Below are 42,619 nucleotides of genomic sequence, written 5' to 3'. Positions count from 1 at the left end.
ATGTCTCGTCTCTCCAGAGCGCCTCAGGCCTATTTTACTCGATGAAAGCCTAGATGAATTCAGGGATCAGATACAAGGCTGTATGTGGCTGACAGGGCGCAAATGGTGGCATTTTGTTCTGTATTGTCCCGCCCTTAAAAATATTGATAGGGCTCTTACGGTACGAAAAATGGAGCGTGATGATGACTACATTGATGAGTTGGAAACTGACTTGCTGAAGTTTGACAAGTTGGTTGATCAGTACAGAAATAATTTAACCGAACAAGCTGCTTAACTTTCAAGAATATTCTCACAAGGAAAAATATTTCAACCGCGCCCCTGGCGTATTCAGTCAGCTGTACCCCCAAGCTTAGGGCCGCAGGTACTGGGCCCTGTTTTTAAAATCCGGAGAATCTAATGAACAGATACGCACTTTTTTGCGGCACATATAACTTACTTATGGGCGGGATAAAAGATTTTCTGGAGTCACTCGAAACCAAGGAGGAAGCAAAGGAAAAGGCAGAGCAAATAGCCAAAGATCCCTTTGTAGATTGGGTGCAGATCTTTGATAAAAAGACCGACGCTGCAACTATTTACAAAGTCATCGATGGCAAATTGGTGGAAAGTAAGGCAGACACCGAATAAAAGCGGGTGGTCCCTATGAACAAATGGAAAGGTCTAGCGTGAGACCCTGGCAATCCCTCACCGGCATCGCCGCACTCATTTTCTGCGGCACCAGCCTCGCCACAGTTTATTGGAAGGAGCGATGAACGAAATACTAACCGAAACCCAATTGCGTAGATTAACCGGTGCTCAATCCCCCGATGCTCAGAAGCGAGTACTGAAAGACAACCAGATTCCCTATGTGCGCCGGAAAGACGGTAAGCCTGTCGTAACCTGGGAAATGGTCAATCAATCTCAGCTGACTTACAAAAATCGCTTCAATTCAAAGGGCGCGAGCCTTCAGTTGCCCCCGGGCATAAACATGGGTGCAGCTAATGGCTAGGCCAAGAACCCCTAAAAATGCCTGGATGCCTCGCTGGGTTGAGGTTTACCCTCGGGGCTACCGCGTAAAGATTCGCAATCGAGGGGTATGGCACCTTTGCGGCCCGGATGCCACTAAAGCGGAAGTGTGGGCAGAATATGAGCGCTGGGAACAGGATCAGCAGGGTAAAACATTCACCATTTCCGACCTGATAGACCTCTACTTTGCCTCACCGCAATACACTAAGGAGCTGCGGACGCAGACACAAAAAGACTATCTGAGAAATTCAAAAAAATTACGCGCCGTTTTTGGGAATGCGAAACCAAACTCCATTACTTCACCAGTTATACAGCTATTCATGGATACAAGGGGCCAAGAATATCCAACAGCAGCAAATAGAGAACGCTCATTCCTTAGCATCATATTCCGCTGGGGAAAGGCTCGGGGCCTGGTATCAATTGAAGATCCGACCAAAGCTGTAAAGCCGCTCAAGGAGCGCCGGGGAGGCCGGTATGTGGAGGACTCGGAATACCTGGCCTTTTATTCTTGGCTGGGCTCCCGTGGTCATGCAGCCCACCAGGCGGCAATGGAGATCGCCTACCTCTGCGCCGCCCGACAGCAAGATGTACTGGCTTTGAAGAGGCAGGATATGACCGAAGAAGGGCTACTAATCCAACAACAGAAAACGGGCAAGAATCAGCTAAAGCTATGGACCGAAAGGCTGCATGATGCGGTCGATCTGGCACTTGAAACCAATAAAGGGTCCAAAGCACAAAGCACGCACTTGATTCGCAACAAGAGAGGACAAGGCTATAGCCGCAGTGGATTCAACAGCATCTGGATTAGGGAACAACAAGCTGCCACAAAGGCTGGCGTCCTCCCTGCCCGCTTCCGGTTTCATGACCTAAAGATCAAAGGTATATCGGACTTCAAAGGCGACAAACAAGAATTCAGCGGTCATAAGACGCGCAGCATGATGGAGCGCTACAACCGCACTGCCGACAAGGTAGCCACATTAGACAAAGAAAGGATTAAGCATAGAGAAGTCAGCTCAGAAACTACTGGATAATCATCCAAGAAGGGCGGCCAGAAAAGTTAATTCTGTTAAAAATTACCCCTACGAATTACCCCTCAAGTTGTTGAAATGAAAAACCCTGAAAACAGAATTTTCACTAACTCACTAATTTTAAAGGATTATTTTCCCACATCTGATAAAAACTGAACGCATAAACACAGGTCTGTGAAACCTGTGCCCAGCCCCTGCCCTCCGCCGCACGGTATTGCCCCGTCTGCCTCCGGCAGCCGCCCCATCTCTCGGGCGTGCGGGCGGCCTGGCAGTACGCCTATCCTGTGAACCAACTGATCCAGCGCTTTAAATACCGCGGCGATCTGGCCGCCGGCCACAGCCTCGTGCAACTGGCGGCACAGGTGATGGAGCCCGCAGCTGAGCGCCCGGACCTGCTCGCCCCTATCCCCCTGCACTGGCGTCGCTACTGGCGGCGGGGATACAACCAGGCGCAGCTGATTGCCGCAGGGCTGGGGCGGCACTGGCAATTGCCGGTACGCCCGCGCCTGCTGCGCAAGGTTGCCGCCACCCAGACCCAGTCGCAGTTGCGGCGCCCCCAGCGCCTGCGCAATTTGCTGCAGAGTTTCGCCCTGCGCGAAAATGTCGGGGGCTGCCATGTGGGGCTGGTGGATGATGTACTGACCACCGGTGCCACCCTGGAGGCAGCGGCACAAAAACTGCTGCTTGCCGGGGCTCGGAAGGTCACCGCCTTCGTTTTGGCCAGAACACCCTGACTCTTCGGCGCGACCACAGATAAACCCGCCCTGCTATTGGCGCAAAAATATACTGCCTTGTTCAACTGGTGCCTCGGGGCCAGTCGAGACAACACTGCTAAGGTTCTAATCAGTGAGTAATTGCCCGCATGCCGCCTGGTGTGGGCCGGGGATTCAGCGATGAGTGCATACCAATTGCCAGAGGGCATAGTCATCAGCGGCACAGGCCTATGGACCCCACCGGAAGCAATCAGCAACGAAGAACTGGTGGACGCCTATAACACCTACGCCCGACACTACAACCGCGTGAACGCGCAGGAGATCGACGCCGGAGCGCTGCAGCCAAAGCCCCAGTCCTCGGCGGCATTTATTGAGAACGCCTCCGGCATCAAGAGCCGCTACGTGGTCACTCGTGAAGGTATCCTCGATCCGGAACGCATGCGTCCCTTTATTCCCGAGCGCAAGGACGACGAGCTGTGTGTACAGGCCGAAATGGGTGTCAAAGCTTCCAGGCTGGCGCTGGCAAAAGCCGGCAAGCACGCCTCCGATATGGATATGGTGATTGTCGGTGCTTCCTATATGCAGCGCGCCTACCCGGCCATTGCGATAGAAATCCAGGGTGCGCTCGGCATCGACGGCTTCGCCTTCGATATGGAAGTGGCCTGCTCCTCCGCCACCTTTTCCCTGCAGCGCGCCGTGGACGCAATCAGCTCCGGTGCCGCGCATACGGCACTGGTGATCAACGCCGAGCTGGCTTCGCCGCAGGTAGATTTCACCGACCGTGACAGCCACTTTATTTTTGGTGACGTGGCGGTTGCCAGTGTGGTGGAGCGCCGCGAGACCTGCGCTGAGAACACTGCCTGGGAGGTGCTGGGCACCAAGGCGAAAACCCTTTACTCCAACAATATCCGCTCGAATTTCGGCTATACGGCGCGCGCCGCCGATGTCGACCCCTTTGGGCCCGACAAACTGTTCCGCCAGAACGGACGTAAAGTCTTCAAAGAAGTCTGCCCAATGGCTGCGGCGCATATCGAAGAACACCTGGGCGAAACCGGCACAGATCCGCGGGAAGTAAGCCGCTACTGGCTGCACCAGGCCAATATCAATATGAACAACCTGATTACCAAGAAGTTAATGGGCGACGATGCCAGCGTAGAACGCGCCCCAGTGGTATTGGACCGCTATGCCAACACAGCCAGTGCCGGTTCAGTGATTGCCTTCAACCTGTACAGTGATGACCTGACACCGGGTGAGCGCGGCATTATCTGCTCATTTGGTGCCGGCTACTCGATTGGCAGCCTGGTAGTGGAGAAAGTCGCTGTCTGATTGACGACCGAGCCCGGGATTGATTGCATGATATCGACCACAGGTTTTGCCACCATTCCCGGAACAGCCGTACTCCCCACATGCTCAATACCGCCGTGATTCCACTCCCCGGCTATGGCCATCAAGTGTCGCTTTTCCCGCTCGAATATTGAGGCCCAGGATGCATCGTATGCTTTGAGTATTACCGATGCTGTCATCTGCCTTTACCTTCATGAATAGTGCCAACCCTGTGCCCGGCGGCACCCTCAAGGCAAGGGCTCAATTACTACCCGGTCTCCGGCTTCGACGCCCCCACTCTCTCGGGCCAGCACTATAAAGCAATTGGCAGCGGCAAGACCGGTAAGAATATGGCTGCCCTGGCTACCCACCGGCTCCACCACCAGTTCACCGCAGTCACCGGTGCGATAGATACCGCGCTGGAAATCGGTGCGCCCGGGTTTCTTTTTCAGGGAGGTTAACAACCGTGCGGTGAGTGCCTGCGGGCCATGCCATCGGCCCCCTTTCAATACGGTGAGGGCGGGCACGGTGAGCTGGTAGAAAGTGACCAGTGCGGAGACCGGATTGCCGGGCAGACCGAAGAAGGGGGTGCCCTGCAGGTTACCAAAGGCGAAGGGTTTGCCGGGTTTGATGGCCACTTTCCAAAAGCCGATTTCACCCAGCGCTTCCAGCACCTCGCGGGTATAGTCCGCCTCGCCGACGGAGACACCACCGGAGGTGATAATGGCATCGGCATCCCGCGCAGCGCGCTGCAGAGCCTCACTGATGGCCTGTTCGTTATCCGGCAGTACCCCCAGATCCAGCACTTCCAGGTTCATCTGCGCCAGAGCCGCCAGCAGGGCGATACGGTTGCTGTCGTAAATATCCCCTTTACCAAGGGCCTCTCCCGGCTGGCGCAACTCGTCGCCAGTGGAGAAGAGTGCGATAACCGGTTTGCGCAGCACCGTCACCCTGTCCACACCGGCGGCCGCCAGCAGGGCGATATGGGCAATGCTGATACACTCGCCGCGCTCCAGCAGGGCAGCGCCTTCAGCCACATCCTCGCCGCAGCGGCGGATATGGTCACCGGGACGGACCTGGCATGCAATGCGAATCGACTCGCCCCGGGCATCGACATTTTCCTGCATAACGACGGTGTCGGCCCCGGCGGGCAGGGCGGCACCGGTCATAATGCGCACACAGGTGCCCGGATTCACCACCCCATCGAAGGGGGCTCCGGCGAAGGACTTGCCGATCAGTTCCAGCGGCAGGCCGCTGGCCAGGTCTTCAAAGCGCAGGGCATAACCATCCATGGCGGCGTTGTCGCAGGGCGGCAGATGCACACCGGAACGGATCTCCTCAGCCAGTATCCGGCCACTCGCACGCACCAGTGGCAGTGTCTCGGTTCCTGCAATGGGGCTCAGCACCTGCAGCAGTTTTTCACGGGCGCTTTCAAGGGGCATCAGGCCCGGCTGGGCACAGCAGTCAATGGTGGGCATGGAAAACCTCTCTCACTGTATTCCTTGCCGCTGGGCGCGGCGCGCGTCAGTGGGCCCGGTCCTGAGACTCCGGGCGCTTCTGGTTGACCATCCACACGGCGGCCTCCACACGGGAGCGCATTCCCAGCTTCTTCAACAGGTGTTTCACGTGTACCTTGACGGTGGCATCACTGATATCCAGCTCGCGGGCGATCAGTTTATTGCTGAGGCCGTCGGCAATCAGCTGCAGTATCTGGTATTCGCGACTGGTGAGACTGGAGAGGGTGTCTGCGCCGGAGTTGTCCGGTTTGCGCAAAGCCGAGGCGAGGATTTCGGTGAGGCGCTGGCTGATAGCGAGCTTGCCGTGGGTGGCCTGGATTACCTGCTCGAGAATATCTTCGGGCTCCATATCCTTGAGCAGATAGCCGTCGGCACCGGCGCGAATGCAGGATACAACATCGGCATTATTGTCGGACACCGTGAGAATGACGATGCGCGAGGTCACATCGGCGGCACGCATCGCGCGCAGGGTGTCCAGCCCGTCCATACCGCGCATATTCAGGTCCAGCAGAATAAGGTCCGGTTCGTGTTGCTTGGCCAGTTGCAGCGCTTCCTCCCCGCTGCTGGCCTCGGCCACCAGTTCCAGGCCGGGCTCCATGGCAAACAGTTGCTTGAGCCCCTTGCGGAACAGGGGGTGGTCATCGACCATCATGACGGTGGCGGACTGGGTCATGGAGAATCCTGCTTTGTGGTGCGATTTGTATTAAATCTGAACAGTGACTTTACCATAGCGCCCAGCGGCTGCGGCTACCCCCAAAGAGGTAGTCAATACGCGCGCAGGGCAAAGGGATTACTTACTGAGGGTAATTGAGCACACAGGGCCCCCGGCCCATAGTGGCTGCAAGATTCATTTCTAGGAGGAGTGGCCGCTGTGTCTGACATCTACGAATGGGCCCCGGAGGACAGCAAATTCTGGCAGTCCAAGGGCAAAAAAATCGCAAACCGCAACCTGTGGATATCTATTCCCAGTCTCCTGTGCGGCTTTGCTGTGTGGCTCTACTGGGGCATTATCACCGTACAAATGCTCAACCTCGGCTTTCCCTTTGCCAAGGCTGATCTGTTTACCCTGATGGCGATCGCCGGGCTCACCGGAGCGACCCTGCGCATTCCCAGCAGCTTCTTTATCCGGCTGTTTGGCGGACGCAACACCATCGTGTTTACCACTGCGTTGCTGATGATTCCCGCCCTCGGCGCCGGCATCGCCCTGCAGAATAAGGAAACCCCGCTGTGGACATTCCAGCTGTTGGCGCTGCTGTCCGGTATCGGCGGTGGTAACTTCGCCTCTTCCATGTCCAACATCAGTTTCTTTTTCCCTAGGGAAAAACAGGGCCTGGCCCTGGGCCTGAATGCAGGCCTGGGCAACTTCGGTGTTACCACCATGCAGATCCTGGTACCGCTGTTTATGACCTTCGGTGCCTTCGGCGCTGCCGGCGGCGATCCCATGACCCTGGTGAGCAGCTCCGGCTCCCTGATCGGCAAGGTACCGGCGGGCTCCGAGGCATGGATTCAGAATGCCGGCTTTGTGTGGCTGCTTTTTTTGCTCCCCCTGGCCTTTATCGGCTGGTTCGGTATGAACAACCTGCGCACCGAAGAGGTCTCGCCGGATGTGGGCAGCGCCCTCGGCGCTATGGTCAAGATGACCATGATGCTGGGCATCGGCCTGTTTACCGCCGTGGTGGGCCTGTGGCTGCTGCTGCCGGAGGCAGTCAACGGTTCCGGCTGGGGTGTGCCCAAGGAAGTGGTGCTGGTGCTGGTGATTGCCGCTACGGTGCTGGGCCTCAAACTGCTGCCCGGCGAGATCAAAACCAGCCTGCAGCGACAGTACCGCATCTTCAACAACAAGCACACCTGGGTGATGAGTGTGATCTACACCATGACCTTCGGCAGCTTTATCGGCTTCGCCGCCGCTTTCCCGCTGGCCATCAAGGTCATCTTCGGTTACAGCCATGTCATGGTGGATGGGGTAATGACCCATGATACCATCAATAACAACGGCCCCAGTGCCCTGATGTACGCCTGGATGGGTCCCTTTATCGGCGCCCTGATCCGTCCGGTGGGTGGCTGGATTTCCGACCGTATCGGCGGAGCCCTGGTCACCCAGATCTGCGCGGTCATTATGGTGGCGAGCGCTTTGGGTGTGGCCTACTATATGAAAGCCGCCTACGCTTCAGCCACTCCGGAAACATTCTTTCTGCCCTTCTTCCTGCTGTTTTTGATCCTGTTTGCCGCCACCGGTATCGGCAACGGTTCGACTTTCCGCACCATCGCCATGGTGTTTCCCAAGGAACAGGCAGGCCCGGTGCTGGGATGGACCTCAGCAGTCGCCGCCTACGGTGCCTTCTATATTCCCAAGGTCTTCGGTGAGCAGATCAAGGCCACTACCCCGGAATACGCACTGGCAAGCTTCGCCATCTTCTATGCGGTATGCCTGGTGATTAACTACTGGTTCTACCTGCGCAAGAACGGCGAATTCTATAATCCGTAATTCGGTTTCACTCACGGGATAACGTAAATTCGGGGAGGTCTTCACCTCCCCTTTTTTATTTCACCTGAGTCAATATCGGAGTGATATCCGTTTCCTCAAAAAGGCTGGCGATCAGCTTTCGATCTGAATCCCTGTGATAATAGATTTCCACCTCGTCCAAATCTTCTACCGTTGGCATCGTCGGGCATAGCTGCCTGGCAATGGCGCGGCACATATCCTCGTAAAAATTCATATCGAGGAACTTATCCAGAGAAATATGGCCGTCAGAGATATCCTCATCACTGATCGTATAACTGTAACCCTCAGGCTCCTGGAAATAGTAAGCCTGCACGGTAAAAGACCCATCTGCGTTTTCTGTTACCGCAAATTGAACGGGGCCTTCACGGACAATTTGTCGGTACGCAGTAAGCTCTTCCACAACCGAGGCCAGACTGGCATCAGTCTCGATGGTGCTTTCAATGTCAAAATAATTCTGGTGGACAGCCTCAAAACAACTCAAGATCGTCGTAACGTCTTTCGGCTGTAACTCTGCCTTCATTTCCTCAAGTACTTCCACAAGCTTTTCGGTCGTGAGGGCGTTGCGAAAATAGTAACAGCCATCCTTTTCAATAGCCGACTGAAATATTTTTAACTTTCGTTCCGGGTGATCAAAATCGAGATTGTAGAGAGGTTGTGTTGGATCGGATGTGTGATTATTCAATCCAACCCTGCCCAAATGCGGAATAAAGAAATGATAAGACCAGTATTCTGAATAATGACTGAAACGCTGGCAGTGCGCTTCGATATAACCGGGCAAGTATTCAAGATCGAAGAAGGAGGCCAGGTGGTAGTTACCCGTTCCCTGATATTCAGCAATAGAGTCTTGGTTATAAAACGGGTGTTCACCATGAAAAGCAATATTGACCTTTTGCCCGCTGGCGGCGCGGCAAGCCAGGTAAAAGTACAAGCCATCGTCTTTGTAGGTAGAGCGAATAACGACAGTATCGCCCTTTCGGCAAATATGGTACTGGAAAAAAAGGGCTCGGTAGGGCTCGCAATCCTGAACCTCCTCCTCTATTTCCAGGGTATCCGGTCCCAGGCGGTTTAAGCGGTAATGGTGGCCATTCTCTTCAATACAGCGGGCCAGGACCGGATATAAATCCTCAACACGCACCGCTTTCGCTATGGGTATGCCCCCATGCTGTGCTTTTTCCCTGTAACACTTATCGCCCTCGTTTAAAGAGAGAAATTCCTATTAAAACGCCCATATGAGTACCATCTAGTTAGCTGGCATTCAAACATAGCCTAAAATCATCCGGGGTTTTAGCTAGTTACTATTTTTCGCACAACCATTTTCTCAAAGATCACTTACAAGCCGGCAAGACTACCGGCCTTGAATTGGGCAAAGTAGGTGGCGCCATCGTGCAGTTGCAGGCGCTCGCAGGAGAGGCGGGAAATATCCGCGTACAACACCTGCCCTGCGGCAGTTAATTGCAGTCGTATGCGGCCATCGGCCAGGTGCAGTTTTGCAGCCAACGTTACCGGCAGGCAGTTGAGCATACTGGACAGGCCCGGCCTCTCTGCACTGAGGCTGATATCGCCGGCTTCCAGCAGAAAAGCCGCCGTATCGCCTTTGCGGTAATGGCCAGCGACTCTGTCTGCATAGAGGGCAACCCCCCCCAAATCCAGGGTGAGCAAGCTCTCCTGCAGGGATTCCACCCGCGCCTCTATGCGGCTGCGGCAGCTATCCCCCACACCCTGAGTATCCAGGTGCCGAGCAACTTCAGGCAGGGGGAGCGGCGCAGATAAATCGGCAGCGTCCATCCATAAACAGCGCTGGGCCAGCAATTGTATCTCGTCAAAGTCGTGACTGGTCCAGATCACCAGTGCCGGGTAGCGGGCCCAGAAATCTCGCAGGGTCGGCAACAGACAGCGCAACACCTGGGTCCGCTGCACTGCTGACAGCGGTTCATCGAACAACTGCAGCGGTGCATTGTGGAAAAGCTGGCGCAACAGCGCCACGCGCTGGGCCTCGCCACCGGATAATAGCTCTACCGGCTGATGTAGCAGTGGCGCAATACCAAAAGCCTTCAAAAGCTGATCACACTCTTCCCCGGGCACGGGCCTGCGGCTGTAGCGGCGGGCCAGCGCCAGGTTATCTGTCACCGACTGCCCGGCAAACAGGCGGCTGTCCTGAAACCCCAGAGAGAGCGCGCGCTTGTGGGTAGACAGCGCGCGGCGCCCACACTGCCAGACGGTATTGGCAAAAGAGATTTTACCGCGGCAGCGGCGCTGGCCGGCCAGGGCCGCCAGCAATGTACTCTTGCCGCTGCCGGAGGGGCCGGTCAGGCCGACAACACCACTGGCCGGCAGGCGTAATTGCCAGGGAGTAGCAGTATTGAACGAGGTCACCAGCCCTTCGACGCTGAGCCCGGTGGAATCAGAGGCGGTGGTGGCGGTACCGAACAGAGGCAGGGTGATTTCCATTAGCCCAATACCCCCACCACCAGCCTGGCAGGCGCTGCATTCGAGCTGCGCGGCGCCAGGACATATCCCAACCAACGGGCCAACAGCAAGAGTACGGTGGTCAGCCCCATTAACATCAGGGCCAGCCGGTGCGCCGCACCATACTCCATCGTTTCCACATGCTGGTAGAGCGCGATAGAAACCACCTGGGTCTCACCGGGAATTGCACCACCGATCATCAACACCACGCCAAACTCACCCAGGGTGTGGGCAAAAGTCAGCGCACAGGCGCTCACAATTGCGGCGCGGCTTGCGGGCAAGAGTACTTTCCATAACGCCACCCAGGGTGGAATACCCAGTGCAGCAGCGGCCTGGGTCAGGCGCTGGCCGTTGGCGTGAAAGGCGGCCAGCAGCGGTTGTACCATAAACGGCAGGGAATAAATCACCGAGGCAAACACCAGGCCGGTGAAAGAAAATACCAGGGGGCCACCAAAAAGCTGTGACAACCACTGACCTGGGGCGAAATTGGGGGAAAATAACAACAGCAAATAAAAACCCAGCACCGTCGGCGGCAACACCAGTGGCAGAGTAATCAAGATCTCGATACCGTGACGCCAGCGGCTCTGCCATTGGCTCAACTGCCAGGCCAGGGGCACGCCAATCATAAACAGCAGTAAGGTCGTCAGCCCGGCCAGCTTTAAGGTCAGCCACAGGGCCTGCCAGTCGGCAGCGGTGATCGTCATACCCCGCGCCCTCCATCTCTCCCCCGATCTGCTGCCGGTAAAACGCCATAACCCAGGCGACGCAGTTGCGCCTGCACTTCCGGCGAACGTAAATAATCGGCGAGGGCCTGTGCTTTTTGGGGACGACGGCTCTGAATGGGAATCACCAGTTGCTGTTCAATCGGGTGATACCAATGCTGAGGCAGCAACCAGAAGTTAGTGCGCCCGGCTGCGCGCATCTGACTGGCTGCGACAAAGCCCAACTGCGCATTGCCGGAATCCAGCATTAAGTAGGCCTGACCGGCGTTGTGGGCTCGCGCCAGCTGGGTTTGTTTTTTCTCCCATAAGCCCAGGCCTTCCAATACCTGCCGGGCAGCATTGCCAAAAGGCGCCACCCTGGGATCCGCCAAGACGATTGTATCGGGCCATGTTTGCATTAGCTGTTCGATATTCGATTCTGACTTCGGGTGCCAGAGCGCCAGCAATCCCAGGGCGTAAGTCTGGCGACTGTTTCCCAGCACACCGCCCTGTTTTTCCAGCAACTCGGGCCGCTCGCGGTCTGCGGAGAGGAATAAGTCGAAGGGGGCGCGGTGTGCTATCTGTTGGTAGAGCACGCCGGAACTGCCACTGCTGAGCTGGACCGGGCAGGCATGGCGACGCCCAAATTCCGGCAACACCTGCTCCAGCGCCGGGCGGAAGCTGGCCGCTACCGCCACTCGCAAGGTGCAATTATTGGCATTCACCGGCAGCGCCATTGCCACCAGCAGCGCGGGCAGCAGCAGACTCAGCCGGCGGACCATTTGTCCATCTCCTCCGCATCGCTGGCGCGGGCCTCGATCCAGTGCTGCGAGGTGTTACCGGACTGATCTGAAACGGTTTCGCGCTTCCAGAAAGGCACCTCGGTTTTGAGGCGGTCCATCATGTACTGGCAGGCGGCAAAGGCGGCCTGGCGATGGGGGCTGGTGACACCGACAAAAACAATCTCATCGTTGATCCGCATGGGCCCAACCCGGTGAACAATGGCCACACGACCCAGGGGCCAGCGACTGCGGGCATCAACAATAATGCCTTGCAGGCTTTTTTCGGTCATGCCCGGATAGTGCTCCAGGGCCAGGCCGCAGACATCACGACCGGCATTGAAATCGCGTACGCTGCCCACAAACAGAGCACAGGCACCATCGCCGCTGCTTCCCTGCAGAGTCGCATATTCGCCAGCCACATCGAGCGGTGTTTCACACACTGCGATACGATCAACGGCATTCATACGGACACCACTAACCGCCAGTGACCGGTGGGAAAAATGCGACTTCATCCCCAGCCTGCACCCGGTCCCCGGTGTCCGCCAGCGCCTGGTTCAGCGCCATACGGATATCCTCCCGTTGCAGGTGTGCGCGCCAATCCGGGTGTTGCTCACATAAGGTTTCACGCAGGTCACCGAGGCTGCCGGAAAAATCTGCCAGGGTCATCTCGCCCCTGCCCAATTGCTGGCGCAGGCGCGCGAAAAACAGAACCTTCACCATCGCTTTTTACCTCTGAATTTTTACGTTTTGTCCAACCCAGCGCCGCGCCAGTGGCCGCGCTTGCCGCCGGTTTTTTGCAGCAACCGGGTCGGACCGATTGCCATAGACGGGTCTACCGCCTTGCACATATCGTAAATGGTCAGCGCCGCCACCGAGGCTGCGGTTAATGCCTCCATTTCCACACCGGTGCGCCCGGCCAGGCGGCAGAAAGCGGTGATCTGTACGCTGTGCTGGTGCGGCTGCAATTCAAACTCCAGTGCCACCTTGGTCAGCGCCAGGGGGTGGCAAAGGGGGATCAGGTCCGCGGTTTTCTTGGCCGCCTGGATACCGGCAATGCGGGCCACCGATAACACATCGCCTTTCTTGTGGGCCCCCTGGCTGAGCAGTTCAAAAGCTTCCGCACTCATGCAGATACGGCTCTCGGCCAAAGCGCTGCGGTCGGTGATGTCTTTCCCGGTGACATCCACCATGCTGGCTTCACCGCGCTGGTTGAGGTGGGTTAACCGGCTCATCAATTACCCCCGGCTCTCACAGGGCGCGCTGGCAAAGCGCACGTGAGGAATAAAATTGCAGGGCTTATGGCGGGCATCCAGCTGCTCCAGCAGTATCCCCTCCCAGGCCGTGCGGCAGGCGCCGGTGGAACCGGGCATACAGCACACCAGTGTGCGGTTGGCAAGCCCGGCGAGTGCGCGGGATTGCACGGTAGAGCTGCCGATGTCCCCCAGGGAGATATGGCGGAACAGCTCGCCGAAGCCATCGACGGTTTTATCGAACAGCGGGCTCAGGGCCTCCGGGGTGGAGTCGCGCTCGGTAAAGCCGGTGCCGCCGGTCACCAGCACCACCTGTACTTCGGGGTCCGCAATCCAGGCGGAAACCACTGCACGCATCTGGTAAATATCGTCCGGGGTAATGCGCTTGTCGGCGAGCCGGTGGCCGGCGGAAGTCAGGGCTTGCTCCAGATACTGGCCGGAGGTATCGGTCTGCGCAGTGCGCGTATCGGATACGGTGAGTACCGCGATATTAAGCGGTACAAATGCTTTACTGGCATGTGCGGATGTCATCAGTGGTCTCTCAAAAAACGGTTTTCAGAAATCTTATCCGGCATCCCCAGGCCAAGATAATCCGCCGGCGTATTGATATTGCGATGCCACTCGCCGTCATTTGTCAGGGAAATGGATTTGGCGCCCAGGTGGCGCAGCAGTGCACCTACAGAGTTGTGCGCACTCCCCGCCACTGCACGGCACAAATAGTCCAGGCACGGCTGGTTGAGCGGCAGCCACAGGGGAAAAAAGCAGTTTTCAAAATAACAGGGGCAGCCCCTGTGCTGCCCTTCCACCAACAATTCTGCGAGATGCGCCCGCCTCAGCAGTGGCATATCCACCGGGATCACCAAAGCGGCATCGGCACCGGTGGCCAGCGCCACAGAATAGAGGCCGCCCAAGGGGCCGCGCTCTGGCACCAGGTCTTCGATACCTCCGGGGCGCGCGCCGCTGGTCACCACTTGCGCCAGTGGCAGTGTACGCAACAAGGCGTCGGCGTGCTCCAGAAAACTGCCGCACTCGGGGTGTGCCAGCAGGGCCTTGTCGCGGCCCATGCGGCGGGAGCGGCCGCCGGCCAGCACCACGCCGATTGTCGCTTGACCAACAACAGCCCCGGCCATTACCCCTAGCCCCCCAGCATCGCCAGGTTGCGGGTGGCGCCGGTGAAGCCCTCGTGCAGTTGGTGGCCGGCGGTCTTGCCGCCGATCAGTGCACGGATGTGCGCGGCCAGGGCCTCACTGTCGCCGGCGGCGATCGTCTCGCGCATCTCGAAGCCCTGATCGGCGAACAGGCACAGGTGCAGCTTGCCCTGGGCCGATACCCGCAGGCGGTTACAGCTGGCACAGAAGTCTTTGCCGTAGGGGGTAATCAGGCCGATACGCCCGGCGTAATCCGCGTGGAAGTACTCCCGCGCCGGGCCGGCATCGTGGCTGCGGATCACCTGCTCCCAGCCCTCGCGCAGCAGCAGGGTTTCAATATCGCTGCCGGCTACATGGTTGCTGGCGAAAAATGCGCGGTTGTCACCGGTGCGCATCAGTTCGATAAAACGCAGGGTCACCGGAGTCTCGCGAATCCAGGCGAAGAAGTTATCCAGCTCGGCCAGGTTGTACTGGCGCAGCAGCACCGCATTGACCTTGGTAGTCATACCCAGTGTGAGGGCGCGCTCCAGGCCCTGCAGGGTGGTCCCGAGGCGGTTGTGGCCGGTGATATGGCGGAATTGGGCCGGGTCCAGACTGTCGATACTGATATTGATCTGGTCCAGGCCGGCGCGGTGCCAGGCATCGATCTGGCTGGGCAGGCGGTAGCCATTGGTGGTGATGGCAAGGCGGCGAATGCGCTCACTGGCCCGCACCGCTTCCAGCAGCGGCACCAGGTCCTTGCGCAGGGAGGGCTCGCCACCGGTGAGGCGCACTTTCTCTGTGCCCAGGGAGGCAAAAGCGCGCACCAGGGTGGCCACTTCCGGCACCGACAGGGGGTTCTCACCCATGAGGGAACGACCGCAGCCGATGCCCTCGGGCAGGCAGTAGTTGCAGCGGTAATTGCAGATGTCCGTGACGGACAGGCGCAGGTAGTAAAACCTGCGGCCAAAGCGGTCTTGTAACATTAAACGCCTTTCCAAATAAGGGAGGCCGCGCAGTTTCCCGCCCGACCCTGGTGGCCTTACGGCCACGGTCCCGACACCCTGCAGCGGTATCAAAGCTCTGCGCTGGTTAGGCGGCGGGACTCGGTGTTTAAACTGGTGTCAGTGTATCAAGGTGGTCAATTTATGCATGGGGCAAAGGTGGTACCCCTTTCGCCCTTGCCGCCGCGACACCGGGGAGAGAAAGGCCGGTGCCTGCGGGGCGCAGGGCCGGGTACGCCCGGCCCGGGTTGTTGCGCACGCTAGAAATTGGCGGTCAGCATCAACCAGACCTTGTCGGTATCCACCCTGTATTCACCGGCATCATAGGTGGCGTACTTGATCAGCGCAGAGACCTCCTTGGTGATTTTGCGGCTGTAGGTGATATTCCACTCGTTGCCGTAATCCAGCGAGGCATCGTGGGCTTTGAAATTGTGGAAGTTCACACTCAACTTGCCCTCGCCAATTTTTGTAGCACCGCCGATATACAGGTCCTCGATCCCCTCGCCCGGTGTTGCCAGAAACTGGTCGGTAAAGCCCTGAAATTTATGCAGGGTGGCCAGTGGCGTTTTGAATCCGACACCGTTATCGGAACCCAGCACCTCGTAGCCGAGTTTGGTGTCAACCGGGCCCAGCGCCGTGGCCAGCTCCACCAGGTAATAATTGGCGCTGTAGTCGAGAGGGCTGTCACCGATATCGGTCTGGCGCGCGTAACTCAACTTCGCCTTCATCGGACCAAATGTCCCCTTGTAATCCAGGCCGTAAGTGCGGCTGGAATTATTCACCGCATCTTCCAGATCCAGGTTGTAGAGAAAACCGGTCAGGCTGTGGCCATCGGCCACCGGGTAGGCGGCGTGGAACAGTTGGATATCCCCCTCAAAGTCCCCATTGACGCTGTCCTCGCCAAAAATACGATTGACTTTGTAAATGTAGCTGTAGTCCAGTTGCAGACTGTCGGCACTGCCATACTGGTAGCGCACCCCATCGTAGGTCTGCTCATTCTGGCGCCAGGCGACACCGCCGACAAAGCGCTGATTATCCAAATTGATGCGCTGACGCCCGGCGGTAATCACCGAGCTGTCTCCCCGGTAGCGCAGGTAGGCCTGATTGACTTCGGTACCGCTTGGATCAGCAATCACCGGGTACTGGCCTTTGCCATTGACCGTGGAGTTGAAATTATCATTCCCGATATCGGTGACATCATCCATTTCGAGAAAAGCGTCAAAACCGCGGTAGCTGCCGCTTCTCCAGTTCAAACGGGTTCTCAGGGTGGATGCCGTGGCATCCCGGTCTAAATTTTCCTGATCGACAGACTCCACGCGATAGCGTAGATTCAGCCCGACCTCACCGGATTTCAGCGCATCGGTTAATGTGGCATTTTCTCCATCCTGCGCCGCAGCCTGCAATGCGGTTGTGCTGCAGGCCCCAAGCAGTAAAGCTCCGATAATTCTGGATAATCTGTGCGTGGTCATGACGCTTTTCCTTTGCAACAACGAATTGGCAGAAACAAAACTACAACTTTTTCACTGCCGTTGAAATCCAGGCATTTCTCATCCAAGCAATTTGCTTACTCCTTCCCTCTATGCAAGCCTGATACCAAATTGGTAATCAGTCCTGCCTATCCGGGAGCACTGCCATATCCCCCGCCTGTTCGAAGAGAAAATTGTTTTCCCGGGCAAATGCCAGGCGCTGCTGGTATCTTTCACGCTGAATGGCCAGATACATCACCAACATACAAACCGCGAGCACCCCGTAGAGCAGCATAAAGGCGGCGCTGTGAATACCCACTAAGTCCTGGGCAATACCAAACAGTACCGGCAGGGTAAAGCCGCCCAGTGCACCAATGGTGGCCACGGTGCCCCCCACACTGCCCATATGTGCCGGGTAGTTATCGTGCAGGGCCTTATACACAGAAGCGCGCCCGAAACCCTGGGCGATACCGATCACCAGTAGCAACAGGGTGAACAGCTCGATACCCACCTCAATATTCAGCTGCACATCCCGAGCCACGCCGTGAATGGTCATACTGGTAGGGGGATAACTGAGGAAAAAAAGACACACCAGGCAGGTCCAGAAGACGCTCCAGCTGACCGTACGCGCACCATAACGGTCTGCAAACCACCCTCCCAGGGCACGCAGCGAACTGGACAGGGCCACAAACAGCAACGTCAACGCCATGGCTACCGGTGTACTCACCCTGTACACCGACAGGTAATAGTTGGGCAGCCACAGCAAAAGAGCGAGAAAGCTGCCGAAGACAAAATAGTAGTAAAGTCCGTACCGCCATACGCGTATCTCCAGCAGCGGTTTGAGATGGTCGACAAGCGCGTCCTTGCGGCGACTGCGCATATAGCGGGTTTCCTCCGGGGCAAAGAACCAAAACAGAAACAGCATCAGCAGTATGCCGAAGCCATACACGGGCCCTATCCACTCGCGCCCAAACCAGTTCTGGATCGCCGGCGCCAGCGCCAGGGTAATGGCCGCACCGGCATTGCCCGCACCAAAAATGCCCAGGGCGGTTCCCTGCTGCCGCCTTTCAAACCAGGGGCTGATGTAGCGGATACCCAGCACGAAGGACACGCCGGAAATACCCAGCCACAGGCCCGCCAGCAGGTGGGCACTGTAGCTTGTGATAGATGGCAGCAGAAACAACACCGGTAACAGCAACAGCATCTGCAGCAAAATGAGGTTTTTCGCAGAGAAATACTCCACCAGCAGGCCTGCGGGAAAGCGCAGCAGCGCACCGCTCAGGATGGGCGCCGCCAGCAGGACACCGTACTCGGTGGCAGACAGGTCCAGCTGCCCGCGAACCTCCACCCCGAGCACCGCGTAGAGTGTCCACACGGAAAAGTTGGCGGCAAACATGGCCGAGGCAAAGACCAATGCGCGCCCGGCAAGTTGCTGAGTATATTGCACGGCAGTTTCCCAGTGTTTTACAGATGTTCAACAAAAGGCCGGGGGGATCGCACAGGCTCAGTAATGCAAGTGCCGGCGAGGGCCACTCCGCCCGATAGGTTATTGGATCACAAGATGCACAAAAACGGTTTCGCCAGCAATTACTCCCAAAAATCTCCCCCGAGCGCAAACCTGCTGGCGCAATTACCACCTGCTGGGTAACCCGGGCAGCCAAACCGCTGCGGGAGCGCCTCTTGTGCTACCTCAAAGGGATTAGCCCACCCGCAAGAGCGGGGTGGGGAGCCCCCGCCTACCCCCTTTGCGCACTTTTTTTGCAGCGCTGCTCAAATACCATCGGTCATGACCCTATCCACCGCTCGATTACTGCGAAGACGGAGAAAATAGTCATGAGTCAATCCAGCGGCCTCAATGTGTTTCATTGGGGCGACCCTAAGATAAAGACGCTGCACATTACCTGGTTTGCCTTCTTCCTGACTTTCGTGGTGTGGTTCTCCCACGCTCCTCTGATGGTCTTTATCAAGGAAGCCTTCGATCTCACCAGCCAGCAGGTGAAAGCCCTGTTAATCCTCAATGTGGCACTTACCATTCCCGCACGTATTGTGATCGGCATGCTGGTGGACAAGCTGGGTCCGCGCCTGGTTTACAGCGGTCTGCTGATCACCTCATCCGCAATCTGTCTGGGCTTCGCCACTGCAGACAGTTACCAGTCCCTGGCCCTGTTCCGCTTTTTGCTCGGCTTTGTCGGTGCGGGCTTCGTGATCGGCATCCGCATGGTGGGCGAGTGGTTCCCGGCCAGGCAGGTGGGCCTGGCTGAGGGTATCTACGGCGGCTGGGGGAATTTCGGTTCCGCCGCCGGTGCCATGACCCTGCCCACCCTCGCCCTGCTGTTCGGTGGCGAGGATGGCTGGCGCTACGCCCTCGGCCTCACCGGGGTGATCGCCGGGCTCTACGGCATCCTCTACTACCGCATCGCCCGCAATACCCCCAAGGGTTCCACCTATTTCAAGCCGAAGAAAAGTGGTGGCCTGGAAGTGACCAGCAAGCGGGACTTCTACTTCTACCTGCTGATGAATGTGCCCATGTACCTGGCGCTGGCGGCACTGGCCTACAAGCTCTCTCCCAGCGGGGTGGCCCTGCTCAGCCAGGAGGCCACCTACAGCATGTGGGCACTGCTGGTAGCCCTGTTCGCTTTACAGAGCCGCATGATCTGGAATGTGAACAAAGAGCATCTGCACAAGGGGGTGCCGGAGCTGGAGAAATACAATTTCAAGCAGGTGGCTATTTTGGACCTGGCCTATTTCGTCACCTTCGGCTCGGAACTGGCGGTGGTCTCCATGCTGCCACTGTTCTTCCTGGAAACCTTTGAAGGGCTGAGCCCGGTGAAGGCCGGCCTGCTCGCTTCCGGCTTTGCCTTTATGAACCTGGTGGCGCGCCCCACCGGCGGCTATTTCTCCGACAAGCTGGGGCGCCGCCGCAGCCTGATGTTCCTAATTGGCGGCCTTGCGGTGGGTTACTTTGTACTGAGCCAGATTGACGGCAGCTGGTGGATTCCCGCCGCGGTGATCGCCACCATGTGCTGCTCCTTCTTTGTACAGGCCGGCGAGGGGGCGGTGTTTGCCATCGTACCTCTGGTGAAGCGCCGCATGACCGGGCAGATTGCCGGCATGGCCGGGGCCTATGGTAATGTGGGCGCGGTGACCTTTCTCACCGCCCTGTCCTATGTGAGCTACAGCCAGTTTTTCCTGGTGATCGCCGGAGCCGCCGCTGTGATCTTCTTTGCCTGCGTATTTCTGGATGAGCCCAAGGGCAAGATTGCAGAAGTGCTGCCAGACGGCACGGTGCAGCTGATTAGCGTAGAGTAATACCCCGAGGCGGCGGAGTGCTCCGCTTACTCTGTGCACCAGGTACCGCCACCGGAGGGGGATCGACAATGACCGAAACCGGCCCGACCATTTCCACACACTGCGGGCAGTCCCCGGCTGCCACGCCGCAAGCGGTGCTGCAGCTGCGCCACGGCCTGTGCAGTCGCGCCGGTATCAAGCCGCAGAATGAAGACTCGGCCCTGTTCCACTGGCCGCAAAGCCCGCACCTGCAACAGTACCTTGGTGCGGTGGCGGCACTGGCGGACGGGGTCAGTTCCGCCGAGGCCGGGGCCCTGGCCAGCCACACCGCCACCGGGCAGTTTGTGCGGGATTACTACAAGGTGCCGGACACCTGGTCGGTGGCCCATGCCGGGCAAAAGATCCTCGCCTCCATCAACAGCAAGCTGTACCGCAAAAGCCACGACTACCCCCAGCAGGAGAAGGGCTTCCTGTGCACTTTCTCGGCCCTGGTGTTCAAATCCCGCACCGCCCACTGTTTCCATATCGGCGACAGCCGCATCTATCACCTGCGCAGCAATACCCTCAAGTGCCTGACCCGCGACCATAACATTACCCTGGCGCACCGCCAGCAGATGCTGTCCCGCGCACTCGGCATGGATACCGGCCTGCAGGTGGACTACGGGCAGGTGGACCTGGCTGACAACGACATGCTGCTGATCACCAGCGACGGCGTGCACGATTTTATCGACGGAGAGGTTCTGCGCGAACTGCTCGCGGATACCCATTCAAGTGAACAGGAAAAAGCGGAAACCCTGGTACGCCTCGCCGAGGAAAACGGCAGCGATGATAATCTGTCGGCGCTGGTGGTGCGGGTACAGTCACTGCCCCAGGCCACCCTGGACGATTACAGCCGCCAGCTCACGCGGCTGCCATTTCCGCCGGAGCTGGAGCCCGGCATGGTGCTGGATGGCTACCGGGTGGAGCGGGAGCTGTTCTCCTCCCAGCGCAGCCAGCTGTATCTGGTGTGCGATACGGCCTCCGGCGAAACCCTGGTGATGAAAACCCCCTCGGTGAATTACGAGGACGATATCCACTATATCGACCGCTTTGTGCAGGAGGAGTGGATCGGCCTGCGCATCCACAGCGAGCATGTGGTACGCCTGCATCGGCAGGAGCGCCCGCGCAGCACACTCTACTACCTGATGGAGTACGTGGACGGCATCACCCTGGAGACCTGGATTGCCCGCAACCGCTTTCCCAAGCCGGCGGAAGCCTTCCGTATTCTCAAACAGGTCGCGGCGGGGCTGCAGGCGTTTCACGACCAGGAGACCATTCACCAGGACCTGAAACCGGCGAATATCATGGTGGATGGCAGCGGCCAGGTAAAAATTATCGACTTCGGTTCGGTGTATATCGCTGGCAGCGCCGAGATCTTCCGCCCGCTGGAGCACCCGGCGGCACTGGGTACCGCCAGCTATTCGGACCCCCACTATATTCTCGGCCACAACAGCGGCATTCGCGGCGATATCTACGCCCTGGCCACCATTGCCTACGAGATGTTTACCGGGGAACTCCCCTATGGGGAGGAGATCGAAGCGTGTCGCTCCAATGCGGATTACGAGCGCCTGCGCTACCGTTCCGCCACCCAGTTCAATCCGGTAGTCCCCCTCTGGTTTGACCGCGCACTGGAGCGCGGCTGCAGTATCGACCTGGAACAGCGCTACCCCACCCTGGAGGCGTTGATACGGGATCTGGGCAACCCCAATCCGGATTACCTGCGCGAAGACCCCACAGATAAGGGCGACGCTTCCCTGTTCTGGAAAATCCTGTGCGGTATCTGGGTGATCACCCTGCTGGCAGTAGTGGCGCTCTTCTCCTCCGGCACCTAGGCTTTATCGGAGTCTGTGCCGCCCGTTATCCTCCAGCCCACACCCGCTATGCCCCGTGACACGGCCTGTATACCCCTCCAGCAGTAGTGACCACAGACCATTAACATGCGCCTCTCAACGTACCGACACGGCATACTGCCATGACGGCAAGCCATCAGCACTGGAAGCACCTTAGGTCCTGCGCAACTGCGTCGATACCCAGGCACGGTGCGCGTTAAAGGTTGGCGAATTTCCACCACGACTGACCGGCAAAGCTCACCAAACCAGTTTTACCAACGTGACAGTTTTATTTTCCAGACTCTGCCTTCGTTTATCTGCACAGTGCTGACTACGCTTCGACGATATATCGCTCAGGTAAGCCACATCCTAGTTACACTTTTTATAGAATGCCCAAGTTACCCACAAACTAAACTCTGAGATTTAATAAAAGCGACATTGAACTGCCAGTTTACAGCTTTAGGGTTTTATTAACGGGTAGATCGCGAATTCGTGTTCCTGTTGCAGCAAATATCGCATTGGTCAATGCAGGGGCCACAGGCGGCACAGCAGGTTCACCGACGCCCGCAGGCGCTGCATCCGATCTCACCACTGTGACCGCAATGTCAGGACATTGCCCCATACGCAGTAAAGGGTAATCATGGAAGTTTGACTGCTTAACCTGCCCCTCCTGAAAGGTGATTTCTCCCATCATCGCCAAGCTTAAGCCAAAAATCACCGCGCCTTCCGTTTGCGACACCACCCTGTCGGGATTTACCACAAGCCCGGCATCAATGGCAGCGATTGCTTGCAATACCCTGAGAGTGGTATTTTCCACTTCCACTAAAATTGCAACGGCCACGTAGCTGGTAAAGCTGCGATGAACGGCAAAACCCCAGCCCTGCCCTGGTTTTGCAGGTGCTTTCTTACTCATGCCCTGTTCAACCATATCAATCACCTGGTGATAGCGACCAATATCTACCGGGTGACGTGACAGCTCTTCTCCGTAGTTACCATATTTGAACTGTTGACCGGCAAAATCCACTTGCCTGGGTTGACCCAACATTTCTTTCCACATTTTTGAGCAGGGTTTTCCGGCATTTTGTGCCAATTCGTCAACGAAGCTGCCAATCCCAAAAGCATGTTGAATATTAGATACGGAACGCAGCCAACCGATACGAGTATGCGCCAGTGCTTTCACCGCTTCACAACGATAGCTCGGCACTGCAAACGGAATATCGACAAAACCCAGATCGAGTTCTCCGGCAGAGGGATACTCTACGCCTTCCGCAAAGGTAGAACTAATGGATGGAAAGGCAGTGCGCTGCAGTATAGCCTCTGGCATTTTTTCATCATCAAGTTTTGCCTGGTAAAATTGAGCGCTGATCGCATGCAGGTAGCCGTTTTGAATATCATCCTCGCGACTCCAACAGACTTTAACCGGCCGCTTTAACTTCTGAGACAATAGTGCGGCCTCTACACTAAAGTCCGGTTTGGATTTTCGTCCAAAGCCTCCTCCTAAAAGCGTGACGTTAACCTTTACCAACGCCTCTTCGAGTCCCAGGTTTGCTGCAACATTTTGCTGTGTGCTTTGTGGGGTCTGTGTCGATGCCCAAATCTCACAGCCTTCAGCACTGACTGAAGCTGCCGCAACGGGAGGCTCCATCGGGGCATGGGCCAAATACGGCACCGTATAGGTAGCCTTTAGAGAAGAATTTTCTGGCCAATCGGTGTTTTCACTCCCTTGCTGGCGCGCCAATTTGCCAGGCTGTTTGACCCGCTGAACCAGTGTGTTCAGGTAACCTGTTGTGTCGTGGCTATCGTTAGCGCTCGCAGACCAAGTTATTTCAAGTGCTTTACGCCCCTGCAGGGCACTCCAGGTATTAGTTGCAATAACCGCTACACCACCCAAAACTTGAAATTTAGGCGCACCTTTGGGTGCCGGTAACTGAATGATATCCACAACCCCTGCAACCTTGCGCGCCGCGCTATCGTTCAGCTTTTCTACATCACTACCCAGAACGGGAGGCCGGGTTATACTGGCATACAGCATACCGTCCAACTGAATATCGTAACCATAGTTAGCTTCGCCAGAGAGCATCTTTTCCATATCGACAATCCTGTGAGATTTACCGATATGTTTAAACTCCTTGCTTTCTTTCAGCCTGACGGTATCTGCTTCCGGCATGGGCAATTTGGAAGCAGCGATTGCCAGCTCACCAAAACTGAAACTGCGATCTGTTTTTGCATGCACAACCTGATGATTCTCAGCTTTCACTTCCCCAACAGGCACTTGCCAAGCATCGGCTGCAGCTTGTTCCAACATGGTTCGCGCCATCGCCCCCATTTGACGCATCCTGTCGTAATGTTTGCGTATACTGCGCGATCCATCGGTGTTCTGGCTGCCATAGCGCTTATCGGCTAAACCTTGAACCACGACCACATGTTGCCAGTCAGCTTCAAGCTCATCGGCGAGTATTTGCGGAATCCCTGTTCTAATACCCTGCCCCATCTCTGAACGGTGACAAGTAAGGTAGACTTTATTGTCTTCACCAATAGCGATAAACAGGTTTAATCTCAATTCTTTGTTTTGTGCCAGTGCCATAGGACTCCAACTCAATCCACTTGCACCTAACACCAAACCCCCACCTGTTGCTCCAAAGAGTTTGAGCACATCCCGGCGACTGAAATTCTGCACAGCGGTAAAGGTACGCATTATTATGTTCTCTTCTTGGCCGTATCATGGATGGCGGTTCGGATTCGTGTATAAGTGCCACATCGGCAAATATTACCGAACATGGCAGAGTCGATATCTTCATCACTTGGTGATGGATCAGCAGCGAGCAATGCCGCTGCAGACATGAGCTGACCAGACTGACAATACCCGCACTGTGGAACATTGTTATCACTCCATGCCTGTTTTAACTCAGCAAATTCAAGCCCTTCAATTGTAGTCACCTGCTTGCCTTGTGCGTGAGAAACAGTGGTTAAACAGGCTCGTGCAGGTTTTCCGTCCAAGTGGACTGTGCAAGCCCCACATAATCCCGCGCCGCAACCATATTTAGTGCCCGTCAACCCGAGCAGATCTCTGATGGCCCATAAGATTGGCATTTGGGGGTCGACATCTAATGTAAAATTATTGCCGTTAATGGTTAATGTTAACTGCTCATCTGACATGGCTCACTCCTTGGTATTCTTGCTAATAACGTCAACCAAAGCTCTGGATGGATAACGTAAATGCTTTTATGGTTATATCCTACTTGACTCTTTGCCACACATTGGCGTGGTGGTCAAGCATTTTAGACCGTCTCTTTTGCGTATCCCAGTATTGTTCTTCTGTTGCGTTCGGTGATACAGCATCATCATCCTGATGGAGTCATATCCGGCTGTAGTAACTGGTGACGCAATCGTTGACGACCTGCCTTGTTGCTGGGATGCACTTACAAAAACTAGACAAGCTTCTCTGCAATCAATCGCTGCCATTTTTCAAGGTCATCCTTACTATCTATATCCATGGTGATGCCTTCAATATTGATAACGGTCAATGCGTTGTGCGCAGACCGCTTTTTTAGTAGGCTTTTTGCACCAATGTCGCCATCAAGTCTTGCCAGATATCCAAAATCTGAGGCATTAAATATTGCTGGCGTCCCAAAACTGTTTTGGTATTGAGCACAACAGGCTTGCCCGCTCGATTGCCACGCGGCGATCAACTGCTGATAGTCATCTACCGTTACACCAATGTGATCGGCTAAAGCGATTAGTAACCCATCGGCCTGGAGGACTTCCGCTTCCACAACCGCCGTTTTGATTGAGCTTGCAATGCCGCTTTGCCAGTAAGGATTCATCCGCTGGTTTACATCTGGTGGCAGTAATTTGGCTAAAACTTCTCGGTGCTCACCTAAAATCACTACCAATTCTATCGTCAAGCCCGTTGATTGCTTTGTAGTTAACTGGTCGAGTTTATCGAGCGTTTGTAACAGCAATGGTTGACTTTTCACTAGACCATTGCGATCGATCACGCCAATGGCAGCTTGTAGCTTTATGCCATCAAACCTCCGGCTTGCACCAGCAGCGAGCAGCGCTATCAATAACCGCTTCGCTGGCTGCTTTGTTCGTTCCAAGCTGAATTTTTTCACGTCATGATCCGATCCAGGCTGGTTAATTCAGCTTGATGCAGCACGCCGTGACATTGCGCCAGGATACTCAAAGCGATGGATTCGGGTAACTCACCGCCCAGCGCCAAGCCTGCCGGCGCCGAAAATACACCATGAAAATCCTGTATCGTAACTCCTGCTTTGCCGAGCACTTTATCTCGCCGGTGTGGAGGACCGAGCAACGCCACAAAATCGATAGTCGTCAGGCTTAATACCTGTAAAGCCTTTGCATCCAAATCCAGGTTATGTTGCATCACTATTGCCGCATCAAATCGACTCAGCACAGTGTCAGTCAGTTGTGTACTCTTTTGTTTTATAATCTCAGCATAGGGAAAATCATATTGACGGGCATAACTGGTTCGTTCATCAATCACTGTGACTCGCCAACCTAGTTGCTGGGCCATTTTTGTCACCGGCTGAGCATCCAAACCACCACCAAAAATCGCGAGGTGAAAGCGGGTGCGGCAAGGTATAACCAGCCTATGCTTCGACTCGCCCTTTTTTGGAGCTCGTGTTACAAGAGTCGCTTTAGTAAAACCACTCTTGGGGTAATGCATTTTTTCCGGGCTAACCACCTTGGCAACCAGTTCGCTGGAACCCGTATCTTGTGTAGGCAACACAAGTTCATAAAATACCGGTTTTCCCGCATTCAAATACTCCGCAAGAAGAGGCAGCTCAAGATAATGGTTCTCGCGGGTAAGGGGAAACAGCACTAACTCAACAATACCGCCACACCCCAGTTGATAACTGACATCAGTCTCATCACTTGCATCGTAAATGACCTGAACCGCAGTATCATATTGGATTGCACGTTGGGCGTGCCGTTTTAAATCGGCCTCTAAGCAGCCACCACTGACTAGACCAATGCTCTTCCCTAACGGGTGAAACAACATCATGGCCCCTGCCTTTCGATAGGCTGAGCCCTGAACTCTGGTGATCACAGCGAGCACCCAATCATCATAAGGTGCTGCCTGCCATTCACTTAAAAGATCTTCAACATGATGCGACATAACGCTGTATTCAAAGTACCTGAATATAACCTGCCACGTTAATCAAGTAACTAGCAAATTGAAAGCTGTTTTGTAGCGTCTATGCGCGCTGTCCGTACAAAATTTCATCAGTTTTAGCATTCATTGAACTACAAATAGACTTCCACCGGGGTCACGGTGTAGATAGGAAAGCTTCATCAAGCAGCCGTATTTTGGGTGGCACATGCGCTGGCGGGTCTTCAATACCGGCAATCCTCTTGGCCTTTCCGCCCTGACTTTTACAGATTTCAATATCATGGTTGAAAGTCCGCTTCAATCGCCGCATCCACGCCTTGGCTTGATGTCACTTTTCTGAAGTCTTCTCCTTGCTCATTTCACAGGGGTAATATGCACCCGATGCTTGTTCACCATAAAGCCGTATCAGGTTTACGTACAGCTTGCGCACTATGGCTGGCAGACCTACGATGAAATCGAGGGGTTCAAGCACCACATAGGTGGTATCATCACGGTAGGGTGTCTTGAAGGGATTAAGAATCTTTCCGTTTGTGGCCAATGCCATGCGCTGTTCTGATACAGTCGGCCGCGAAGTGGTTCAGTACAGATGCGTCAACCTATTTTTTTGATGTGCTCCGGCAACACCCCATATGAAGTACAAAACGGCTATTTTGACAGCTGGAACCGGTTTGTTGTTTTTTGAAAGCGGCACTGAAAGCAGCATACTCAACCAGGCTGTGAAAAAATCTATATTGAACGTTTCTTCCAAGCGAAGAGCAAGCACTGATGCTTGATATTTCAAGCCGAGCCTGGTAAGCACGTTACTCACTTGACTTGGATGTCAGGCACCATCAAAGTGGCGGCACATGCAAAGCTTTCCAAAATGGACGCTAAAATCACTTACCCGGTTGCGGGGTCTGATTATGCAACGCTTGAGGCAGCTTCAAGCAATCTATCTGCAAATAGGCTAGCTTAAAGGGCCTTTGGCCATGTTGAAGATCTTGCCAGCCATCACTAGCCGGTAAGCAAAAAAAGAATAATCCCGAGGGTCGTACACATATTTGCAACTGGCGACTTACAAATAATAAAATTCTTTTGGGAGAGACTATATGAAGAAAACCGCACTATTGCTTATTGGACTGGTCCTTAGTGCCAGCCCGCTTGCGGCAAGTAACAGCGGGCTTGCTGCTGATATCGCCTTTCAGGCACAGGATCGCATAGACAAAGGTTATCATCTCGGCACAGTGATTGGCGTGATTGACCGGAACGGTCCACGCTATTATGGCTTTGGCCGCCTATCGCTAGAGGGCAATGCCAAGCCCGATGAAAATTCAATCTTTGAGATCGGCTCTATCACCAAGCCTGTTTCCGCTACCTTGATGGCAATCCTGGATGGCTCTGGTGACATTTTACTGCAAGCGACAGCTGCTGACTTTATGCCCGTGCTAAGCAAGTCTGCAGATCCTGATGGGGCGATAAGCATCACTGACCTTCTGAACCATACATCAGGTTTCGCCAGAGACCCGCTCGATATCGATGCGGAAGATGACCACCGGTTTCAAAATTACAGCCTTGACCAGTTCCACCAGTTTCTCGCGGGCTATAAGCCAGAGGCAAAGCCTGGAAGTTACAGTTATTCAAACCTGGGTTACATGATTATAGAGCGTGCAGTTGAACAGTCTCTTGAAACTGACTTTGAAACCCTGATGCATAAGCGATTGCTCGAACCTCTTATGATGAGCGACAGTCATTTTGCTGTGCCAGATGAAAAACAACCGAGGCTTGTAACAGGTTTCAGGCAAGGCGCTGAAACCGATGCACTCGATCTTGGGCATTACTCATCCTTTGGCGGCTTGCGATCAACTGCCCAGGATATGCTGCACTTTATCGGTGCGCAGATCGGGGTTTACAAAACGCCTATGGATGCGGCGATCAAAGAAACACAACGCATTCGCCTGCGCGACGGTAAAAAGGTACTTGCACTTGGCTGGGAAGTGATGGAGCGGCACGAAAGCGGTAAAACCCTATATTTCCATCGCGGTGGCACCAATGGATTTGTCAGCCTGGCAGCATTTGATCTCGAAAACCAGAAAGGTGTAATTGTACTGGTAAATGGCCGCAATTGGTTCAGTGACCTGGGCTTTAGGGTTCTGGACGCCAGCTATCCCCTTAAGGAGGATCTACCCAGTATCGCTGGGAGCTAAGAAAGTCTACTCTGATATTGAACGGCTTTGAACTACGATCAGGGCTTGTTCACACTAATTAAAGTATCGACAATTAGCGCAAAACGAATGGAAAAGATGACAAAGCGGATTCGTGCAAAAATGCCAAAATGTCTAGAAATTGCGTTATGCTCTGAGAAAATACAGTAATAACCTTATCAATACTAGTCGGTTACACTCAGAGAATGGATACTATGCACCTGTGGAATACGGGGGAATAGCCACTTAAACAAGTATCTGCCCGGTTTACCGGGCGCAAAACATACTTCCCATCACAGCTTTGCCCATTATACGTAAGAGGGAAGATCCATGGGTAGGTACAGTAAACTGCTTTTAGCCATTGGTATTGGCATTTTGGTTTCAGCCGTCGGTGTGATTGTTACAGGCTACCTTGCCGCTATCGCCATACCCAAGGCATTCTTTTTGTGGCTTCAGGAGCATCTTAGCCTGGATCTTGGTTTTGTCTTGATAACCATTGTTCAACAAATTCTTGGCTTCGGGTTTCTGTTTCTGGCAGCCGGTTATTTCACCACCAAAAGGCTCTGTCTTTCACCTATTATATCGGTGCTCTGCATACTTATAGGGTTTTGGCTTTACCTTGTGGTTGGGGTAGCCCTGGTCTACGAGACACCTATCAGTAACCCCATTCCCACACTGAATACCCTTGTGTTTATCACCCTGGGCGTTCACCTGCTGTTCCTTGTGCTCGGTGTTGTATTGGGAAACAGGGATAACACAACAATGCGCTCGCCGAGCGCGTGATTGCGACCGCATCAGAACCAGATCAGGCAGTCCCCCCTAACCTTTCCACACATCCGCGGGTAGACTGCCACCACCTCAGTGAACCCTCGGGCCAGACAAATCCAGCCCGGTGATCTGCGCATTTTCCACCAGCCTGTTCAGGTAGTCGCCGGTCATTTGGCGGCGGCGCTTTTCCGTTAGGTATTCCTCAATCCGCTCTGCCACATATGCGTACTCCAGCAGGCGGCCGTGCTCACACTGCTCCACATAAATCAGGTGCACACCGTAGGGGGTTTCCACCGGTTTCGGCACCAGACCGGTGCCCTGGGCGAAGACTGCGCGCTCAAAAGCGGCCACCGTATCGCCGCGACCCACCTGGCCGAGACTGCCACCGGCCTCAGCAGAGGAGCAGGCGGAGCGGGATTGAGCCAGCTTGGCAAAGGCCTGCAACGGATTGGCATCGGCGCGGATCTGCTCCAGCATGTCCTCCGCTCCTTTGCGCGCCCGGCAGCATGCCTCGGCGTCTTCCGGTGCTGCCGGGATCAGGATATGGCGCACCTCGGCGAGGGGGTCGGAGCGGAATTTCTGCCGGTGAGCTTCAAAGTAGGCGCGGCATTCGGCTTCGCCCGCCAGGCTCACTGGCAACTCACCTTGCAATAGCTCTGACACTGCACGATCAAAAACCTCACTGTGCAGGTCCTCATCGGCAGCGCACAGCCCCTGTGCGGCGGCCCGCTCACGCAAAAGCCAGCCAATCACCAGCGCACGGGCGGCGCGATAGATCGCCTGGCGCGGCGAATCGGCGCTCTGGTACTGCATTTCCCGGTAAATCAGGTCTGCAGGAATTTCACTGCCGTTGACAGCCACCACTTCGGCCAGTTCAAACTCGCGCTCAAGGGCGTCTGAGGCCAGTACTGTATTCATGTTTCAACTCCACGCGAGGGCCGCACCGGCTTCATTTCCTCAGCGCACCGCCCTGGCACGCACCAACTGGTAATTGCGATGGAAGTACTGCACCGGAACACTCCATACATGCACCAGGCGGCTGAAAGGGAACACCAGAAACAGGGTCATGCCGAGGAAAATATGCAGCTTGTAAATGATATTAACGTCGGCGATTGCCGCTGCGGCTGCAGAGCCGTCAAGGGTGACAATGGACTGGGCCCAGGTCATCAGCTTGAGCATCTCGGCACCGTCCATATGTCCGGCGGAAACCAGGATACTGATCAGCCCCAGGATCAACTGGGCGTAGAGCATCAGCAGGATGGTGAGATCCATTTTGGATGTGGTGGCGCGCACCCGCGGGTTGGTAAGGCGGCGTTTGATCAGGATGGTGAGGCCGATAAAGCAGATCACCCCGAAGAAGCCGCCAATCCCCATAGCCATCAGCTGCTTGGTGGAGGCCTCAATGCCGAGGAAGTGCCACACCGCTTTGGGGGTGAGCAGGCCGACAAAGTGCCCCAGCAGGATGGCAATGACCCCGATATGGAACAGGTAACTGCCAACGCGCAGCTGCCTGCGCTCCAGCAGCTGGCTGGAACCGGTTCGCCAGGTGTACTGGTCGCGGTCGTAGCGGATCAGGCTTCCCACCAGAAACACCGTAAGGGCGACGAAGGGATAGATGGCGAAGAGCAGCGTATTCAGATAGTGCATCGTGTTACTCCTGTGGTGCGGGCTGGGCAGGATTCTGAGTGGCATCGGTCCAGGTGAGGGGCTGGCCGTCGCGCAGTTGCGCAGCGCTGGGCCGCGTTATCGACTGGTCGCATTGATTGGCGCCGGTAAAGCTGACCACCTCTTCCTCCCAGATTTTGTCCAGCGCCTCGGGGGTATCATCGCGCGCCTCACCAGCCACCTCCTCCTTGAGCGCCGCCAGGTCCACAACTACCCCGGCCATCTGCAGCAAGGCATCCATCAGCAGGTAATAGGGACTCTCGCGCTGGGACAAGCGCGCGCTGAGCAGGGCGATCACATGGGTGATGTCGTGTACCCACTCGTAGGCCGCGTCGCCCTGGGTGGCACAAAACTCCAGGTAGGTGGGCAGGTAGTCCGGCAGCTCGCGCGCGCTCAGTGCCAGGCCGGCGCTGCGGTAGCGTTCCAGCAGATCCACCATGGCCTGGCCGCGATCGCGGGATTCGCCATGCACATGCTCAAAGATATGCAGGGACACAGCGCGTCCGCGTTCGAACAGGCCATCGTACTCACTCTGCCAGTCGAGCGGGTCCATACGCTCGTAGTGGGAAATAAATGCCAGCAACATATCCCGCAGGGGTGCATCCAGCTCATCGGATTCCGCCACCCAGTTGGTCAGCTCATCCAGGTGTGCCACCAGCTCGTCGGACGGGTAGTCCAGCAGCCGAGAAATCACATTTAACACTTTCATTCGCTGTTCTCCCCGCTCAGTCGACCACTTTGGCCGGGATCACTTCACGCACCGTCTGCCGCTTGCCACCAAAAATATTGGTGCTGTCGTTGCCGGTGCTGCAACCGTTGCCGAAGCTGAAGCCGCAAGCGGATTTGATGTCGTAGGCGTTTTCGGCATAGGCCTTGTGACTTGAAGGCACCACAAAGCGGTCCTCGTAGTTGGCCAGAGCCATATAGCGGTACATCTCTTCTACCTGGGCTACGGTCAGGCCAGCCTCTTCCAGCAGCTCGCGCTCCTGTACGCCATCCACATGGATGCCGCGCATATAGGCGCGCATCACAATCATGCGCTCCAGGGCACGGGCCACCGGTTTCTCATCGCCGGCGGTGAGCAGGTTGGCCAGGTACTGCAGCGGGATGCGCAGGGTGGAGAGATCCGGGATCTCGGCACCGCGGCCCACGGTAACCGTCTCCACCTGGCCGGCCTGCACTGCGTTCTGGATTGGTGACAATGGCGGCACATACCAGACCATGGGCAGGGTGCGGTACTCCGGGTGCAGCGGCAGGGCGATCTGCCAGTCGATGGCCATCTTGTACACCGGGGAGTTCTGCGCGGCTTCGAGCCAGGCTTCGGGAATTCCCTCGGCGCGGGCGGCCTCCTGCACCTTGGGATCGCTGGGGTCGAGGAAGATATCGCACTGGGCCTGGTAGAGCGCCTTCTCGTCTTCTACAGAGGCGGCCGCCTCAATACGGTCGGCGTCGTAGAGCAATACACCCAGGTAGCGAATACGGCCCACACAGGTTTCGGAACAGATGGTGGGCTGGCCGGCCTCGATACGCGGGTAGCAGAAAATACACTTCTCGGATTTACCGGTTTTCCAGTTGTAGTAGATTTTCTTGTAGGGGCAGGCGGACACACACATGCGCCAGCCGCGGCACTTATCCTGGTCGATCAGGACAATACCGTCCTCCTCGCGCTTGTAGATGGCGCCGCTGGGGCAGGCCGCCACACAGGCGGGGTTGAGGCAGTGCTCGCACAGGCGCGGCAGGTACATCATAAAGGTGTTTTCAAACTCACCGTAGATATCCGCCTGCACCTGTTCGAAGTTTTTATCCTTTTTGCGCTTGTCGAATTCGGTACCGAGGATCTCTTCCCAGTTGGGGCCCCATTTAATCTTCTCCATACGCTCGCCACTGATCAGCGAGCGAGGTCGGGCCACCGGCTGGTGTTTCTGCTCCGGCGCCTTGTGCAGTGTCTGGTAGTCGAAGTCGAAGGGCTCGTAATAATCGTCGATCTCCGGCATATCCGGGTTGGCAAAAATATTCGCTAGCACCCGGTGTTTACCGCCGATCTTCGGCTGCAGTTTGCCGTTTTTCCTGCGTGTCCAACCGCCGTTCCACTTGTCCTGGTTCTCCCATTCCTTTGGGTAGCCGACACCGGGTTTGGTCTCGACGTTATTGAACCAGGCATACTCGACTCCCTCGCGGGAGGTCCAGACATTTTTACAGGTCACCGAGCAGGTATGGCAGCCGATACATTTATCGAGGTTCAGCACCATACCGATCTGGGCTCTCACTTTCATGCTACACCTCCTCTCGCGCCGGCGCTTTGGCATCTTCGCCATCCAGCCAGTCCACCTTGTTCATTTTTCGCACCACCACAAATTCATCCCGGTTACAGCCCACGGTGCCGTAGTAGTTAAAGCCGTAAGACTGCTGGGCATAGCCGCCAATCATATGGGTGGGCTTCATCACCGCACGGGTCACGGAGTTGTGGATACCGCCGCGGGTGCCGGTGGTTTCCGCGCCCGGTGTATTCACGATGCGCTCCTGGGCGTGGTACATCATGGCCATGCCATCGGGCACCCGCTGGGACACCACCGCGCGGGCGGCAATGGCACCGTTGACGTTGAAAATCTCGATCCAGTCATTGTCTTCAATGCCCGCCAGCTTGGCGTCGTTCTCACTTATCCATACGATGGGGCCACCGCGAGACAGGGTGAGCATCAGCAGGTTGTCGGAATAGGTGCTGTGGATACCCCACTTCTGGTGTGGGGTAATCCAGTTCAGCAGGATCTCCCTGTTGCCGTTGGGCTTCTGGTTCAGCACCGGCTGTACGGTTTTCAGGTTGATGGGCGGCTTGTACACACACAGGTTCTCGCCGAAGTCGCGCATCCACTCATGATCCTGGTAGAACTGCTGGCGGCCGGTGATGGTGCGCCAGGGGATCAGCTCGTGCACATTGGTGTAGCCGGCGTTGTAGCTCACATGCTCATCTTCCAGGCCGGACCAGGTGGGTGAGGAGATAATCTTGCGGGGCTGCGCCACAATATCGGCGAAGCGGATCTTCTCGTCTTCCTTGGGCTTGGCCAGATGGGTGTGATCGCGACCGGTAATCTTGCCCAGAGCCTCCCAGGCCTTCACCGCCACCTGACCATTGGTTTCAGGGGCCAGTGACAGAATCATCTCGGCGGCATCCACCGCACTGTCGATGCGGGCGCGGCCATCGCGGGCGCTGTCATCTTTCCAGGTGCGGTTGAGTTTCTTGAGGAAGTCCACCTCGTCATCGGTATTCCAGCTGATGCCCTTGCCGCCATTGCCGAGTTTTTCCAGCAGCGGGCCGATAGAGGTGAAGCGGTTGTAGGTGTTGGGATAGTCGCGCTCCACCTCGATCATGCTCGGCGCGGTCACACCGGGAATCAGGTCGCACTCGCCCTTCCACCAGGCCTTCACCCCAAAGGGCTGGGCAATTTCGGTGGGGGTATCGTGGTGGATTGGCAAGGTGACCAAGTCCTTTTCCACCCCCAGGTGGCCGTCGGTCAGTTCGGAGAATTTCTTCGCCACGCCCTTGAAAATATCCCAGTCGCTGCGCGCCTCCCAGGCCGGGTCCACCGCCTTGGTGAGCGGGTGGATAAAGGGGTGCATATCGGAGGTATTGAGGTCGTCCTTCTCGTACCAGGTGGCAGTGGGCAGCACTATGTCGGAGTAGAGACAGGTGGTGGACATACGGAAGTCCAGCGTCACCAGCAGGTCCACCTTGCCCTCACTGGGGGTGTCATGCCAGGCCACATCTTCCGGCTTCTTGCCGCCGGCTTCGCCCAAGTCCTTACCCATCAGGCCATGCTTGGTGCCGAGCAGGTGGCGCAGCATGTATTCGTGGCCCTTACCGGAGGAACCCAGCAGGTTGGAGCGCCAGATAAACAGGTTGCGCGGATAATTCTGCGGGTTATCCGGGTCCTGGTTGGCGAACTTGAGCGCACCGCGCTTGAGCTGCTTTACAGCGTAGTCCTTGGGAGACATACCCGCAGCGGCGGCGTCTTTAGTGAGTTGCAGCGGGTTCATGCCCAGCTGCGGTGCGGAGGGCAGCCAGCCCATACGCTCGGCGCGGCTGTTGTAATCGATAATGGAAGCCTGCCACTTGCGCTTGTCGGCCAGCGGAGAAACCACTTCCTCCATCTCCAGCTTCTCGTAACGCCACTGGCTGGCGTGGTTGTAGAAGAAGGAGGTGCCGTTCATATGGCGCGGCGGACGCTGCCAGTCGAGACCGAAAGCGAGCGGGGTCCAGCCGGTTTGCGGACGCAGTTTTTCCTGCCCCACATAGTGGGCCCAGCCACCGCCACTCTGGCCGATACAACCGCACATCATCAACATATTGATGAGGCCACGGTAGTTCATATCCATGTGATACCAGTGGTTGAGGGCAGCGCCCACAATCACCATGGAGCGCCCACGGGTTTTGTCGGCGGTGTTGGCGAACTCGCGCGCTACCTGGATGACATTTTCACGGCGACAGCCGGTGATCTTCTCCTGCCAGGCGGGGGTGTAGGGCTTGTCTTCGTCGTAGCTTTGCGCACAGTTGGGGTCGTCGAGGCCGTGCTCGACGCCGTAATTGGCCAGGGTCAGATCGTAGACGCTGGCGACTTTGAGCACCTCGCCGTCTTTGTTCTGCACAAACTTCACCGGCACCTTGTAGTCGATCACATCACTGTGGTCGGTGTGCTGGAAGTAGTCGTGTTCGTGGGTCTGGCCACCGAAGTAAGGAAATGCCACCTGGGCGATTTCATCGGCGCAGTCTTTCAGGCTGAGCTTCAGCTTTACTTCTTCGCCGCTGAGACCATCGCGCTGCTCGATGTTCCATTTTCCCTGCTCTCCCCAGCGGTAACCTACGGAACCCTGGGGGGAAACCAGCTGGCCATCGCAATTGACGGCGATGGTCTTCCACTCCGGGTTGTTGTCCTGGCCGAGGTCATTCGCGAGGTCGGAGGCGCGCAGGAAGCGGCCCTGTACCAGCTTGCCGTCGCGCTCTTCCAGGGTCACCAGCATCGGCATATCGGTGGTGGTGCGCACATATTCGGTGAAGTAAGCACTGGGCTTGTCCACATGGAATTCTTTCAGGATCACATGGCCGAAGGCCATGGCCAGGGCCGCATCGGTACCCTGGCGCGGTGCCAGCCAGGTGTCGCCAAACTTGGAGCACTCGGAGTAGTCGGAGGTGATTACGCAGGTCTTGGCACCCTTGTAACGCACCTCGCTGAGGAAGTGCGCATCCGGGGTACGGGTTTGGGGCACATTGGAGCCCCACACGATCAGGTAGTTGGAGTTATACCAGTCGGCGGACTCGGGCACATCGGTCTGCTCGCCCCAAATCTGCGGAGAGGCGGGCGGCAGGTCGCAGTACCAGTCGTAGAAACTCAGGCAGTTGCCGCCGATCAATGACAGATAGCGGGCACCGGCGGCATAGGACACCATGGACATAGCGGGAATCGGCGAGAAGCCTGTCACCCGGTCGGGTCCGTATTTCTTGGTGGTGTAAACGTTGGCGGCGGCAATCAGCTCATTGGCTTCATCCCATTTGACCCGCACAAAGCCACCCATACCGCGACGCTCTTTGTAGGACCTGGCCTTGGCCGGATCCTCCACAATACTGGCCCAGGCTTCTACCGGATCGCTGTGTCTCAACTTGGCTTCACGCCAGAGTTTTACCAGGCGCTTGCGGATCTTCGGGTACTTGAGGCGGTTGGCCGAGTACATATACCAGGAGTAGCTGGCGCCACGGGGGCAGCCCCGTGGCTCATGGTTGGGCAGGTCCGGGCGGGTGCGCGGATAGTCGGTCTGCTGGGTTTCCCAGGTGACCAGACCGTCCTTCACGTAGATTTTCCAGCTGCAGGAGCCGGTGCAGTTCACTCCATGGGTGGAGCGCACGATCTTGTCGAACTGCCAGCGGCGGCGGTAGCCATCTTCCCAGCTGCGGTCATCGTCGGTTTTTTCCCCATGCCCCCCGGAAAAGGGCTCTTTATGTTTTTTCAGGTATTTCAGTCGGTCCAGGAAATGGCTCATGCGGTACTCCCAGGGCATCGGTATGCGGTTAGAACCTCGGTTTAGGGGGAATATAAAAGCGCACCCCATGGGGATCACCTGATCAAAAAGGGGTAGAAATGCGGCAAACTACCCCTGAATGGGTAGGAAAATATGGCTGGTGTTCACCCCGATCCGCACCGGGACCGCTACTGGCAAGGGCTGCGATCAAAAAACAGACAAAAGGTTGAATTTTGTGCGAAACTGGCGATCTTTGTGGGTACCCACAAATTTGGGCGCCAGTGGACGGCACAATGGAGACCTCCGACCACAGCCGCCTGGGAGCAAACGACCCGATATGCTGAACCGAATCCGACAGTCCATTGTCTACCGCATCGGCACCCTGATGCTGCTCACCGTGCTGGTGGCACTGAGTTCCATGGTGGCTTCCTATATCATCTCCGATGCCGCCGAAAACGATGCCGCCGCAGTGAACCTGGCCGGCTCCCTGCGCGCCATGAGCTACCGGCTGTCCGCCATCGCCCCCTCCGGAGACCTCGCGGCCACCCGTGACCTGGCGGATGAAGTGGCACAGCGCCTGGCAAAGGTGTTGAGCATCTCCGACTTCAGCGCCAGCGACAACCTGCGCGCAGCGCGCCACTACAACAAGGTGATGCACAGTTGGGAACAGGAGATCCGCCCGCTGCTGGAATCCATTGCCGCCAGCCACACCGCCATGGACTCCCAACAACTGGCCAACCGCCTGGAACCGTTTATCACCGATGTGGACACCCTGGTGTTCGACTACCAGACCATCGCCGAGGAGAAGATCAATTTACTCCGTCTGGTACAGCTGGGCTCCCTGTTCGCCACCGTGGTGCTGGTGTATCTCTCCCTGTATATCCTGCACCGCTCCGTGGAGCAGCCCTTGAAGCTGCTCACCAACCGCTCCCTGAGCATCGCTCAGGGGAATTTTCACCAGCCTCCCCTGGAAATCGACAGCGAGGATGAGCTGGGGGTGCTGGCGTGTACCATCAATAATATGAGCGATGAAATACACGCCACTCATCGGGACCTGGCCCACCGCGTGGAGTTGAAAACCGCACAACTGCAAAAGAGCCATGAGGCGCTGGACTTTCAGTACCGCCTGGCGCGACGCATCAGCGAAGGCCCCCTGCCCGGCACCGAACTGGGCCAGTGGCTGGGTGAATTTGCCAATGTGGCTGGCCTGGAAAATCTGGATCTGTGCCTGATGACCCCGGAGGGCGAAGCCCCCTATGAACACCTGGTAGAGGGGTTGGGTAACGAATACTGCAGCGGCAGCGAGTGCCGCATGTGCGTGAACACCTGCGGCCCCTCTGAAGAGGGCGAGAGCCGCGTATACCGCTTTCCCCTGGAAGTGGACAAGCGCAACTACGGTGTATTGATGTGCAGCCTGCCCCGTGGGGACAGTCTCGATGAGGAGCAGCAGCAGCGCCTGGGCACTTTCGCCGACAGCGTCACCGCCGCCATCGCCATCAATGAGCGCGAGGCTCAGGACCGGCGCGTGGCCCTGCTGGATGAGCGCGCCATTATCGCGCGGGAGCTGCACGATTCCCTGGCCCAGTCCCTCTCCTACCTGAAAATCCAGGTAACCCGGCTCAACCGCGCCAACCGCCGCGATCAGGTGGACAGGGTCGCAGTGGAGGAAATCATCGCAGAATTGAAAGAGGGCCTGGATGCCTCCTACCGACAGCTGCGCGAACTGCTCACCACCTTCCGCCTGCAGGTCGGACCCGGCGGACTGCGCAGCATTCTGGAGCAGTCCATCCTCGCCTACCGCGAGCAGCACCCGCAGATCAGCATCCTGCTGGATTACCACCTGGATGAGGTCCCCCTCACCCCCCACGAGGAAATCCACCTGCTGCAGCTGGTGCGCGAGGCCTCGCAAAACGCCGTGTACCATTCCCAGGGAGACAGGGTGGAGATCAGCCTTATCCAGGCCGACAACCACGCCCTCAAGGTATGCATTCGCGACAATGGCATTGGCATCAGCAATGCACCGGAAAAGCGCAACCACTTCGGCATGTCCATCATGCAGGAGCGCGCCAGCAACCTGAACGGCAAGCTGCAAATCCGCCGGCGTGAGGAGGGCGGCACCGAGGTGCAATTTCATTTTGTCCCCCACTACGCGCGCGAGCGGGAGCTGGTATGGCGCGAGGCGGTTTAAGGATTGCCCTGCACAGTGCCAGCCCCGGCCATACGCCGGGCGCCAGAGCTTGTGCAAACGCCTTTTCCCGCCACAGGGTCACACTACCGGCAGTTTTCCATCCGGTTACGGGTAACAGCTGGCCCGGTTCCCAAACCCTGGCACCTCCCCCGTTCGCTGGTGGTATTTTTGCTGTTCTATGCACCCGGCAACCCCGCGGTTGCCGGGTAAAACCCGGACCGGTTGGCTGCCCAAAGCCTACTCGGCAGTGCCTGCCTAGGCGCGCCCCTGAGGCAGATCCGCGGTTACCATCTCGAGTTCTTGCCAGAGCGCGGAAAGCAATGCGCTCCTATCGCACCAACTTCCATACAATCTGCTACCATCGGCGAAATTCCAGCCAAAAAAATGAGTACCTATGAAGCTGCTGCGCGCACTCCTGTTGATTCTGTTTGCCGTGTTGGTGATCTCCGCCCTGGCAGCACCCGGGTTTATCGGCCCCAGGGTGGAGGCAATCTGGAAGCAGCAACTGGGCAGGCTGCAGGGGGGGGCAACCACCGGTTACCAGCGCCACTGGTTTGGTGCCGAAACCCGTACCCAGGTAACCCTGCAAAACGACAAGACAGAGCTGCATACCGAAATCCACCACGGCCCCCTGCTATTTACTGCGCAGGGCCCGAAAGTGGGGCTGGTCTACAGCGAGACCCGCCTGCAGCCGGAGCAATTACCGGCAGGGCTGCGCGCACAGGTGGAGGGGGTATACGGCAGCCTGCAGGACAGCCCGCTGGTCCTCGAATCCCTGGTGACCGCGGACAATCGGGTGCTCAATACCCTGCGCCTGGTTCCTTTTAAACGCATCGATGAGAGCGGAGAACTGGCCTTTGACGGCGGTGAGGTATCGGTGGAAACCGACTATACCGGTGCAGTGCTCACCGGCAGTGTGGACCTGGGCAAGCTGCACCAGACCCGCCAGGGCGCAGAGGTTCTCTATGTGGAGCCGCTGAAAGGAACCTTTCAGTTTACACCCGGCCGCGGCGGAAATGCCCAGTTACACCTGCCACTGCTGCGCGCGGAATCGGACTCCGGCCCGGTGGCGCTGCGCAATATCAGCCTGAACCTGACCCTGGAACAACTGGCCGGAAATACCCTAAAGCTGATCAGCGACCTGCAGTTGCCCGAGGTGGAATCGACCACTCCGATAACCTCTGTTCAACAGCAGATAACACTACCGAATATCAGGGCTATGGATCTGGGGCACTACCTGGGCGCCCTGCTGCCATCGGCACGGAGGGACTGGCCAAACGCAATGCGCCCGCCGCTGCGATTGCAACAACAGCTGGCGGTGGAATCCCGCAACGGCCCGGTACTGGTGGACGCCGAGATTGATTGGCGCGGTATGCAGCACCCTCCACGCCAGCGTTACGGCAACCTCCTCAATCAGTGGCTGAAGCCCCTGGTGGCCACCGTGACCCTGAGCGCAGCGGAACCGGCTCTGTTGCAGTCGCCTTTGGTGGCACAGGCGTTGTTATTGCGGGAATACGGCCTGCTTCTGGAGCAGGATGGCGAACTCCAGATGCTCCTTGAAGTGAATCGGGGCCAGCTTAAGATCAACGGCCAGCTATTGCCGCCCGATCTGTTTGTTATGGCGCTCACCGGAAACCTCTAACAACCTGTTGAAAAGGGATTGCATCGCCTTTCTCAAAGGCTTTGCGGCATAAGTCTGTAAAGTCTTCGCTAAGTTCGACAATATCAATAGGTGAGCCCAATTTTTTGGATAATGCTGCATATATCAGTAAGCGCTCATTCTAGGGTGTCATTCACCGCAGCCCATGCCGACAACATCGACTACCACAGCCGGATTACCGCATACCGCACTCCGTATCCTCCTGCTTGGCAAGCTTGTGCTGATCTGCGCTGAACCCAATTTTCCAATAGCTGGAAACATAGCGAAGGCTGCTGGGAATTTCTCTCTCTTCCCGGAAATATTTCCGAAGCCTCTGCATTTCACTGAATTCACAGGCCGCCCAGACGGCGGCCCTGCCTTCCAACCATTCGAGTGATTCTACGCGCTCGAGGATGCGGGATTCTTCAGTCTGTGAAGACGGATTGACCACCCAGTGCAACTCCATGCCTTCCGGATGTGGCAAGTCCTGAATATCGGACTCGTCTACCACCTCTATCACGGCATGGCCCCGCGCCGTCTGTGGCAAGGTTGCCAGGTTGACGCTGATGGCCGGCAGCGCCGTCATGTCTCCCACAAGCAGAAACCAGTCCGCATTTTGGCTGATCAGTTTTTTCGCTCCGGGTCCTACCATGTCGATACGGCCCCCGGGCTTGGCCGCCAGCGCCCAGCTGGAAGCGGGACCGGTGTTGTCGTGGATGACAAAATCAATATCGATTTCCCCATCCCGCTGATGGCGAATAGTGTAGGTGCGCATCAGCGGGCGAGATTCTCCCGCGTTCGGGAAAATCAATTTTACATAAGCGCTCTCCAGGTCTTTCGGAAAGCCGGCCAGAGCTTCTCCACCCAAGGTGATCCGCAGCATATGCGGGGTGATGTAGGTAGAGCCGAGCACTTCGAGATTTCTCGGGGCGGGTCTTAGCATGGTATTAACCTCCTGCAGCCTGGGAAAGGTTCTCCGGTATGACGGCAGCAATGCG

The 42,619-nt window shown here is 56.6% G+C and carries 38 protein-coding genes, 1 pseudogene and 1 riboswitch; of the genes and pseudogenes, 13 read left to right on the top strand and 26 right to left on the bottom strand.

Annotation, left to right across the window (positions count from 1 at the left end):
* The 6 genes from Q5Y71_RS00650 to Q5Y71_RS00625 all read left to right on the top strand — a co-directional run.
* The coding region (locus Q5Y71_RS00650; protein WP_306039225.1) for a hypothetical protein at positions 1 to 274 on the top strand (274 nt) is incomplete at its 5' end.
* Between the two features lie 122 nt (positions 275 to 396).
* Positions 397 to 624, top strand: a complete 228-nt coding sequence (locus tag Q5Y71_RS00645) for a hypothetical protein (RefSeq protein ID WP_306039223.1) — start codon at positions 397 to 399, stop codon at positions 622 to 624.
* 121 nt (positions 625 to 745) lie between these two features.
* On the top strand, positions 746 to 985 hold the full coding sequence (locus tag Q5Y71_RS00640; protein ID WP_306039221.1) for a DUF4224 domain-containing protein: 240 nt from the start codon (positions 746 to 748) through the stop codon (positions 983 to 985).
* A gap of 124 nt (positions 986 to 1,109) precedes the next feature.
* Positions 1,110 to 2,033 (top strand): tyrosine-type recombinase/integrase, encoded by a 924-nt coding sequence (locus Q5Y71_RS00635; protein WP_306039220.1) that lies wholly within the window; start codon positions 1,110 to 1,112, stop codon positions 2,031 to 2,033.
* 281 nt (positions 2,034 to 2,314) lie between these two features.
* Entirely contained in the window at positions 2,315 to 2,764 is a 450-nt protein-coding gene (locus Q5Y71_RS00630) for a ComF family protein (protein ID WP_306039218.1), read from the top strand.
* A gap of 159 nt (positions 2,765 to 2,923) precedes the next feature.
* A complete protein-coding gene (locus Q5Y71_RS00625; RefSeq protein ID WP_306039215.1) occupies positions 2,924 to 4,069 on the top strand; it encodes a beta-ketoacyl-ACP synthase III in 1,146 nt (381 codons plus the stop codon).
* Here the strand turns inward: Q5Y71_RS00625 and Q5Y71_RS00620 are convergent.
* From Q5Y71_RS00620 to narL, 3 genes are read right to left on the bottom strand one after another with little or no spacing between them, the layout of a single operon-like run.
* Entirely contained in the window at positions 4,027 to 4,266 is a 240-nt protein-coding gene (locus tag Q5Y71_RS00620) for a GrpB family protein (RefSeq protein WP_306039213.1), read from the bottom strand. The two genes, Q5Y71_RS00625 and Q5Y71_RS00620, sit on opposite strands and share 43 nt — an antisense overlap.
* Before the next feature lie 48 nt (positions 4,267 to 4,314).
* Complete coding sequence (gene glp / locus Q5Y71_RS00615) at positions 4,315 to 5,544, bottom strand: gephyrin-like molybdotransferase Glp (RefSeq protein WP_306039211.1); 1,230 nt, start codon at positions 5,542 to 5,544, stop codon at positions 4,315 to 4,317.
* 46 nt (positions 5,545 to 5,590) lie between these two features.
* Positions 5,591 to 6,256 (bottom strand): two-component system response regulator NarL, encoded by a 666-nt coding sequence (gene narL / locus Q5Y71_RS00610; protein ID WP_301416059.1) that lies wholly within the window; start codon positions 6,254 to 6,256, stop codon positions 5,591 to 5,593.
* A gap of 198 nt (positions 6,257 to 6,454) precedes the next feature.
* Here narL and Q5Y71_RS00605 point away from each other — a divergent pair, with 198 nt between their 5' ends.
* Positions 6,455 to 8,068, top strand: a complete 1,614-nt coding sequence (locus tag Q5Y71_RS00605; protein WP_306039206.1) for an MFS transporter — start codon at positions 6,455 to 6,457, stop codon at positions 8,066 to 8,068.
* A gap of 55 nt (positions 8,069 to 8,123) precedes the next feature.
* Here Q5Y71_RS00605 and Q5Y71_RS00600 read toward each other — a convergent pair whose 3' ends face one another.
* From Q5Y71_RS00600 to Q5Y71_RS00545, 12 genes are all read right to left on the bottom strand, one after another.
* Positions 8,124 to 9,221, bottom strand: coding sequence for a hypothetical protein (locus tag Q5Y71_RS00600; RefSeq protein ID WP_306039204.1), 1,098 nt, complete (start codon positions 9,219 to 9,221; stop codon positions 8,124 to 8,126).
* Between the two features lie 194 nt (positions 9,222 to 9,415).
* The gene (locus Q5Y71_RS00595; protein WP_306039202.1) at positions 9,416 to 10,534 is read right to left on the bottom strand and encodes an ATP-binding cassette domain-containing protein; all 1,119 of its coding nucleotides are present in this window, start codon (positions 10,532 to 10,534) and stop codon (positions 9,416 to 9,418) included.
* Positions 10,534 to 11,256 carry a molybdate ABC transporter permease subunit gene (gene modB, locus Q5Y71_RS00590; RefSeq protein WP_306039201.1) on the bottom strand — a complete coding sequence of 241 codons (723 nt, stop codon included), beginning with the start codon at positions 11,254 to 11,256 and terminating at the stop codon, positions 10,534 to 10,536. Before modB ends, Q5Y71_RS00595 begins: the two co-directional genes overlap by 1 nt.
* Positions 11,253 to 12,035, bottom strand: a complete 783-nt coding sequence (gene modA, locus Q5Y71_RS00585; protein WP_306039199.1) for a molybdate ABC transporter substrate-binding protein — start codon at positions 12,033 to 12,035, stop codon at positions 11,253 to 11,255. The genes modB and modA overlap by 4 nt, the downstream gene beginning before the upstream one ends.
* Complete coding sequence (gene moaE, locus Q5Y71_RS00580) at positions 12,020 to 12,499, bottom strand: molybdopterin synthase catalytic subunit MoaE (protein ID WP_306039197.1); 480 nt, start codon at positions 12,497 to 12,499, stop codon at positions 12,020 to 12,022. Before moaE ends, modA begins: the two co-directional genes overlap by 16 nt.
* 10 nt (positions 12,500 to 12,509) lie before the next feature.
* On the bottom strand, positions 12,510 to 12,755 hold the full coding sequence (moaD, locus tag Q5Y71_RS00575; RefSeq protein ID WP_306039196.1) for a molybdopterin converting factor subunit 1: 246 nt from the start codon (positions 12,753 to 12,755) through the stop codon (positions 12,510 to 12,512).
* A gap of 20 nt (positions 12,756 to 12,775) precedes the next feature.
* On the bottom strand, positions 12,776 to 13,267 hold the full coding sequence (gene moaC / locus Q5Y71_RS00570) for a cyclic pyranopterin monophosphate synthase MoaC (protein ID WP_306039194.1): 492 nt from the start codon (positions 13,265 to 13,267) through the stop codon (positions 12,776 to 12,778).
* A 3-nt stretch (positions 13,268 to 13,270) separates the two neighbouring features.
* Positions 13,271 to 13,816, bottom strand: coding sequence for a molybdenum cofactor biosynthesis protein B (gene moaB / locus Q5Y71_RS00565; protein ID WP_306039193.1), 546 nt, complete (start codon positions 13,814 to 13,816; stop codon positions 13,271 to 13,273).
* Positions 13,816 to 14,415 carry a molybdenum cofactor guanylyltransferase gene (locus tag Q5Y71_RS00560; RefSeq protein WP_306039191.1) on the bottom strand — a complete coding sequence of 200 codons (600 nt, stop codon included), beginning with the start codon at positions 14,413 to 14,415 and terminating at the stop codon, positions 13,816 to 13,818. Before Q5Y71_RS00560 ends, moaB begins: the two co-directional genes overlap by 1 nt.
* Positions 14,416 to 14,420: 5 nt before the next feature.
* Positions 14,421 to 15,398, bottom strand: a complete 978-nt coding sequence (gene moaA, locus Q5Y71_RS00555; RefSeq protein WP_306039190.1) for a GTP 3',8-cyclase MoaA — start codon at positions 15,396 to 15,398, stop codon at positions 14,421 to 14,423.
* Positions 15,387 to 15,536: riboswitch (molybdenum cofactor riboswitch) on the bottom strand. (Overlaps the previous gene by 12 nt.)
* 140 nt (positions 15,537 to 15,676) lie before the next feature.
* Complete coding sequence (locus tag Q5Y71_RS00550; RefSeq protein WP_306039188.1) at positions 15,677 to 16,885, bottom strand: alginate export family protein; 1,209 nt, start codon at positions 16,883 to 16,885, stop codon at positions 15,677 to 15,679.
* Between the two features lie 136 nt (positions 16,886 to 17,021).
* Positions 17,022 to 18,329: a nitrate/nitrite transporter gene (locus tag Q5Y71_RS00545; RefSeq protein WP_306039186.1), complete on the bottom strand. Its 1,308-nt coding sequence runs from the start codon at positions 18,327 to 18,329 to the stop codon at positions 17,022 to 17,024.
* Positions 18,330 to 18,715: 386 nt separating this feature from the next.
* Between Q5Y71_RS00545 and Q5Y71_RS00540 the strand changes: the two genes are divergently transcribed.
* Together Q5Y71_RS00540 and Q5Y71_RS00535 are read left to right on the top strand one after the other, a co-directional pair.
* Entirely contained in the window at positions 18,716 to 20,191 is a 1,476-nt protein-coding gene (locus Q5Y71_RS00540; RefSeq protein ID WP_306039181.1) for a NarK family nitrate/nitrite MFS transporter, read from the top strand.
* Positions 20,192 to 20,259: 68 nt separating this feature from the next.
* Positions 20,260 to 22,041, top strand: coding sequence for a bifunctional protein-serine/threonine kinase/phosphatase (locus tag Q5Y71_RS00535; protein WP_306039179.1), 1,782 nt, complete (start codon positions 20,260 to 20,262; stop codon positions 22,039 to 22,041).
* 448 nt (positions 22,042 to 22,489) lie between these two features.
* On the opposite strand, the gene Q5Y71_RS00530 is transcribed toward Q5Y71_RS00535, so the two are convergent.
* The 5 genes and pseudogenes from Q5Y71_RS00530 to Q5Y71_RS00510 all read right to left on the bottom strand — a co-directional run.
* Positions 22,490 to 24,733: a xanthine dehydrogenase family protein molybdopterin-binding subunit gene (locus Q5Y71_RS00530; RefSeq protein WP_306039177.1), complete on the bottom strand. Its 2,244-nt coding sequence runs from the start codon at positions 24,731 to 24,733 to the stop codon at positions 22,490 to 22,492.
* A 2-nt stretch (positions 24,734 to 24,735) separates the two neighbouring features.
* Positions 24,736 to 25,194, bottom strand: a complete 459-nt coding sequence (locus Q5Y71_RS00525) for a (2Fe-2S)-binding protein (RefSeq protein ID WP_306039175.1) — start codon at positions 25,192 to 25,194, stop codon at positions 24,736 to 24,738.
* A gap of 272 nt (positions 25,195 to 25,466) precedes the next feature.
* Entirely contained in the window at positions 25,467 to 26,153 is a 687-nt protein-coding gene (locus Q5Y71_RS00520) for a nucleotidyltransferase family protein (protein ID WP_306039173.1), read from the bottom strand.
* A complete protein-coding gene (locus Q5Y71_RS00515) occupies positions 26,150 to 27,181 on the bottom strand; it encodes an XdhC family protein (protein WP_306039172.1) in 1,032 nt (343 codons plus the stop codon). The genes Q5Y71_RS00520 and Q5Y71_RS00515 overlap by 4 nt, the downstream gene beginning before the upstream one ends.
* Before the next feature lie 322 nt (positions 27,182 to 27,503).
* Positions 27,504 to 27,737, bottom strand: a pseudogene (locus tag Q5Y71_RS00510) (IS91 family transposase); the annotation flags it as partial.
* A 526-nt stretch (positions 27,738 to 28,263) separates the two neighbouring features.
* Between Q5Y71_RS00510 and Q5Y71_RS00505 the strand changes: the two are divergent.
* Both Q5Y71_RS00505 and Q5Y71_RS00500 read left to right on the top strand, forming a co-directional pair.
* A complete protein-coding gene (locus Q5Y71_RS00505; RefSeq protein ID WP_306039171.1) occupies positions 28,264 to 29,358 on the top strand; it encodes a serine hydrolase in 1,095 nt (364 codons plus the stop codon).
* 327 nt (positions 29,359 to 29,685) lie between these two features.
* Positions 29,686 to 30,138 carry a hypothetical protein gene (locus tag Q5Y71_RS00500; protein WP_306039169.1) on the top strand — a complete coding sequence of 151 codons (453 nt, stop codon included), beginning with the start codon at positions 29,686 to 29,688 and terminating at the stop codon, positions 30,136 to 30,138.
* A gap of 75 nt (positions 30,139 to 30,213) precedes the next feature.
* Here Q5Y71_RS00500 and Q5Y71_RS00495 read toward each other — a convergent pair whose 3' ends face one another.
* Genes Q5Y71_RS00495 through Q5Y71_RS00475 form a run of 5 tightly spaced genes read right to left on the bottom strand, consistent with a single transcriptional unit; the run spans position 30,214 to position 37,815 of the window.
* On the bottom strand, positions 30,214 to 31,041 hold the full coding sequence (locus Q5Y71_RS00495; protein WP_306039167.1) for a peptidylprolyl isomerase: 828 nt from the start codon (positions 31,039 to 31,041) through the stop codon (positions 30,214 to 30,216).
* 39 nt (positions 31,042 to 31,080) lie between these two features.
* Positions 31,081 to 31,770 carry a respiratory nitrate reductase subunit gamma gene (narI, locus tag Q5Y71_RS00490; protein WP_306039166.1) on the bottom strand — a complete coding sequence of 230 codons (690 nt, stop codon included), beginning with the start codon at positions 31,768 to 31,770 and terminating at the stop codon, positions 31,081 to 31,083.
* A gap of 4 nt (positions 31,771 to 31,774) precedes the next feature.
* The gene (gene narJ, locus Q5Y71_RS00485) at positions 31,775 to 32,497 is read right to left on the bottom strand and encodes a nitrate reductase molybdenum cofactor assembly chaperone (RefSeq protein WP_306039164.1); all 723 of its coding nucleotides are present in this window, start codon (positions 32,495 to 32,497) and stop codon (positions 31,775 to 31,777) included.
* Positions 32,498 to 32,513: 16 nt separating this feature from the next.
* A complete protein-coding gene (narH, locus tag Q5Y71_RS00480) occupies positions 32,514 to 34,061 on the bottom strand; it encodes a nitrate reductase subunit beta (protein WP_306039162.1) in 1,548 nt (515 codons plus the stop codon).
* 1 nt (position 34,062) lies between these two features.
* Complete coding sequence (locus Q5Y71_RS00475) at positions 34,063 to 37,815, bottom strand: nitrate reductase subunit alpha (protein WP_306039160.1); 3,753 nt, start codon at positions 37,813 to 37,815, stop codon at positions 34,063 to 34,065.
* Positions 37,816 to 38,131: 316 nt separating this feature from the next.
* Here Q5Y71_RS00475 and Q5Y71_RS00470 point away from each other — a divergent pair, with 316 nt between their 5' ends.
* Together Q5Y71_RS00470 and Q5Y71_RS00465 are read left to right on the top strand one after the other, a co-directional pair.
* Positions 38,132 to 39,982, top strand: coding sequence for an ATP-binding protein (locus Q5Y71_RS00470; protein ID WP_306039158.1), 1,851 nt, complete (start codon positions 38,132 to 38,134; stop codon positions 39,980 to 39,982).
* A 394-nt stretch (positions 39,983 to 40,376) separates the two neighbouring features.
* A complete protein-coding gene (locus tag Q5Y71_RS00465) occupies positions 40,377 to 41,624 on the top strand; it encodes a DUF945 family protein (RefSeq protein ID WP_306039157.1) in 1,248 nt (415 codons plus the stop codon).
* Positions 41,625 to 41,817: 193 nt separating this feature from the next.
* On the opposite strand, the gene Q5Y71_RS00460 is transcribed toward Q5Y71_RS00465, so the two are convergent.
* Positions 41,818 to 42,564, bottom strand: a complete 747-nt coding sequence (locus Q5Y71_RS00460) for a siderophore-interacting protein (protein WP_306039155.1) — start codon at positions 42,562 to 42,564, stop codon at positions 41,818 to 41,820.
* Positions 42,565 to 42,619: the final 55 nt, after the last annotated feature.

Source organism: Microbulbifer sp. 2205BS26-8 (assembly GCF_030731025.1).
Classification (GTDB): domain Bacteria; phylum Pseudomonadota; class Gammaproteobacteria; order Pseudomonadales; family Cellvibrionaceae; genus Microbulbifer; species Microbulbifer spongiae.
This window is presented reverse-complemented; position numbering and strand designations above follow the sequence as displayed.

Excerpts from the sequence above, each read along its gene's own strand:
- Q5Y71_RS00645 (WP_306039223.1), top strand. The coding sequence starts at position 397 with ATGAACAGATACGCACTTTTTTGCGGCACATATAACTTACTTATGGGC.
- Q5Y71_RS00640 (WP_306039221.1), top strand. The coding sequence starts at position 746 with ATGAACGAAATACTAACCGAAACCCAATTGCGTAGATTAACCGGTGCT.
- Q5Y71_RS00625 (WP_306039215.1), top strand. The coding sequence starts at position 2,924 with ATGAGTGCATACCAATTGCCAGAGGGCATAGTCATCAGCGGCACAGGC.
- Q5Y71_RS00620 (WP_306039213.1), bottom strand. The coding sequence starts at position 4,266 with ATGACAGCATCGGTAATACTCAAAGCATACGATGCATCCTGGGCCTCA.
- glp (WP_306039211.1), bottom strand. The coding sequence starts at position 5,544 with ATGCCCACCATTGACTGCTGTGCCCAGCCGGGCCTGATGCCCCTTGAA.
- narL (WP_301416059.1), bottom strand. The coding sequence starts at position 6,256 with ATGACCCAGTCCGCCACCGTCATGATGGTCGATGACCACCCCCTGTTC.
- Q5Y71_RS00595 (WP_306039202.1), bottom strand. The coding sequence starts at position 10,534 with ATGGAAATCACCCTGCCTCTGTTCGGTACCGCCACCACCGCCTCTGAT.
- modB (WP_306039201.1), bottom strand. The coding sequence starts at position 11,256 with ATGACGATCACCGCTGCCGACTGGCAGGCCCTGTGGCTGACCTTAAAG.
- modA (WP_306039199.1), bottom strand. The coding sequence starts at position 12,035 with ATGGTCCGCCGGCTGAGTCTGCTGCTGCCCGCGCTGCTGGTGGCAATG.
- moaE (WP_306039197.1), bottom strand. The coding sequence starts at position 12,499 with ATGAATGCCGTTGATCGTATCGCAGTGTGTGAAACACCGCTCGATGTG.
- moaD (WP_306039196.1), bottom strand. The coding sequence starts at position 12,755 with ATGGTGAAGGTTCTGTTTTTCGCGCGCCTGCGCCAGCAATTGGGCAGG.
- moaC (WP_306039194.1), bottom strand. The coding sequence starts at position 13,267 with ATGAGCCGGTTAACCCACCTCAACCAGCGCGGTGAAGCCAGCATGGTG.
- moaB (WP_306039193.1), bottom strand. The coding sequence starts at position 13,816 with ATGACATCCGCACATGCCAGTAAAGCATTTGTACCGCTTAATATCGCG.
- Q5Y71_RS00560 (WP_306039191.1), bottom strand. The coding sequence starts at position 14,415 with ATGGCCGGGGCTGTTGTTGGTCAAGCGACAATCGGCGTGGTGCTGGCC.
- moaA (WP_306039190.1), bottom strand. The coding sequence starts at position 15,398 with ATGTTACAAGACCGCTTTGGCCGCAGGTTTTACTACCTGCGCCTGTCC.
- Q5Y71_RS00550 (WP_306039188.1), bottom strand. The coding sequence starts at position 16,885 with ATGACCACGCACAGATTATCCAGAATTATCGGAGCTTTACTGCTTGGG.
- Q5Y71_RS00540 (WP_306039181.1), top strand. The coding sequence starts at position 18,716 with ATGAGTCAATCCAGCGGCCTCAATGTGTTTCATTGGGGCGACCCTAAG.
- Q5Y71_RS00535 (WP_306039179.1), top strand. The coding sequence starts at position 20,260 with ATGACCGAAACCGGCCCGACCATTTCCACACACTGCGGGCAGTCCCCG.
- Q5Y71_RS00530 (WP_306039177.1), bottom strand. The coding sequence starts at position 24,733 with ATGCGTACCTTTACCGCTGTGCAGAATTTCAGTCGCCGGGATGTGCTC.
- Q5Y71_RS00525 (WP_306039175.1), bottom strand. The coding sequence starts at position 25,194 with ATGTCAGATGAGCAGTTAACATTAACCATTAACGGCAATAATTTTACA.
- Q5Y71_RS00515 (WP_306039172.1), bottom strand. The coding sequence starts at position 27,181 with ATGTCGCATCATGTTGAAGATCTTTTAAGTGAATGGCAGGCAGCACCT.
- Q5Y71_RS00505 (WP_306039171.1), top strand. The coding sequence starts at position 28,264 with ATGAAGAAAACCGCACTATTGCTTATTGGACTGGTCCTTAGTGCCAGC.
- Q5Y71_RS00500 (WP_306039169.1), top strand. The coding sequence starts at position 29,686 with ATGGGTAGGTACAGTAAACTGCTTTTAGCCATTGGTATTGGCATTTTG.
- Q5Y71_RS00495 (WP_306039167.1), bottom strand. The coding sequence starts at position 31,041 with ATGAATACAGTACTGGCCTCAGACGCCCTTGAGCGCGAGTTTGAACTG.
- narI (WP_306039166.1), bottom strand. The coding sequence starts at position 31,770 with ATGCACTATCTGAATACGCTGCTCTTCGCCATCTATCCCTTCGTCGCC.
- narJ (WP_306039164.1), bottom strand. The coding sequence starts at position 32,497 with ATGAAAGTGTTAAATGTGATTTCTCGGCTGCTGGACTACCCGTCCGAC.
- narH (WP_306039162.1), bottom strand. The coding sequence starts at position 34,061 with ATGAAAGTGAGAGCCCAGATCGGTATGGTGCTGAACCTCGATAAATGT.
- Q5Y71_RS00475 (WP_306039160.1), bottom strand. The coding sequence starts at position 37,815 with ATGAGCCATTTCCTGGACCGACTGAAATACCTGAAAAAACATAAAGAG.
- Q5Y71_RS00470 (WP_306039158.1), top strand. The coding sequence starts at position 38,132 with ATGCTGAACCGAATCCGACAGTCCATTGTCTACCGCATCGGCACCCTG.
- Q5Y71_RS00465 (WP_306039157.1), top strand. The coding sequence starts at position 40,377 with ATGAAGCTGCTGCGCGCACTCCTGTTGATTCTGTTTGCCGTGTTGGTG.
- Q5Y71_RS00460 (WP_306039155.1), bottom strand. The coding sequence starts at position 42,564 with ATGCTAAGACCCGCCCCGAGAAATCTCGAAGTGCTCGGCTCTACCTAC.